49 protein-coding genes (2 of these 49 running past the window's edge) are annotated in these 57,671 nt (G+C 58.8%); 27 read left to right on the forward strand and 22 right to left on the reverse strand.

The window, feature by feature from the left end; genetic code table 11:
* The 3 genes from PMI18_RS10770 to PMI18_RS10760 form a co-directional block, all read left to right on the forward strand.
* On the forward strand, positions 1 to 1,985 hold the 3' portion of the coding sequence (locus PMI18_RS10770; RefSeq protein WP_007902885.1) for a GGDEF domain-containing protein. 49 nt of this gene lie to the left of the window's left edge; 1,985 of the gene's 2,034 nt are visible here — the last part of the coding sequence; its start codon lies off the left edge, out of view; the stop codon is at positions 1,983 to 1,985.
* A gap of 105 nt (positions 1,986 to 2,090) precedes the next feature.
* Positions 2,091 to 2,870, forward strand: a complete 780-nt coding sequence (locus PMI18_RS10765; protein ID WP_033036640.1) for an N-acetylmuramoyl-L-alanine amidase — start codon at positions 2,091 to 2,093, stop codon at positions 2,868 to 2,870.
* Positions 2,871 to 2,943: 73 nt separating this feature from the next.
* A complete protein-coding gene (locus PMI18_RS10760; protein WP_007902887.1) occupies positions 2,944 to 4,560 on the forward strand; it encodes an EAL domain-containing protein in 1,617 nt (538 codons plus the stop codon).
* A gap of 12 nt (positions 4,561 to 4,572) precedes the next feature.
* Here the strand turns inward: PMI18_RS10760 and PMI18_RS10755 are convergent, their stop codons facing one another.
* Together PMI18_RS10755 and algB are read right to left on the reverse strand one after the other, a co-directional pair.
* On the reverse strand, positions 4,573 to 6,363 hold the full coding sequence (locus PMI18_RS10755) for an ATP-binding protein (RefSeq protein WP_007902888.1): 1,791 nt from the start codon (positions 6,361 to 6,363) through the stop codon (positions 4,573 to 4,575).
* Between the two features lie 10 nt (positions 6,364 to 6,373).
* Positions 6,374 to 7,720, reverse strand: coding sequence for a sigma-54-dependent response regulator transcription factor AlgB (gene algB / locus PMI18_RS10750; RefSeq protein WP_007902889.1), 1,347 nt, complete (start codon positions 7,718 to 7,720; stop codon positions 6,374 to 6,376).
* Between the two features lie 441 nt (positions 7,721 to 8,161).
* On the opposite strand from algB, the gene PMI18_RS10745 reads away from it, so the two are divergent.
* The 4 genes from PMI18_RS10745 to PMI18_RS10725 all read left to right on the forward strand — a co-directional run bounded on the left by PMI18_RS10745 (position 8,162) and on the right by PMI18_RS10725 (position 12,303).
* Positions 8,162 to 8,446 (forward strand): hypothetical protein, encoded by a 285-nt coding sequence (locus tag PMI18_RS10745; RefSeq protein WP_007902890.1) that lies wholly within the window; start codon positions 8,162 to 8,164, stop codon positions 8,444 to 8,446.
* A gap of 82 nt (positions 8,447 to 8,528) precedes the next feature.
* Positions 8,529 to 8,693 carry a DUF1328 domain-containing protein gene (locus PMI18_RS30485; RefSeq protein ID WP_003177151.1) on the forward strand — a complete coding sequence of 55 codons (165 nt, stop codon included), beginning with the start codon at positions 8,529 to 8,531 and terminating at the stop codon, positions 8,691 to 8,693.
* A gap of 824 nt (positions 8,694 to 9,517) precedes the next feature.
* Entirely contained in the window at positions 9,518 to 10,849 is a 1,332-nt protein-coding gene (gene gltP / locus PMI18_RS10730; protein ID WP_007902896.1) for a glutamate/aspartate:proton symporter GltP, read from the forward strand.
* A 224-nt stretch (positions 10,850 to 11,073) separates the two neighbouring features.
* Positions 11,074 to 12,303: a nucleoside recognition domain-containing protein gene (locus PMI18_RS10725; protein ID WP_007902898.1), complete on the forward strand. Its 1,230-nt coding sequence runs from the start codon at positions 11,074 to 11,076 to the stop codon at positions 12,301 to 12,303.
* 159 nt (positions 12,304 to 12,462) lie between these two features.
* Here PMI18_RS10725 and PMI18_RS10720 read toward each other — a convergent pair whose 3' ends face one another.
* The 5 genes from PMI18_RS10720 to PMI18_RS10700 form a co-directional block, all read right to left on the reverse strand.
* Positions 12,463 to 13,491: a DUF5924 family protein gene (locus PMI18_RS10720; protein WP_007902908.1), complete on the reverse strand. Its 1,029-nt coding sequence runs from the start codon at positions 13,489 to 13,491 to the stop codon at positions 12,463 to 12,465.
* 241 nt (positions 13,492 to 13,732) lie between these two features.
* A complete protein-coding gene (locus PMI18_RS10715) occupies positions 13,733 to 15,109 on the reverse strand; it encodes a M16 family metallopeptidase (protein WP_007902910.1) in 1,377 nt (458 codons plus the stop codon).
* 56 nt (positions 15,110 to 15,165) lie between these two features.
* Positions 15,166 to 16,824: a Na/Pi cotransporter family protein gene (locus PMI18_RS10710; protein ID WP_007902911.1), complete on the reverse strand. Its 1,659-nt coding sequence runs from the start codon at positions 16,822 to 16,824 to the stop codon at positions 15,166 to 15,168.
* Between the two features lie 347 nt (positions 16,825 to 17,171).
* Positions 17,172 to 17,939, reverse strand: coding sequence for a TerC family protein (locus PMI18_RS10705; protein ID WP_007902912.1), 768 nt, complete (start codon positions 17,937 to 17,939; stop codon positions 17,172 to 17,174).
* A gap of 86 nt (positions 17,940 to 18,025) precedes the next feature.
* On the reverse strand, positions 18,026 to 19,333 hold the full coding sequence (locus PMI18_RS10700; protein WP_007902913.1) for a CitMHS family transporter: 1,308 nt from the start codon (positions 19,331 to 19,333) through the stop codon (positions 18,026 to 18,028).
* Between the two features lie 320 nt (positions 19,334 to 19,653).
* Here PMI18_RS10700 and PMI18_RS10695 point away from each other — a divergent pair, with 320 nt between their 5' ends.
* Positions 19,654 to 20,055 (forward strand): GFA family protein, encoded by a 402-nt coding sequence (locus PMI18_RS10695; protein WP_007902914.1) that lies wholly within the window; start codon positions 19,654 to 19,656, stop codon positions 20,053 to 20,055.
* On the opposite strand, the gene PMI18_RS10690 is transcribed toward PMI18_RS10695, so the two are convergent.
* On the reverse strand, positions 20,056 to 20,382 hold the full coding sequence (locus PMI18_RS10690) for a DOPA 4,5-dioxygenase family protein (RefSeq protein WP_007902915.1): 327 nt from the start codon (positions 20,380 to 20,382) through the stop codon (positions 20,056 to 20,058).
* A gap of 86 nt (positions 20,383 to 20,468) precedes the next feature.
* Here PMI18_RS10690 and PMI18_RS10685 point away from each other — a divergent pair, with 86 nt between their 5' ends.
* Positions 20,469 to 21,134, forward strand: a complete 666-nt coding sequence (locus PMI18_RS10685; RefSeq protein WP_007902917.1) for an NAD(P)-dependent oxidoreductase — start codon at positions 20,469 to 20,471, stop codon at positions 21,132 to 21,134.
* A 67-nt stretch (positions 21,135 to 21,201) separates the two neighbouring features.
* On the opposite strand, the gene PMI18_RS10680 is transcribed toward PMI18_RS10685, so the two are convergent.
* The gene (locus PMI18_RS10680; RefSeq protein ID WP_007902919.1) at positions 21,202 to 22,152 is read right to left on the reverse strand and encodes a choline sulfate utilization transcriptional regulator; all 951 of its coding nucleotides are present in this window, start codon (positions 22,150 to 22,152) and stop codon (positions 21,202 to 21,204) included.
* Positions 22,153 to 22,266: 114 nt separating this feature from the next.
* On the opposite strand from PMI18_RS10680, the gene betC reads away from it, so the two are divergent.
* The 3 genes from betC to PMI18_RS10665 all read left to right on the forward strand — a co-directional run bounded on the left by betC (position 22,267) and on the right by PMI18_RS10665 (position 26,464).
* The gene (gene betC / locus PMI18_RS10675; RefSeq protein WP_007902921.1) at positions 22,267 to 23,781 is read left to right on the forward strand and encodes a choline-sulfatase; all 1,515 of its coding nucleotides are present in this window, start codon (positions 22,267 to 22,269) and stop codon (positions 23,779 to 23,781) included.
* A gap of 16 nt (positions 23,782 to 23,797) precedes the next feature.
* On the forward strand, positions 23,798 to 24,718 hold the full coding sequence (gene choX / locus PMI18_RS10670; protein ID WP_007902923.1) for a choline ABC transporter substrate-binding protein: 921 nt from the start codon (positions 23,798 to 23,800) through the stop codon (positions 24,716 to 24,718).
* Between the two features lie 177 nt (positions 24,719 to 24,895).
* On the forward strand, positions 24,896 to 26,464 hold the full coding sequence (locus tag PMI18_RS10665; protein WP_007902925.1) for a SulP family inorganic anion transporter: 1,569 nt from the start codon (positions 24,896 to 24,898) through the stop codon (positions 26,462 to 26,464).
* A 129-nt stretch (positions 26,465 to 26,593) separates the two neighbouring features.
* Here the strand turns inward: PMI18_RS10665 and aroE are convergent, their stop codons facing one another.
* Both aroE and hemF read right to left on the reverse strand, forming a co-directional pair.
* Positions 26,594 to 27,415 carry a shikimate dehydrogenase gene (aroE, locus tag PMI18_RS10660; protein ID WP_007902927.1) on the reverse strand — a complete coding sequence of 274 codons (822 nt, stop codon included), beginning with the start codon at positions 27,413 to 27,415 and terminating at the stop codon, positions 26,594 to 26,596.
* 81 nt (positions 27,416 to 27,496) lie between these two features.
* Positions 27,497 to 28,411 (reverse strand): oxygen-dependent coproporphyrinogen oxidase, encoded by a 915-nt coding sequence (gene hemF / locus PMI18_RS10655; RefSeq protein ID WP_007902928.1) that lies wholly within the window; start codon positions 28,409 to 28,411, stop codon positions 27,497 to 27,499.
* Between the two features lie 173 nt (positions 28,412 to 28,584).
* On the opposite strand from hemF, the gene PMI18_RS10650 reads away from it, so the two are divergent.
* Entirely contained in the window at positions 28,585 to 29,562 is a 978-nt protein-coding gene (locus tag PMI18_RS10650; protein ID WP_007902930.1) for an NADPH:quinone reductase, read from the forward strand.
* A gap of 138 nt (positions 29,563 to 29,700) precedes the next feature.
* On the opposite strand, the gene PMI18_RS10645 is transcribed toward PMI18_RS10650, so the two are convergent.
* The 3 genes from PMI18_RS10645 to PMI18_RS10635 form a co-directional block, all read right to left on the reverse strand.
* The gene (locus tag PMI18_RS10645; RefSeq protein WP_007902933.1) at positions 29,701 to 30,258 is read right to left on the reverse strand and encodes an L-threonylcarbamoyladenylate synthase; all 558 of its coding nucleotides are present in this window, start codon (positions 30,256 to 30,258) and stop codon (positions 29,701 to 29,703) included.
* Between the two features lie 54 nt (positions 30,259 to 30,312).
* A complete protein-coding gene (dprA, locus tag PMI18_RS10640) occupies positions 30,313 to 31,413 on the reverse strand; it encodes a DNA-processing protein DprA (RefSeq protein ID WP_007902938.1) in 1,101 nt (366 codons plus the stop codon).
* 80 nt (positions 31,414 to 31,493) lie between these two features.
* Positions 31,494 to 32,519, reverse strand: a complete 1,026-nt coding sequence (locus PMI18_RS10635; protein WP_007902940.1) for a LysM peptidoglycan-binding domain-containing protein — start codon at positions 32,517 to 32,519, stop codon at positions 31,494 to 31,496.
* A 169-nt stretch (positions 32,520 to 32,688) separates the two neighbouring features.
* Here PMI18_RS10635 and def point away from each other — a divergent pair, with 169 nt between their 5' ends.
* The 5 genes from def to PMI18_RS10610 all read left to right on the forward strand — a co-directional run bounded on the left by def (position 32,689) and on the right by PMI18_RS10610 (position 37,376).
* Entirely contained in the window at positions 32,689 to 33,195 is a 507-nt protein-coding gene (gene def, locus PMI18_RS10630) for a peptide deformylase (RefSeq protein ID WP_007902944.1), read from the forward strand.
* 71 nt (positions 33,196 to 33,266) lie between these two features.
* Positions 33,267 to 34,226, forward strand: a complete 960-nt coding sequence (gene fmt, locus PMI18_RS10625) for a methionyl-tRNA formyltransferase (RefSeq protein WP_007902946.1) — start codon at positions 33,267 to 33,269, stop codon at positions 34,224 to 34,226.
* Positions 34,223 to 35,533, forward strand: coding sequence for a 16S rRNA (cytosine(967)-C(5))-methyltransferase RsmB (gene rsmB, locus PMI18_RS10620; protein WP_007902948.1), 1,311 nt, complete (start codon positions 34,223 to 34,225; stop codon positions 35,531 to 35,533). Before fmt ends, rsmB begins: the two co-directional genes overlap by 4 nt.
* Positions 35,534 to 35,555: 22 nt before the next feature.
* On the forward strand, positions 35,556 to 36,929 hold the full coding sequence (gene trkA / locus PMI18_RS10615; protein ID WP_007902951.1) for a Trk system potassium transporter TrkA: 1,374 nt from the start codon (positions 35,556 to 35,558) through the stop codon (positions 36,927 to 36,929).
* Between the two features lie 132 nt (positions 36,930 to 37,061).
* Positions 37,062 to 37,376 (forward strand): tetratricopeptide repeat protein, encoded by a 315-nt coding sequence (locus PMI18_RS10610; protein ID WP_007902954.1) that lies wholly within the window; start codon positions 37,062 to 37,064, stop codon positions 37,374 to 37,376.
* A gap of 60 nt (positions 37,377 to 37,436) precedes the next feature.
* Here PMI18_RS10610 and PMI18_RS10605 read toward each other — a convergent pair whose 3' ends face one another.
* Positions 37,437 to 38,324, reverse strand: coding sequence for a lysophospholipid acyltransferase (locus PMI18_RS10605; RefSeq protein ID WP_007902957.1), 888 nt, complete (start codon positions 38,322 to 38,324; stop codon positions 37,437 to 37,439).
* Positions 38,325 to 38,364: 40 nt separating this feature from the next.
* The gene (gene tag / locus PMI18_RS10600) at positions 38,365 to 38,922 is read right to left on the reverse strand and encodes a DNA-3-methyladenine glycosylase I (protein ID WP_007902964.1); all 558 of its coding nucleotides are present in this window, start codon (positions 38,920 to 38,922) and stop codon (positions 38,365 to 38,367) included.
* A gap of 81 nt (positions 38,923 to 39,003) precedes the next feature.
* Between tag and glyQ the strand changes: the two genes are divergently transcribed.
* The 4 genes from glyQ (at position 39,004) to PMI18_RS10580 (ending at position 43,413) form a co-directional block, all read left to right on the forward strand.
* Positions 39,004 to 39,957 carry a glycine--tRNA ligase subunit alpha gene (gene glyQ / locus PMI18_RS10595; protein WP_003213601.1) on the forward strand — a complete coding sequence of 318 codons (954 nt, stop codon included), beginning with the start codon at positions 39,004 to 39,006 and terminating at the stop codon, positions 39,955 to 39,957.
* On the forward strand, positions 39,954 to 42,008 hold the full coding sequence (glyS, locus tag PMI18_RS10590) for a glycine--tRNA ligase subunit beta (protein WP_007902968.1): 2,055 nt from the start codon (positions 39,954 to 39,956) through the stop codon (positions 42,006 to 42,008). The genes glyQ and glyS overlap by 4 nt, the downstream gene beginning before the upstream one ends.
* Positions 42,009 to 42,012: 4 nt before the next feature.
* Complete coding sequence (gene gmhB, locus PMI18_RS10585; RefSeq protein ID WP_162831697.1) at positions 42,013 to 42,552, forward strand: D-glycero-beta-D-manno-heptose 1,7-bisphosphate 7-phosphatase; 540 nt, start codon at positions 42,013 to 42,015, stop codon at positions 42,550 to 42,552.
* Between the two features lie 81 nt (positions 42,553 to 42,633).
* Complete coding sequence (locus tag PMI18_RS10580; protein WP_032835069.1) at positions 42,634 to 43,413, forward strand: lysophospholipid acyltransferase family protein; 780 nt, start codon at positions 42,634 to 42,636, stop codon at positions 43,411 to 43,413.
* Between the two features lie 182 nt (positions 43,414 to 43,595).
* Here the strand turns inward: PMI18_RS10580 and PMI18_RS10575 are convergent, their stop codons facing one another.
* Positions 43,596 to 45,908: a CHASE2 domain-containing protein gene (locus PMI18_RS10575; protein ID WP_007902976.1), complete on the reverse strand. Its 2,313-nt coding sequence runs from the start codon at positions 45,906 to 45,908 to the stop codon at positions 43,596 to 43,598.
* 18 nt (positions 45,909 to 45,926) lie between these two features.
* Positions 45,927 to 46,922, reverse strand: a complete 996-nt coding sequence (locus PMI18_RS10570) for a FecR family protein (RefSeq protein ID WP_007902979.1) — start codon at positions 46,920 to 46,922, stop codon at positions 45,927 to 45,929.
* A 765-nt stretch (positions 46,923 to 47,687) separates the two neighbouring features.
* Here PMI18_RS10570 and PMI18_RS10565 point away from each other — a divergent pair.
* Entirely contained in the window at positions 47,688 to 48,407 is a 720-nt protein-coding gene (locus tag PMI18_RS10565) for a response regulator transcription factor (protein WP_007902986.1), read from the forward strand.
* Positions 48,408 to 48,479: 72 nt separating this feature from the next.
* Here PMI18_RS10565 and gyrB read toward each other — a convergent pair whose 3' ends face one another.
* The 4 genes from gyrB to dnaA are packed head-to-tail and all read right to left on the reverse strand — an operon-like array spanning position 48,480 to position 54,690.
* Entirely contained in the window at positions 48,480 to 50,897 is a 2,418-nt protein-coding gene (gene gyrB, locus PMI18_RS10560; RefSeq protein ID WP_007902994.1) for a DNA topoisomerase (ATP-hydrolyzing) subunit B, read from the reverse strand.
* Positions 50,898 to 50,902: 5 nt separating this feature from the next.
* A complete protein-coding gene (recF, locus tag PMI18_RS10555; RefSeq protein ID WP_007902996.1) occupies positions 50,903 to 52,006 on the reverse strand; it encodes a DNA replication/repair protein RecF in 1,104 nt (367 codons plus the stop codon).
* A 20-nt stretch (positions 52,007 to 52,026) separates the two neighbouring features.
* Positions 52,027 to 53,130: a DNA polymerase III subunit beta gene (gene dnaN / locus PMI18_RS10550; RefSeq protein WP_007903001.1), complete on the reverse strand. Its 1,104-nt coding sequence runs from the start codon at positions 53,128 to 53,130 to the stop codon at positions 52,027 to 52,029.
* A 39-nt stretch (positions 53,131 to 53,169) separates the two neighbouring features.
* Positions 53,170 to 54,690 carry a chromosomal replication initiator protein DnaA gene (gene dnaA, locus PMI18_RS10545; RefSeq protein WP_007903003.1) on the reverse strand — a complete coding sequence of 507 codons (1,521 nt, stop codon included), beginning with the start codon at positions 54,688 to 54,690 and terminating at the stop codon, positions 53,170 to 53,172.
* Positions 54,691 to 55,256: 566 nt separating this feature from the next.
* On the opposite strand from dnaA, the gene rpmH reads away from it, so the two are divergent.
* The 4 genes in view from rpmH to yidC are tightly spaced (at most 16 nt apart) and all read left to right on the forward strand, a layout consistent with a single transcriptional unit that may run on beyond the window.
* Positions 55,257 to 55,391, forward strand: coding sequence for a 50S ribosomal protein L34 (gene rpmH / locus PMI18_RS30495; protein WP_003213577.1), 135 nt, complete (start codon positions 55,257 to 55,259; stop codon positions 55,389 to 55,391).
* Between the two features lie 16 nt (positions 55,392 to 55,407).
* On the forward strand, positions 55,408 to 55,809 hold the full coding sequence (rnpA, locus tag PMI18_RS10540; protein ID WP_032830545.1) for a ribonuclease P protein component: 402 nt from the start codon (positions 55,408 to 55,410) through the stop codon (positions 55,807 to 55,809).
* On the forward strand, positions 55,802 to 56,047 hold the full coding sequence (yidD, locus tag PMI18_RS30500) for a membrane protein insertion efficiency factor YidD (RefSeq protein ID WP_052966011.1): 246 nt from the start codon (positions 55,802 to 55,804) through the stop codon (positions 56,045 to 56,047). The genes rnpA and yidD overlap by 8 nt, the downstream gene beginning before the upstream one ends.
* 2 nt (positions 56,048 to 56,049) lie before the next feature.
* Positions 56,050 to 57,671, forward strand: the 5' portion of a protein-coding gene (gene yidC, locus PMI18_RS10535) for a membrane protein insertase YidC (protein ID WP_007903008.1). Its footprint extends 67 nt past the window's final position; the window shows 1,622 of its 1,689 coding nt (coding positions 1-1,622); its start codon is at positions 56,050 to 56,052; the stop codon falls past the right edge of the window.

Genomic DNA, 57,671 nt, shown 5'->3' on the forward strand with positions numbered 1-57,671 from the left:
AACAACAAGAAAAGCTGGAACGTCGATGGGACGCCCGGCTCGACTTGCTGCGTCGCGGGCTGGTACGCAGTACCCTGGCCGCAGAAGGTACCGATCGCGCCGTTGACCAATGCATGAAGGAAATGCGCGAAGTCGTACGCACCGATGACATGGACGCCGGCCTGGCAGCCTTGCTGCCGCGCCTGGAAAAAGCCGTTCTCGACTCCGAGCAACGCCGGGAAACCCGGGTCAATCAAGTCAGTGCAGCCCTGACGGCGCTGGTCTCTCAGTTGCAAGCGTTGCCGCTGCCCCGGGAAGTAAGCCGACCGCTGAAAAAATTCGCCAAACAGCTGGACGGACGCGTAGGCCAGGCTCGCGAAATCCCGTTGCTGCTCAGCGAGCTGAGTGGCTTGCAAGGCAAAGCCTTAAACCTGCTGGAGAACCCTGCCGAACCTGATCGCCCGGGCTTCCTGCAGCGGTTGTTCGGTAGGGAAACGGAAGAGACCGCGTCACAGCTCGCCGCCCTCACATCGCAAATGCCTGCCCCGCAACCTGTCGAACCGGTTGCAGCACTGGCCGAGCACCCACAAGCGATGGCCAATCTCTCGCCAGCCGCCGATAGACCGCAACAAGTGGTGTTGCCAACCGTCGAAGCCGCGATGCCCGCCGCTGCGCACCCTGAGCCAGCGCAAACTCAGGCGCCAACAGCAATGGCACCTGCGGCTGAAGTCGTGGCGTTTGTCCCGCCCGTCCTTGAACCAGAAGCTACAAACAGCCAGGTCCGGGAATTACCAACCCGGCCGAATATCGAGCAACCACAAGAACCGGTTCAAGCGGTTACCCTATCGGCCACTCAGGCTCAGTCGGCAATCAATCCCGATGAACTGACTCCGATGGCCATCGATCCAGAGCAGCCCGAGCACGATATTCTGTATGCCCTGCCGGACTCGCCGGAGCCGTCCTACAGCTCTGTCGCCAAGCATATCGAAGATACGCTGCTGGGCCTTCTCGATGACCTGACGCTGCCCGAGCGCCATCGTCCGCAAGCCGAGGCGATGCGTGATCGTCTTCAAAATGGCTTGAACTGGTACGAATTGCTACCGATCCTCGATGACCTGGCAACCTTGATGCTGGCGATCACCGACAGCGGCCAGCACGAATTCGAAGCCTATCTGCAGCAACTCAACGAACGCCTCGAGTCATTTCAGAGCAACCTGCAAGCCGCGAGCGACGGCCACGCCGACAACCGCTCGGCCGCGCGGGAAATGGACACGCAGATTCGCGAGCAAGTCGACGGCTTGCAAAGCAGCATGCAGGAAGCGGCCGACCTTGATGATCTCAAGCATGTGCTGGAAAACCATCTCGAAGGCCTGCTTGGCACCATGGACCAACACCAGAAGCAGCGGGACGAGCGCGAGCAGGAAGTAGCAGCCCGCCTGCAAAGCCTGGCCGAAAGGGTTGCCCACATGGAGCAGGAAGCCCTGGGCTACCGCGAGCATCTCGAAGAGCAGCGCCAGAAGGCGTTGATCGATCCATTGACCAGCCTGCCGAATAGGGCAGCCTGGAGCGAACGCCTGGAACACGAAATAGGCCAATGGCAACAACATGGCAATACCCTGTTGCTGGTAATGCTCGACCTCGACCATTTCAAACGCATCAATGACAACTATGGCCACCTGGCGGGCGACAAGGTACTGAAAATCATCGCCAGCGTGCTACGCAAGCGTCTGCGCGGGACTGATTTCATTGCCAGGTTCGGGGGTGAGGAGTTTGTACTGTTGATGCCTGCCACGGTGCCGGCGGTGGGCGCGAAGCTACTGGAAACCTTGCGCGCATCGATCGAAGCCTGCCCGTTTCACTTCAAGGGCGAGCGAGTCACCGTCACTATTTCCATGGGACTGACCGCCTTCAGATCCGGCGAACATAGTGACCTTGTGCTTAAAAGAGCTGATCAGGCGCTATATCGGGCGAAAAATAATGGCCGGAATCGAATAGAACTGGGCTGATAGCTAATTGTTCCATTTTGTTTAAAACAGCACTTTTTGCCCTCTGCGCGCAAGGCAATGCCGTTACACTGTTGCATTATTGTCTTGCGTGTACTGCCTCCCGCCATGAAATGTCTTGTTCTTATTGCGTCGCTGCTTCTATTAGCCGGTTGTGCCAGCGGCCCCCGAATCGATACCAGTCACCCTTCAGCCAATCACGACAGTCGCATTCAGTTCGTGGTGATGCATTACACCTCCGCATCCCTGGAGACCTCGCTGCAATTGCTGACCCATGGCGAGGTCAGCAGCCATTACCTGATTAGCGACGACAAGCGCGCCACTATTTATAAGCTGATGGATGAAAATTTCCGGGCCTGGCACGCTGGCGAAAGCGAATGGCAAGGCCGGACCTGGCTGAACTCCAGTTCCATTGGTATCGAGATCGTTAACCAAGGCTTTGAGGACACCCCCACCGGGCGTCTCTGGTATCCCTATAGCGAAGCCCAGATTCAGTCGATGATCTTCCTGCTCAAGGACATCAGCAAGCGCCAGGGCATCAGCCCCCGCCATATCATTGGCCATAGCGACATCGCACCGATGCGCAAGCTCGATCCCGGCCCGCTGTTTCCCTGGAAGCGCCTGGCCGCCGAAGGCCTGGGAATATGGCCGAACGAGCAGGCCGTGGCGCGACAGCAAGCGCAGTTCGCGGTGCAATTACCCAGCATCAGTTGGTTTCAGGCGCAGCTTGCCCGCTTGGGCTATGCCACGCCGCAAACCGGCGAACTGGATGTAGAAACACGCAATGTACTGGCGGCTTTTCAGCTGCATTTTCGCCCCTCCCGTTTCGACGGGACACCGGACGCACAAACCGCGGCGATTCTTCAGGTGTTGAATCAGACAAAATAATGACGCCCGCCCGACGGTCAGCGCTTTTTCCAAATCAGCAGCTATAACTCATTGGTAATTCTTCGGATATTCCATGATGCCTGCTGCTCGGGAGAGACTGCATAGCTGGTTCTATCGCCCTTGGTTTTTGGCGATGCTGGCTACTGCCTTGAGCGCAACGCTTCTAACGGTCGGCAGTTTGTTCGTGGCGATGCATCAGGTTGAGCAAAACGAAAGCCAGGAAATGAATGCCCAGGGAGAACGCTTTCTGGTCCGGCTGGAGCAGCTGTTCGGGCAATTGCGCGAAAGCCTCGATGACCTGCAAGCCCAACCGCTGCGAGGTTGCGATGACGAAATGATCGCCACCCTGCAGCAGGTCAGCTTCAATTACCGCTTCGTTTATGAAGCCGCTTATATGGACACGGCTCGAACCTGCTCCAACCGCCCCCGCCAGGAAGGGGTATCGCTGATCCGACCGCCGGACATCAAGGGGCCCATCTACAGCTATTGGCTGAACACCACCACCGAACCCGATGAGAACCGCGCAGCACTGATGCTTGGGCGTGGCAATTTCCGGGTTGCGACGTCCCGCGGGCATTTGACCGACATGGTCGATCTGTCTCCGGGGAGCAGCCTGTTGGTGGTGCTCGACCATGGCACCCGGGCGATTCCAGTGCTCGGTGTCGCTCAGGCCTGGCCCCCCACAGAACCCTGGCCCCCGAAAAGCCCCGATGCGTTGCAAGTCACCCCTACCCGCCTGATTTACCGAATGCCCACTAACACCCGCGAATACCAGCTGGTACTGATCACCCCACGTACCGGAATGCATGTACCGGCGGTATGGTGGTGGCTACTTCCGGCGAGCCTGGCGCTGAGTGCCTGTGTAGGCATTCTAGTGTTTTTGCTGGTACGCCAGCGTCAGTCGCTGGATGCCGAACTGCAAGGCGCCATGCGGCGAGGCGAGCTACAAGTGTTGTATCAACCGATCTTCGACCTCGACAGCCGCAACTGCGTCGGCGCTGAAGCCCTGCTGCGCTGGCGCAGGCCGGACGGCACGCTGACCAGTCCCGACCTATTCATTCCGATGGCGGAGAATACCGGCCAGATTCGCCAGATGACCGATTTCGTATTACAACGCCTGCTGGAACAGCTCGGGCAACTGTTGCGGTCCAATCCGCAGCTGTACATCTCGGTCAACCTGGCGGCCTGCGATGTCATGGTGCCGCGTATCGGTCAGGTGATGGCGCGTCTGCTGAGCATGCACCGGGTGGCGGCCAAGCAAATTGCCTTTGAAGTGACCGAGCGCGGATTGGTGGACGTGGTGGTGGCCAGAGAAAACCTGCAAGCCCTGCGGGATGTCGGGCATCAAGTGCTGATCGACGATTTTGGCACCGGCTATTGCAGCCTCGCCTACCTGCAGACCCTACCGGTGGACTGCCTGAAAATCGACAAGGCATTTATCGACGCGCTGGGGCATGATGCCGCCAGCAGCGGCGTGGCACCGCACATCATTCGTATGGCTCAGGCCCTGCAACTCAAGGTGATTGCCGAAGGCATCGAACATGAAGCCCAAGCGGTGTTTCTGAGCAGCGAAGGGGTGAAATTCGGTCAGGGTTGGTTATTCGCCCACGCCCTGAGCGCCGTGCAGTTCATCGAACTGATTACCCATGGCCGCCGACTGACTACGCGACGCCGGGATGACGAAACCTGAGAGGGCACCGGCTTATATTGCCAGCGCCATGTAGAACTGCGTCCCCTGCCCCGGCCGCGAATAGACACCCATCCGTCCGCCGTGCAACTGCACGATTTCCTTGCACAGCGCCAGACCCAGCCCGGCACCGCCCTTTTTGCGACCGACCTGAACGAAAGGCTCGAAGATCCGTCCCTGCTGGCCGTAGGCAATGCCTTCGCCGTTGTCCTCGACGCTGATAATCATCCGTTCACCATGGCGTCGGGCCTGCAAACGTATCAGTCCGTCGTGGGAGGTATGGCGCAAGGCGTTGTCGATCAGGTTGTCGAGCACCCGTTCCAGCTGCGCCTGATCAGCTTGCAACCGCGGCAACGGCCCCTGCACTTCCACCAGCAGCTCAATGCCCTTCTCCTGTGCCGGGCCGGCAAAACGTATCTGGGCCTGATCCAGCAAGTCTTCGATGGAGCATGGCGCCAGCGTGAGTTTTTGCAGGCCGTTTTGATAGCGAGAGAAATTCAGCAGGTCGTTGATCAACTGCATGAGGCGCTGCATTTCTTCGTTGACGGTGTCCAGCAGGTCAGCTTCGCGGGAGTCTTCAGCAAAATGCGTCCGCTCGCGGAACAGGCCGAACGCCATGTGCATCCCGGTAACCGGTGTGCGCAACTCATGGGAGGCGCGCAGGACGAACTCACTGCGTACCCGTTCGAAGGCACGCTGTTCGGTGACGTCATGCAACACCATCACCGCGCCGAGAATATGACCCTGGGTATGGCTGACCGGTGTCAGGCTATAGGTCAGCAATCGCGACTCGCCATCGACCTCGATACTCAGATCTTCCGGCGCTCGTTCCAGGGTGCCACCGCGCAACACCAGTTGCAGTTGTTCATCCAGTTCGGGACGCTCAAGCGCCGTCCCCAACCCTTGGCCAAGACGATCGGTGTCCCAGCCTAACTGACGCTGAGCCACCGGGTTGAGGTGCTCAAGATGACCTTGACGATCAATGATCAGCAAACCGTCGTCGATGCTGTCGAGCACCGCTTGCAAGCGTTGCTGGCCGGCGAGCAGTTCATCGATATTGGTAGCCTGGTGCTCACGCAAGGCCTCGGCCATGATGCCGAAGCGGTGGGTCAGTTGGTTCATTTCCGCCGCAGAGGAAATCGGCAGGGTCACTTCGAAATTGCCTTGGCCGATATTGTCAGCTGCCTGCACCAGAGCCTCGATCGGAGCCCCGAAACGCCGGGCGATCGCATGGGCGGTAATGAACCCGATGAACAACACCGCCACACCGACCAACCCAAGCAGGCCGGCAATCAACAATGCTCGCTCCCGGGCCTTGCGTTCGATCTCGGTGATGTTATTCAGTGCGCGTTTTTGTTCAGAGATCAAACCGTTACGCAACGCGTTGAATTTTTCCGCAAGATTCCCGTCACCACCGACTACCTGGATAGGCGCACTGGAAAGATCAAAGGAGTGCAGTAGGTTCTGATAATCAGCCTTGGCCTTTTTGAAACCATACTGGGCACCCTCGCTGGGCGGTTCGCGAGCAATGCCTTCGTCAAACAATTCAAGGGAATGCTGTTTGGACGCCTCGAACGCGGCAGGATCCGGTTGCTCATCGAGCACGATGATCAGTTGATCACCCAGGGTCTGACGCAGCTTCAATCCCAGATCCAGCGTGACGAAGTTGTCACGGATCAGGGCTTCCTGAGTCCCCGCCATTTGCATCACGCTGACCAGCCCGAGCAAGAGCCCAAGCAGCGCCACAGTAATCAGTGCGGAAATACTCAGAAACAGCCGGGTGCGCAACGTCATCGCCAGTTTCATCGGTTACGACTCACAGGTTGTACTGCTTGCGTTTGCGGTACAGGGTCGAGGCATCGATACCCAAGGTTTTGGCCGCCTGATCCAGCGTGTCGGCCGTGGCGAGAACCGCGCCAATGTGAGCTTTTTCCAATTCATCCAGGCTCAGCGCAGCACCAATTCGTGGCGTGTGGTTGGTCGGGGTTTCGGCCATGCCCAAGTGGCTGAGTTCTACCCGCTCCTGCGGACAAATAATGCTCGCGCGCTCCACCACGTTGCGCAGCTCTCGAATGTTGCCCGGCCAGCGGTAGCTGAGCAGCGCTTCGCGGGACTCGTCGCTGAAACACCGGGCCGGACGCGAGTATTCCTTGACGAAGCGCGCCAGGAAGCGGTCTGCCAGGTTCAAAATGTCTTCCCTGCGCTCACGAAGCGGCGGCAGATGCAAGGTGATGACGTTCAGGCGATAGAGCAGGTCTTCACGAAAACGACCATCGCGAACCATGTCTTCCAGGTTGAGGTTAGTCGCTGCGAGAATTCGCACGTCGGCGCGACGGGTCACCGGGTCGCCCACGCGTTCGTATTCCTTGTCCTGAATGAAGCGCAGCAATTTTGGCTGTAACGTCAGCGGAAAATCGCCGATCTCGTCGAGAAACAACGTTCCGCCGTCGGCCTGATTGACACGCCCCAAGGTACTTTCGCTGGCACCGGTGAATGCTCCTCGGCTGTGGCCGAAAAGCTCGCTGTCCATTAATTCGGCAGTCAGGGACGGGCAATTGATGGTGACGCAGGACTTCTTCTGGCGTTTGCTCCAGCCGTGAATTGCCCGTGACAGTTCACCTTTACCGGTGCCGGACTCGCCGAGAATCAGGATGTTGGCGTCAGTACTGGCGACCTGGCGCGCTGTTTCGAGCACCACTTTCATCGCCGGACTGTGGGAATCCAGACCCTCCTTGGGTTTGCGCACTTCACCTTCGAGGGCTTCCAGGCGCGCCGAAAGTTGCCGAACTTCCAGCTGTTTGGCAGTGGCCAGGCGTAACTGATCGGGGCTGCAAGGTTTGACCAGATAGTCGGCGGCACCGGCCTGAATCGCATCCACGGCAGTGTCGACGGCCGAGTGAGCAGTGACGATCACCACCCGCATCCAGGGCGCCTGGATGCGCATCTGAGCCAGCACATCAAGGCCATTGTCTTCGCCCAGACGCAAATCGAGAAAGCACAGATCGAAAACCTGGCGCTGCAACAAGGCTTCGGCCTGAGCAGCGCTGGTCGCGGTGGCCACGCTGTAGCCTTCGTCTTCGAGGCAATAGCGAAAGGTTCGAAGGATGGCGGACTCGTCGTCCACCAGCAGAATACGGCCTTGATGCTCAGTGGCTGATTCCATGTTCCTGCGCTCCTTTAAATTGTTGATTTTGGTTAGGCCCCGAGAAATCGGGCAAGTTGCATGATTGATTGTGGCCGATTTCAGTCAAATCAGCGGAGCTATCTACTTAATAACAAGATAACCAACTGATTTATTTAATTTTTTATTAATAAATCGTTCTTCGGCGATTGCCTGCGTCCCTTTCTGACATCTGCGCCCTTCCCTCAATTCCAAAAATATTGAAAGTTTTCATGAGTTCATCGTGCATTACGCACGACTTGAGAGGCGCCATCGTGCAGGATGCGTCCAAAACGGTTCTTACAAACAATATAACTTGTTGATTTTTAACGAATTAATTCAGATAAAAAGGTGGCATGCAGGCTGCAAGAGTCTGGGTAACAGGGCATTTAATGAACCATCGCCCGCCAAAGATCACTACCCCAGCGTGGGAGGAACTTCAGGATGAATCGCCAAGGTGCCGCCCAATTGCGTATCTCGCCATTGCTTGTCCAGCAAGGCTTGTTTGCCCTGCTGGCGCTATTGATCACTTTGATTGGCGGCCAACAGTACTTGCGTTGGGAACAGAGCCAACAGCCAGAGACGCCGCACCTGTCGATTCCACACACGCCTCAAACCCACTTCAGCGCCGTCAGCAGCAGCCTGGCTGATAACGACTCGATGCGCATGATGGATGTCGACCAGGCACAGCCTGTGGATGAGACGCCTCAGGAACGTTGGGTGTTTTAAGCAAACGACCTTGGCGCACTCGACGCGCCGGGAAAAGCACCACAAGCAACACCTTTAAACAGAAAGCGTAAGGAGAATCACCATGTTGAGCTGGGCAATCACATTCTTGATCATTGCCATCATCGCTGCAGTACTGGGCTTCGGTGGTATCGCGGGCACCGCCACGGGTATCGCCAAGATTCTCTTTGTCGTATTCCTGGTGATGTTCATTGCTTCCTTCTTCTTTGGCCGTCGCGGCCGAGGCTGAACATGAGCAATTTCGTTAAAGACAGTGGCAGCCGCCCTGCTTCTGGGCGGCAGTGCCATGGCGATGCCGGCCAATAATGGCCAGATGCTTCAATGAATTGCTCAATTGATGGAACTAAAAGATCCAGACTGGTATTGAGTTTCGAAACACGAAAGAGGCCACAGCGCTTCTTTCCACTGCGCTACCCGAGGACGGTAGACGCATGACCAAGGGGTCGGGACGTTCTGACTGCTTCAGGGTCGGAGTGACCTACGGGTACAGGGAGTACCTGCGCAAGGGCCGGGTCAGGCACAGCTGCGACGCAAGTTCGCCGGGGCCAGAGCGGCTCGACGAACTTGCGGAGAGCTTCAACGTGCAAAACGTTGATCTAGAGCATTCTGCTCATCTGTTTCTACTGCATATTCCTCGCAAAACAATTTCGCGGTATTTCTTCGTGACCGTATATCGAGAAAGCTCCGACTTTCTTGAGAAGATAATTCGTAGCCAAATGTAGGCCTTTTCCTAAATATCCACCCATTCAAAAAAACATCGACCTGCGCTGAAATGGCCGGCTCACGGCACTTATGCCCGCCTGAATGTCGTATTCAAACCGCTTGGGACGCGGGTTTCAGGTCGAAAATCTCATGCCGATTCGGCATAGGGTAGGCGTTTACGGCATTAGACGGCGCTTCCCGGCATCGGAATAGTTGCGCCTTTTTCGCTGCCTGAGAGCTGTAAATGCTCGCTCGCGGGGACCTTATACGGAGGCCGATGCAAAACTGCTTCGCCATTGAGCGTTTCAGTTCATGCATCGACCTGAGTCAAACGCAAGTAAGGGTAAAGATATGAAGAAGGCAAAGCTTAGCCTCGCCTGGCAGATCCTCATCGGTCTGGTTCTAGGGATAGCAATAGGTGCACTGCTCAACCATTTCAGTGCCGAAAAGGCTTGGTGGATCAGCAACGTTCTGCAACCGGCAGGCGATATCTTTATCCGTCTGATCAAGATGATCGTGATCCCGATCGTAGTGTCCTCGCTGGTCGTCGGCATCGCTGGCGTAGGGGATGCGAAAAAACTCGGGCGTATCGGTCTCAAGACCATCATTTACTTCGAGGTCGTCACCACCATCGCCATTCTGGTCGGTCTGGTGCTGGCCAACGTGGTCCATCCGGGCAGCGGCATCGACATGAGCACCCTGGGTACGGTGGATATTTCCAAGTACCAGGCCACTGCCGCCGAGGTGCAGCATGAACACGCGTTCATCCAGACCATCCTCAACCTGATCCCGTCGAACATCTTTGCGGCCATGGCCCGCGGCGAGATGCTGCCGATCATCTTCTTCTCCGTGTTGTTCGGTCTCGGTCTGTCGAGCCTGCAATCGGACCTGCGTGAACCGCTGGTGAAGATGTTCCAGGGCGTGTCGGAAAGCATGTTCAAAGTCACCCACATGATCATGAACTACGCCCCGATCGGCGTGTTCGCACTGATCGCGGTGACCGTGGCCAACTTCGGTTTCGCCTCTCTGCTGCCACTGGCCAAACTGGTTGTCCTGGTTTACTTCGCCGTCGCCTTCTTCGCCTTTGTGGTGCTGGGACTGATCGCTCGCCTGTTCGGTTTCTCGGTGATCAAGCTGATGCGCATCTTCAAGGATGAGCTGGTACTGGCCTACTCCACTGCCAGTTCCGAAACCGTGCTGCCGCGCGTGATCGAGAAGATGGAAGCCTACGGCGCGCCGAAAGCCATTTGCAGTTTCGTGGTGCCGACCGGCTACTCGTTCAACCTCGACGGTTCGACCCTGTACCAGAGCATCGCGGCAATCTTCATTGCCCAGCTCTACGGCATCGACCTGTCGATCAGCCAACAGTTGCTGCTGGTGCTGACACTGATGGTCACCTCCAAAGGCATCGCCGGCGTACCGGGCGTGTCCTTCGTGGTGCTGCTAGCCACCTTGGGCAGCGTCGGTATTCCACTGGAAGGCCTGGCGTTCATCGCCGGTGTCGACCGCATCATGGACATGGCCCGTACCGCGCTGAACGTGATCGGCAACGCCCTCGCCGTGCTGGTCATCGCACGTTGGGAAGGCATGTACGACGACGCCAAGGGCCAGCGCTACTGGAACTCCCTGCCGCATTGGCGCAGCAAGGAAAAGCTGCCGGTTGGCGAAATTTCCAGCAACTGATGCAAAAACCTGTAGGAGCATGGCTTGCCAGCGAAGAACGATAACGCCGTGTAACTGAAACACCGCAGTGTCCCATTCGCGGGCAAGCCTCGCTCCTACAGTACGAGGTAGCATGCACATTACGTGTATGACGCAATCTCGCAAACAAACCCCGGAGAAATCCGGGGTTTGTCGTTTCTGTCTACGCCGCTATCATTCGCCGCATCTTCCGGGGGATTTGACTGATGCTTAATGGCCTGTGGCTTGGCTTCTTCATCGTGGCTGCCGTTTCGGCGCTGGCGCAATGGCTGATCGGCGGTAACGCCGGGATCTTCGCGGCGATGGTGGAAAGCATTTTCGCCATGGCGAAATTGTCGGTCGAGGTCATGGTCCTGTTGTTCGGCACCCTCACTCTCTGGCTGGGCTTTCTGCGAATTGCCGAGAAGGCCGGCATCGTCGAATGGCTGGCCAAGGCGCTGGGCCCGCTATTCCTGCGCCTGATGCCGGAAGTGCCGGCCGGTCACCCGGCCATCGGCCTGATCACGCTGAACTTCGCCGCCAACGGCCTGGGGCTGGACAACGCCGCCACGCCGATCGGCCTCAAAGCCATGAAGGCGCTGCAGGAGCTAAACCCCAGCGACACCATCGCCAGCAACGCGCAGATCCTCTTTCTGGTACTCAACGCCTCGTCCCTGACCCTGCTGCCGGTGACCATCTTCATGTACCGCGCCCAGCAAGGTGCGCCCGATCCAACCCTCGTATTCCTTCCGATCCTGCTGGCGACCAGTTGCTCGACCCTGGTCGGTCTGTTGTCGGTGGCGGTCATGCAGCGTCTGCGCCTCTGGGACCCGGTGGTGCTGGCATACATGATTCCCGGTGCCTTGGTCCTCGGTGGCTTCATGGCATTACTGGCGACGCTCTCGGCGACCGCTCTGGCGAGCCTGTCATCGATCCTCGGCAACGTGACGCTGTTCGGGCTGATCATGCTGTTTCTGGTGATCGGCGCATTACGCAAAGTGAAGGTCTACGAGGCGTTCATCGAAGGCGCCAAAGAAGGCTTCGACGTGGCCAAGAACCTGCTGCCGTATCTGGTGGCGATGCTCTGTGCCGTGGGCGTGCTGCGGGCATCCGGGGCGCTGGATTTCGGTCTGGACGGGATTCGTCATCTGGTGGAATGGGCCGGTTGGGACACCCGCTTCGTCGACGCGCTGCCGACGGCCATGGTCAAACCTTTCTCCGGCAGCGCCGCGCGGGCAATGCTGATCGAAACCATGAAAACCTCTGGAGTCGACAGCTTCCCGGCGCTGGTGGCGGCGACGATTCAGGGCAGTACTGAAACAACCTTTTATGTACTGGCGGTGTACTTCGGCGCGGTGGGCATTCAGCGCGCTCGGCATGCGGTGGGGTGTGCGTTGCTGGCGGAATTGGCGGGGGTGCTTGGCGCGATCGGAGTGTGCTACTGGTTCTTCGGCTAACCGAAAACCCTGTGGGAGCGGGCTTGCTCGCGAAGAGGCCGATACATTCAACATCCCTGTTGACTGACACACCGCCTTCGCGAGCAAGCCCGCTTCCACATCAGATGTGTGTCCGACCTTTATGGTCTTATAGCTCGGGTCGCGTGAGCGTGAGCCGTATTACTTTTCTTTGACGGGTGTGCTGTCCATGACCTTGAAGCGCAGCACGCCAATCAACTGACCGTCCTCCGTCAGCACCCGGACCTGCCATTTGCCTGCGGGGTTGCCGGGGAAGTTCTGCTTATGGGTCCAGGCGCGGTAGCCTTCCTTGCGCCCTCCATTGATATCCAGAGGGATACGGTCGACTTCTTTACCGTTGAATATCCAGACGTGATAAATCCGTTCGGCCAGACCTCGCGGAGCATTGATCGCAGTGTACGCATACAGCCCACCTCCGCGAATCTGCTCGGCGCTGACTTCTTCCAGGCTCTTGCCGGGGGTGCGGTCTTGCATTTGGGTGCTGATCGCCACATCGGTCATCCACAGGGTCGCCGGTGGAACCCAGGAGCGCAGCACCCAACCGGCGGCGCCGATGCCGACAGTGATGCTGAGGATCGCCAACGCATTGCGCACGGTGCGAATCGGGAAGATCGAGGCCAGGCTCGGAAACGACAGCAACATGGCAATGCCCAGCGCCAGCTTGAAGCTCTGGGCGGTGGTCAGGTGCAAAATGACGGGCAGGGCGGTCAGCAGGGCCGCGAACAGGGTCAGGGTGTGCAGCGCCAGGAACGCCCAGCGGCGCGGTGCCAGCCATTTGTAGTAGAGCGGATCGATGATCGAAATCAGCGCCGCCATGCTCAGTAATCCGGTGAAGAACAACTGGCCGCTGTTCCAGGTGGTGGTGATTAAAAAGAATGGCAGGACGAAGAACAGGCTTTCCTGATGGATCATCTGCGTCGCATAACGCAGTAGTGGCTGGGGTATTTCGCGCTTGAACACCCTGGCGAACAGCTTGGTGAGGCTGTTCTCCAGCATCAGCCAGACCCAGCTGACCAGCATGATGGTGGTGATCCACGTCGCCAGACCTTGTTGGCGATCCACCAGCATGAAGCTGCCGACCCCTGAAATGAAACCGCCAAGCGCAATGACCCCGGGATAGCGCTTCATCAATTCCAGGATGCGCTGTACGTACAGGGTCAGATTCGGCATTCGGCGATTCACAATAGTCGTGGGGAAAATCCTCGACAGGGTACCGCCCGAGGGGCCCCGTGGCGAGGCTTGCGGTCACTTTGATCGAACCCAAAACCCTGTGGCGAGGGAGCTTGCTCCCGCTCGGCTGCGCAGCAGTCGCAATATCGGTGAATGCGGTGTGTCTGATAAACCGGGGGTGCCGTTTTTCAGGGCCGCTTCGCGGCCCAACGGGAGCAAGCTCCCTCGCCACAGGGATTGGCTATCGTCTGCGATGGACGCGCCAAGCCAATAACCCGAGCACCATCAGTCCAAATCCCCCGACAATCGCCCACATCACCTGGTCATAACTCATCAGCGGCTTCTCGATCCGCAGATACCCCGGTTGCAGCAACAATTCGCGCATCGCCTTGTTCGCCTCGGCCAGTGTTACGTCTTGCAGTGCCTTGGCCGGGTTGACGAAATGGCCATCCTCGTAGTCGCCAAGAGCGCTCCAGTAATAGTCCGCCAGGGCGCTGTTGCCTTGCACGGCCCAGGCCTGGCGAGCGATGGCGGCTTGCTTGAGACGGGCGAAGGTGGCGGCATCGAGGCCGTTCTTGAGCAGATCGGCTTTAAGCTCATCCAGCACCTGTTCCGCTGCCAGCACATCGTCGCGATCAAGGTCGGCGTTCAGGCTCATGAAGCCCACCCCGCCAAATACCTCGCGCTCGGCCGAGGGACCGTAGGACAACCCATGGGCCAGGCGCAATTGGCGATAGAGCGCCCAGTCCAGATAGTCCTTGAGCAAGTCGAAGGTTTCGTCGTGCTGGTCTTCCAGCACCGGTTCCGGCACCAGCCAATGCAATTTGGCACCGCCACCGACGAAACCGTTACTCAAATTGCGCTCATGGGCCGCGCTGGCCTGAATGTCTGGCAGCGGCAGGTGAGCGCTAGGCTCAACCGCTTCGAGCGCGCCATAGGCCCGTTCCAGATAGGCCGGCAGCAAGCGGTCGAGGTCGCCGACCACGATCAGGGTCATGTTGTTGGGCGCGTACCAAGCCTTGCGCACCTTCTCCAATTGCTCGCGGGTCAGGTGATCGACTTGCGCGCGCTCGGGGCATTTGAGGCCCAGTTCCACCGCCAACTGATTACTCGCGGTGTGCCCCAGATCCTGGCGATCCAGCCAGCGTTGCAGGTGCGAGTAATGACCACCGTCTTCGCGCTCGACCACTTGCTTGGCGACGTTGATGGCATTGTCGTCGATACGGGTCTGGGTCAGCAGCGCCAACAGCAGGTCGAGGACCTTGCGCTGGTTTTTCGCCGGGGTTTCGATGACGAAAGTCGTGTCGGCATTGCTGGTGTAGGCATTCCATTCACCGCCCAGGGCCTGCATGCGTTCTTCCAGGCCGCCTTCGCCGGTGGCGTCGATGCCGCTGAACAGCAAGTGTTCGAGCAGATGCGGCAGCTCCTTGTCGGCGCAGCTGAAATCATCCAGGCCTACGCCAACCACCAACCGGATCGCCACATGCCCGCGCTCGGTGCCCGGTTTGAGGACCAATTGCAGGCCATTGCGCAACGTGTAGCCCTCGACCTGGAAGCGATCCAGGGCAATTGAAGGCAGTGAACCAAGCAACAGACAAGCGAACAGCAGACAACGCATAACGAATTTCCGTACGACCAGCGTAAGTTCAACAGACTTCAAGCAACTGTGGACGTTCAGGGTGAATGAGTGATGTCAGTCAAATCGTCGACCGCCAGAGCGCCGGTGTCCGAAGTGCCCAACACTGCATAGGCGCTGCTGCAGAACAGCGAGTTCAAGCGTCTCATGTCAGCAATCAGTTCCAGATGCAGCGAACTGGTCTCGATACTTTGCACGATCTTACGGTTTAAACGGCTGACATGAGCGTGGGCCAGGCGGCGTTCCTGTGCGCGAAAGCGACGTTTCTCACGCAGTAACTGGCGAGCACTTTCCGGGTCGGCACTGAGAAATACCGACAACCCCAGACGCAGGTTGGCAATCAGCTGACTGTGCAGCCCCGCCAACTCCTCCAGGCCCACCTCGGAAAAAGACCGGCGTTGCGAGGTTTTCTGCTGCTGAACCTTGCGCAGCATACGTTCGATCAGATCGCTGGAGAGTTTCAGGTTGATCGCCAGCTCTATGGTTTCCGCCCAGCGCCGGCTGTCCTGTTCGCTGAGGTCTTCGCGGGGCATTTGCGCCAGATAGAGTTTGATGGCGCTGTAGAGCGCTTCGACATCATCGGTCAGGCGACGAATTTCCTGGGTGACGGCGGTCTGTTTGCCGCGCAGCACGTCGAGCATGGCTTCGAGCATGCTGTCGACCAGATCGCCGATGCGCAGGGTTTCCCGGGCAGCATTGGCCAGCGCCAGACTCGGGGTGACCAATGCCGTCGGGTCAAGATGCCGTGGTTTGGCCGTGCCATTGATGTCCGGCCGCTCTGGCAGCAACCACGCACAGAGCTTGGCCATCGGCCCGACACTGGGCAACAGGATCAGGCAACGCACGGTGTTGTAGAGCAGGTGGAACCCGATGACCATTTCCTGAGGGCTGAAGTCGAGGCTGTCGATCCAGTGCGCCAGCGGATCGAGTACCGGAATGATCAGCAGCAGGCCAATCAGTTTGTACAGCAGACTGCCGAGCGCCACCTGACGGCCGGCCGCGTTCTGCATGCTGGTGCTGAGGAAAGCCAGAATGCCGCTGCCGATGTTGGCGCCGATCACCAGGCCGATGGCCACTGGCAGACTGATCACGCTGGCACCGGCGAGGGTCGCGGTCAGCAAAACGGCGGCCAGGCTGGAGTAGGAAATCATCGCGAACAGCGCGCCGACCAAGGCATCGAGCAGGATGTCGCCGGTCAGGGAGGCGAAGATGACCTTCACCCCTTGCGCCTGAGTGATCGGCGCGGCGGCCTCGACGATCAGTTGCAGCGCCAGAATGATCAGCCCCAGACCGATACCGACCCGGCCCATCTGCCCGACCCGGGTCTGCTTGCGCGACAGAAAGAAAATCACCCCGAGGAAAATCAGCAGCGGCGACAGCCACGACAAGTCGAGGGTCAGTACCCGCGCCATCAGCGCGGTACCCACGTCGGCGCCGAGCATGGTCGCCAGGGCCGGCGTCAGCGCCATCAGGCCCTGACCGACAAATGAGGTCACGAGCATGGCGGTGGCATTGCTGCTCTGGACCATGGCGGTCACCATGATCCCGGCGACAAACGCCAGCCAGCGCCTGGACATGTTATGAGCAATCACGTGGCGCAAGTTGGAGCCATAAACCCGCAGGATGCCGGTTCGGACGATGTGCGTGCCCCAGATCAAAAGGGCCACGGCCGATAACAAATTGAGCAGGGTGAGCATACAGGCCCCCTGTGGTGGTAGCGCCCCAGTGGGGCAAGTCGACGGTGCCGCGCGTTTTTCTACGTTCTGTACATAAGCTGTAGTTGGCTAACGGTCTGGACGCCAGCATCGCATAGCTAAAGAGGCGATTGAAACAAAACTGTCATGAAAACAGTTTGCTGTAGAGGAGAGAAAGGGGGCGTACAGATAGCACATTGAGCAAACAAATGTGGGAGCTAGCCTGCCCTGTAGGAGCGAGGCTTGCCCGCGAAGGCGGTGTGTCAGTTAACAACAATGTCGACTGACACACCGCCTTCGCGGGCAAGCCTCGCTCCTACAGGGCAGGCTAGCTCCCACACAGAGTCGGGTTACTGCCCCGGAACATCCTTACGCAGTTTCACCGGCTCCTGCTGTTTGCGCTTTCTCGCCATGGCGGTGCGCATCTTGATGTTGATCGCTTCCACCGCCAGCGAGAACGCCATGGCGAAGTAGACGTAGCCTTTTGGCAAGTGCACGTCGAGCGATTCGGCAATCAGTACGGTACCCACCAGCAACAGGAACGACAGCGCCAGCATCTTCAGCGACGGGTGCTTGTCGATGAACGCGCTAATGGTGCCCGAGGCCGCCATCATCACCAGTACGGCAACAACGATCGCCGCGACCATCACCGGTACGTGGGACACCATGCCCACCGCGGTGATTACCGAGTCCAGCGAGAACACGATGTCGATGATCGCGATCTGGATGATGGTGTACAGGAAGTTGCCGCCCTTGCCCGAAGGTTCGTCGCCGCCTTCATCTTCGCCTTCCAGCGCGTGGTACATCTCTTGCGAGCTCTTCCACAACAAGAACAGACCACCGAAGAACAGGATCAGGTCTCGCCCGGAAATACCCTGGCCAAACACTTCGAACAGGTCTGCGGTGAGGCGCATGACCCAGGTGATCGACAGCAGCAACAGGATCCGCGTGATCATGGCCAGCGCCAGGCCGAAAATCCGGGTGCGCGCCTGCATGTGCTTGGGCATGCGGCTGACCAGGATCGAAATCATGATGATGTTGTCGATGCCCAGGACGATCTCCAGGGCAGTCAGGGTGAAGAAGGCAACCCAGATTTCAGGGTTGGTCAGCCATTCCATGTGTATTCCTTTGAGCGAGTGTTTAAACCACAAAGGGCCCAGGCTTCAAACAACAAAGCCTGGACCCGTCATGGTGAGTCTTGGGCTTATAGAGTGCTGAACAGCGGAAAAATCCCCATCAGCAATGCAGCGACCAGTATGCACAGGCAAACCAGCACTGCCCACTTCAAGGTGAACCGCTGATGATCACCGAATTCGATACCGGCCAGGGCCACCAACAGGTAAGTCGATGGTACCAGCGGGCTCAGCAAGTGGACGGGCTGACCGACGATCGAGGCACGTGCCATTTCCACCGCGGTTATACCGTAATGACTGGCGGCTTCGGCAAGTACCGGTAACACGCCGTAATAAAAAGCATCGTTCGACATGAAGAATGTGAACGGCATGCTCACCAGCGCGGTGATCACGGCCAGGTACGGCCCGAGGAAATCCGGGATAACCGCCAGCAGGCTTTTCGACATGGCGTCGACCATGCCGGTGCCCGTCAGGATACCGGTGAAGATACCCGCGGCAAAGATCAACCCGACCACCGCCAGTACGCTACCGGCGTGGGCCGCAACGCGGTCCTTCTGCTGTTGCAGGCACGGGTAGTTGACGATCATCGCAATACTGAACGCCACCATGAACAGTACCGGCAGCGGCAACAAGCCGGCGATCAAGGTACCCATCAGCGCCAGGGTCAGCGCGCCGTTGAACCAGATCAACTTCGGACGACGAGCATCCGGGAACTGCGAAACGCTGATTTCGCTGTGATCGATTTCATCACCGACCAGGTGCAGTTCACCCAGACGCGCACGCTCGCGTTTACCGTAGAAGTAGGCAATCGCCAGGATAGCCACCACGCCGGCCAGCATCGCCGGAATCATTGGCACAAAGATGTCGGACGGGTCTACATGCAACGCACTGGCCGCACGGGCGGTCGGGCCACCCCATGGGGTCATGTTCATCACGCCACCGGCGAGGATGATCAGACCGGCCATGATCCGCGGGCTCATGCCGATGCGGCTGTAGAGCGGCAGCATGGCGGCCACGCAGATCATATAAGTGGTCGCGCCGTCACCATCAAGGGAAACGACGAGCGCCAGAACGGCGGTGCCGACCGAAACTTTCAACGGGTCGCCCTTGACCAGTTTGAGGATCTTGCGCACGGCCGGGTCGAACAGACCGGAGTCGATCATCAGGGCGAAGTAGAGAATGGCGAACATCAGCATCACGCCGGTCGGCGCGAGCTTGGTGATGCCTTCAAGCATCATCGGACCGATCTTCGGCGAGAAACCGCCGAACAGGGCGAAGATAATCGGGATGATGATCAGAGCGATCAGCGCGGACAGGCGCTTGGTCATGATCAGGAACATGAACGTGATGACCATGGCGAAGCCAAGGAAAGTCAGCATAGGAATACTCCAGGCGTAGCGCGGCTAGGGAATGGCGAACCGGATGGGGTCAGCGCAGAACGGGAAGCACGAGACGTACGGGCGGAGTGACAGCGAAGAGGCGGGTAGTAGCGGACATCAGAATCACCATTGTTGTTGTTTAATGGACCGGGCGGGCGATAAAACACTCGCATTGGCCAACCGGTCTGTTGCCGGCAGTGAGGGCGATCCTAATCGGGGAAGCTTTCAGCCAGCTTTCGCTGGTGAAAGCATTGACCGAATGTGCAACCGGTCGTCGGGCCGGGTTTAGAGTCCGTAAACACGGGGTCAGGAGAAAAAACATGGGCGAACTTCACACCGGCGGCTGCCACTGCGGACAAATGCGTTATCAATTCAGCGGGCCATTGCACGATATTGCTCACTGCCATTGCTCGATTTGCCGGCGAGTCAGCGGCGGGATCGTGACCACTTGGATCACCGTGCCCGCCTCAGCATTTGAATGGATGGCGGGTACGCCGTCCCGGTACGAGTCTTCGTCCACCTGTGTGCGGTATTTCTGCGGCAACTGTGGGGCGCAACTGGCGCTGGTGACGAAGCTCAGCCCCGAGAGCATCGACGTGACCATCGCCACCCTTGACCATCCCGAGCAGGCTCCGGCCGAGCGACATATCTGGACTGACAGTCGTTTGCCCTGGCTGCATCTGGACGAGCACTTGCCCGGCGAGGCCCAAGAGCAACTCTGATCAGAAAATAGACAGGTTCAGCGGCCGGATCGCGCCCATCCAGATCGCGTGTTCGGTGTGGTCGAGCAGATCGTCGCCCGTGTCCGGGTGCAGGAACACCACCAAACCCTTGCGGTTGAGCGCCAGCCACGGCAACACCTCGCCAATGTATTGCGGCTCGAAAGCCAATTGGCAGCTCCAGTCCGGGTGCGGGCCGACCGGGCGTTCGTGCACGCGCCCCATCTTCAGTGGAAACAATTGCGCTGCCTGCTCACACAAGGCCCGTGCCTGTGGCAGGGTGCTGGCATCGAAGTAGACATGGGCGTGGTAACCCTTGATCTGTTTCATCTCAAACCCCTCTAAAACTACTTGTCGAACCCACCCCGCTTCCCGCAGGTCACACGCTATATAGGCAGCAAGTACGGAGCACATCCATGAAAAATGCCGAAACCCCGGTGGTGAAGGTAGTGCTTTATGGTGCCATGAGTAGCTTGGGCAGCGCGCTGATGGCTGAAATGCTACGGCGCCAGCATGAAGTGATCGCGATTCTCGATGACCTGAACGCGCTCGCGCCGCGCCCGGGTTTACGCACCAAGGCTGGTGACCTGTTCGATGCCAAGCGGGTCAAGCAGAGCGTGGCCGGCTGTTCGGCGGTAATCTGCCTGCTCGATGCGCCAGGGTTGCCGATGAACAGTGAACACATCGAAAAATCCATCGTGCCCGGCCCAGTCGAGGAGGTGCTGGCGGTGGATGCACTGATCGACGGCATGCAGGCCGCAGGCATTTCCCGGCTGTTTGTGGTGGGCGATTTCGAGGTGCTGGACGACCCGGAAATCGAAGACCCGCTGCAACGCCACGCCGCCGAAGAAATCCGCGAGTCTCTGCAAAGCAGCTCGTTGCACTGGACCTTGGTGAATGCACCTCGGCGCGTGCCCGGGCTGACCATCGAGCATTTCAGTCACGTCAGCAGTAGCCTGGAGCCTGGCCTGGCCACAGCGCTGGAACGGCTGAACAGGGTAGCCGTAGGGATTGCCGATGAGCTGCACCTGAACCTGCATGTTGGTGAACATGTAAGTTTTGTTGGGACTTCGGAATCGTAGAAGATCGCAGCCTTTGGCAGCTCCTATGCACCTGTGGGCGCTGCCGAAGGCTGCGATCTTTTCGCACTCACACCGCAATCGAAGGTAAAGGAAGACCATTGAGCGATTGCGCACTGCTGGCCTGTTCCGCCATCAACCAATCCACAAACAGCTGAATCAACGCCCCACGCCGTTTGCGTTGGGGCAGGACCACGTAATACCCCAGCCTGGAAATCACCGTGTCGGCAATCGGGCGACACAACAGACCTTGCGCCAGCAAGTTATCCACAAGGTGCCGCCAACCGATCGCAACGCCCTGGCCGCCAATCGCCGCCTGAATCAGCAAGGTGTAATTGTCGAAGCGCAGTTGCCCCGGAGCCGGGGCCGATGTGATCCCCAGCTCGCGAAACACGCCGCTCCAGTCGAACCAGTTACTGCTGTGTTCGCCTCGCAGGTGCAACAACGGAAACTCCAGCAATGACTGGGCCGGCAAGGGTAGGGCGCGGTCCTTCAATAGCAGCGGGCTGCACACCGGAAACACCTCTTCGCTGAACAGCCAATGACTCTCGCCTTGCTTGAACCGGCCATCGCCGAACAGCACCGCCACATCGATATCGGTTCGCAGCATGTTGTGGCTGCGTTCGCTGGTGACCAGGCTGACGTCCACTTGAGGGTTAGCGGTATGGAAGCGGTGCAGACGCGGCATCAGCCAGTACGCGGCGAAGGCAAAGTCGGTGGCTACCTGCAACACTTCGTGCTGTTGTTGTGCGCTGATTGCGCTCAATCCCGCGTCGATGTTCTGCAAACCGAGCTGAACTTGCTCGAACAGAATGGTCCCGGCCTCAGTCAGTTCAATGCCGCGATAGATACGGTCGAACAACCGTGTAGCGAGCTGTTCTTCCAATCGTTTGATCTGCTGACTGATGGCCGGTTGCGTGGTGCCGAGCTCCACCGCGGCGGCGGTGAAACTGCGTTGCCGGGCTGCGGCTTCAAAGGCACGCAGCAGGTCCAGGGACAAATCACCGAGGGCGTCATACATAAGCTGTGCTTATCCTAGTCATTGCCTGGCATGGGCTTTACCACAAAGATTATGGACTCCATGCTCGATCACAGCACTCTCGCATAAATATCCACTATGGAATGCCGCGATCACATGAAGCGCAAAAATATTCTTTTCATCATGGCCGATCAAATGGCCGCGCCAATGTTGCCGTTCTACGGCCCTTCGCCTATCAAACTGCCGAATCTCAGCCGCCTCGCCGCCGAAGGCGTGGTGTTCGACGCCGCTTATTGCAATAGCCCTCTTTGCGCGCCGTCGCGTTTCACCCTGGTCAGTGGCCAGTTACCGAGCAAGATCGGCGCTTACGACAACGCGGCCGATTTCCCCGCCGATGTTCCGACCTATGCCCATTACCTGCGGCGCCTTGGTTATCGCACCGCGCTGTCGGGCAAGATGCATTTCTGCGGCCCGGACCAGTTGCACGGCTACGAAGAACGCCTGACCAGCGACATCTACCCGGCCGACTATGGTTGGGCGGTGAACTGGGACGAGCCGGACGTGCGTCCGACCTGGTACCACAACATGTCGTCGGTACTGCAAGCCGGCCCATGCGTGCGCACCAATCAGCTGGATTTCGACGAAGAGGTGGTATTCAAGGCCCAGCAATACCTGTTCGATCACATCCGCGAAGATGGCGATCAGCCGTTTTGCCTGACCGTGTCGATGACTCACCCACACGACCCGTACACAATTCCCAAGGCTTTCTGGGATATGTACGACGACGCCGACATCCCTTTGCCCGAAACACCTGCACAGGATCAACTTGATCCTCACTCCCAGCGTTTGCTCAAAGTCTATGACCTGTGGGACAAGCCGCTGCCTGTGGATAAGATTCGCGACGCGCGCCGCGCCTACTTCGGTGCGTGCAGCTATATTGACAGCAATGTCGGCAAACTTCTGCAAACACTCGAGGAAACCGGGCTTATCGATGACACCATTATCGTGTTCTCCGGTGACCACGGCGACATGCTCGGCGAGCGCGGCCTCTGGTACAAAATGCACTGGTACGAAATGGCTGCCCGTGTACCGCTGTTGATCAGTGCACCAGGGCAATTCGGGGCTGGGCGGGTCAGCGCGGCGGTGTCCACTGCCGACCTGCTGCCGACCTTTGTCGAACTGGCCGGTGGCTCACTGGAGCCGGGGCTGCCGCTGGACGGCCGCTCGCTGGTTTCGCATCTGCAAGGGCAGGGCGGTCACGACGAAGTGTTTGGTGAGTACATGGCCGAAGGCACCATCAGCCCATTGATGATGATTCGCCGCGGCGCTTACAAATTCATCTACAGCGAAGATGACCCTTGCCTACTCTTCGATGTACATAACGACCCGAAGGAACAGGAAGAACTTAGCCAATCGCCGCAATATCGGCAGCTTTTCGAAGAGTTTCTCGCCGAAGCGCGGGCCAAATGGGATATCCCGGCGATCCACCAACAGGTGCTCGCCAGTCAGCGGCGCCGACGTTTCGTCGCCGACGCCCTGACCATCGGCAAGCTGAAGAGCTGGGATCACCAGCCGCTGGTAGACGCCAGTCAGCAATACATGCGTAACCACATCGACCTCGACGATCTGGAACGTAAAGCACGTTATCCACAACCCTGCCAAAACCAATAACGTTAAGGGGAAGTCCATGCAAAGGTTATCCACAGTACTGACGGTCGGGCTTCTGGCTCTGGGCAGTGCCTCGGCCTACGCCGAGCAAAGCTGCGAGACGGTGAAAATGGCCGACCCTGGCTGGAGCGACATCGCTGCAACCAACGCCATCACCGGTTTTCTGCTGGACGGCATGGGCTACAAGGCCAAGGTCGACACGCTGGCGGTGCCAATCACCTTCGGCGGTCTGAAGGATGGCCAGGTGGACGTGTTTTTGGGTAACTGGATGCCGGCGCAGCAGGGCTTCTACGACAAGTTCGTGGCCAATGGCGACGTTACTCAACTGGCGAAAAACCTCGACGGCACCGAGTTCACGCTGGCGGTTCCGGATTACGTGTGGGACGCGGGTGTGCATAACTTTAATGACTTGAACAAGTTCGCCGACAAGTTTGACAAGAAGATCTATGGCATCGGCTCCGGCGCCCCGGCGAACATTTCGCTGCAAGAGATCATCAAGAAGAACGACTTCAATATGGGTCAGTGGAAACTGGTCGAATCCAGCGAGCAGGCGATGCTGGCCGAAGTGTCTCGGGCGGTGAAGAAACAGAAGTTCGTGACCTTCCTCGGCTGGACGCCTCACCCGATGAACGTGCAGTTGAAAATGCATTACCTGAAGGGTGGCGAGAAATACTTCGGTGACACCGGCAGCGTTTATACACTGACCCGCAAAGGTTATGCACAGGCCTGCCCGAACGTCGGCAAACTGCTCACCAACCTGAGTTTTACCCAAGAAATGGAGAACAGCATCATGGCCGAGGTGGTGAACAAAAAGGTCAGCAACGCCGAGGCGGCCAAGGCGTGGATCAAGGCTAATCCGGCGGTGCTGGATAAGTGGCTGGACGGTGTGAAGACCGTGGACGGAAAGGATGCGTTGCCGGCGGTGAAAGCGAAGCTGTAACTCCCTGCGCTGATCGTTCCCACGCTCCGCGTGGGAATGCATCCCGTGACGCTCCGCGTCACATTCAGAAGCGGACGCGGAGCGTCCATGGCGGCATTCCCACGCGGAGCGTGGGAACGATCAGCGATCGGTGTCTCGTCCTGCTACCCTTGCGCAAAACCCCACCCGAGAGGACCCATGGCCTTCCCCAGCCGCCATTCACTCTTTCCCTTCCTGACCTGGTTGCCCCGGCAAACCCGCGCCAGCGTCGGCCGTGACCTGATTGTCGGCCTGAGCGGCGCGATTCTCGCGTTGCCGCAATCCATTGCCTACGCGCTGATTGCCGGTCTCCCACCGGAATACGGCTTGTACGCCGCGATTATCCCGGTGCTGATCGCCTGCCTCTGGGGTTCGTCGTGGCATTTGATCTGCGGTCCTACGGCGGCCATTTCCATCGTCCTGTACGCCAGCGTCAGTCCTCTGGCCGTCCCCGCGTCGCAGGACTACGTCTCGCTGATCCTGCTTCTGACACTCCTGGCGGGCATTTTCCAGTGGCTGCTGGGTTTGCTGCGTTTCGGCGCCTTGGTGAATTTCGTCTCTCACTCGGTGGTGCTGGGCTTCACCCTCGGCGCAGCGGTGGTGATTGCCATTGGGCAACTGCCGAACTTGCTTGGGCTGGATGTGCTCAACCAGGCCACGGCGCTGAACAGCCTGCTGCTGTTGTTCAGTCATCTCAGTGAGGTGGACAAACCCTCGCTGGTACTGGGTCTGGCCACGGTCGGGGTGGGCATCGCGCTGAAACTGCTGGTGCCGCGCTGGCCGACGTTGTTGATCGCTCTGGCCCTGAGCGGATTGCTAGTGTGGCTGTGGCCAGCGATGTTCGGCCATGTGCAGTTGGTGAGCGCCTTTGTCGGGCGGCTGCCGCCCTTCAGCCCGTTGCCGCTGGATCTGGATCTGGTGTTGCGCCTGCTGCCCAGCGCGGTGGCGGTCGGCATGCTCGGGCTGGTGACGAGCCTGTCGATTGCCCGCTCCTTGTCGGTGCGTTCGCAACAGCTGCTCGACGCCAATCAAGAAGTCCGCGCCCAGGGTTTTTCGAACATGGTCGGTGCGTTTTTTTCCGGCTCGCTGTCAGCCGGTTCCTTCACCCGCTCGGCCCTGAGCTATGACGCCGGTGCCTGCTCACCGTTGGCGGGAGTCTTTTCCGCGATGTGGGTGGCCTTATTCGCTATCTTCGGTGCGGTATTGATCGCGCACATTCCGATCCCGGCCATGGCCGGCAGCATTTTGTTGATCGCTTGGGGATTGGTGGACCATCGCGGCATTCGCGCGTTGTTGCGGGTAAGCCGTGCCGAGTTTCTGGTCATGGCGCTGACCTGTGTTGCGACGCTGTTGCTGGAGTTGCAAACAGCGATCTACGCCGGAGTGCTGGCTTCGCTGTTCTTCTACCTCAAACGCACCTCGCAACCTCGGGTGCAGCATTGGCGTGAGGGCGACGAGGACATTCTGCGAGTCGGCGGTTCGATCTTTTTCGGCGCCAGCCATTACCTGCAAGTGCGATTGCAACGGATGCACGGCGCGCGGGTCGTGATCGAGGCGCAGCAGATCAACTTCATCGACTATTCGGGCGTGGAAATGCTGCACCAGGAAGCGCGACGGCTGCTGCGCCAGGATCGCAGCCTGACCCTGCGGCGGGCGCGGCCGCAGGTGGTGGAGGAGTTGAGGAAGCTCGAAGGGGCGGAGAAATGCCCGATCCGCTTCGAAGATTGAAACACCCAACCCTGGAATAAACACCGACCACTGTGGCGAGGGAGCTTGCTCCCGCTCGGGTGCGAAGCGCCCGCAGATTTTAGGGTCGCTTCGCAACCCAACGGGAGCAAGCTCCCTCGCCACAGAGAACTAAGCGGCGAGCTGGCGTCGGAGCTCGGCCAGCACCGGCGCCGTATCCGGGCGCACACCGCGCCACAGGTAAAAAGCTTCCGCCGCCTGCTCGGCCAACATCCCCAAGCCATCCATCGCCACCGCCGCGCCGTGCTCGCTGGCCCAGCGGCAGAAGGAGGTCGGGTCCTTGCCGTACATCATGTCGTAGCAAACCGTCTTGCCCGGCTCGATCAAGCTGCTGGCAATCGGCGGTACATCGCCTGACAGGCTCGCCGACGTAGCGTTGATGATCAGGTCCACCGGCTCCTGCAACCAATCGAAACCACTGGCCGATACCGGCCCCAGGTCCGCGAACAATTCGGCCAGCAATTCGGCCTTTTCCACCGTGCGGTTGGCGATGATCACTGACGCTGGTTGTTCCGCCAGCAACGGCTCCAGCGCCCCGCGCACCGCACCGCCGGCCCCGAGCAGCAGGATGCGTTTACCTGCAAGGCTGAAACCGGCATTGACCGTCAGGTCCCTTACCAGCCCGGCACCATCGGTGTTGTCGCCCAGCAAACTGCCATCGGCCAGTTTGCTCAGGGTATTCACTGCGCCGGCCCGCTGCGCCCGCTTGGTCAAGCTGTTCGCCAAACGATAAGCGTCTTCCTTGAACGGCACCGTCACATTCGCCCCACGCCCTTCACGGAAAAATGCCTGGGCACAGCCGGAAAAATCGTCGAGGGGCGCCAGCAAGGTGCTGTAGTCCAGTTTTTGCCCCGTCTGCTCGGCGAACAAACGGTGGATCAGTGGCGACTTGCTGTGGCCAATCGGATTACCGAATACGACGTAACGATCCATCTACATTCCTCAACCGTAGGAGCTGCCGAAGGCTGCGATCTTGACTGCAGCCCCGACGATGCAAAAACTCAAACCCTGGAATCAGGCCTTGGCCAACCAATCGCGGTCTTGCAGGAAGTACTCGGTCAGGCGCGCTTCTTCACTGCCCGGCTCGGCTTTCCAGTCGTAGGCCCAGCGCACTTGCGGTGGCAGCGACATCAGGATCGACTCGGTACGCCCGCCCGATTGCAGGCCGAATAGCGTGCCGCGGTCATAGACCAGGTTGAACTCGACGTAACGACCACGGCGAAACTCCTGGAATTCACGCTGTTTGGCCGTGAACGCATCGTTCTTGCGGCGCTGCACGATCGGCAGGTACGCATCGATGAACGCATCGCCGATGGCGCGCATGAAGGCGAAGCTGGTGTCGAAGTCCCACTCGTTCAAGTCATCAAAAAACAGGCCGCCGATGCCACGCGGCTCATGGCGATGCTTGATGTGGAAGTAACTGTCGCACCAGGCCTTGTAGCGCGGGTAGACGTCTGGCCCGAACGGCGCGCAGGCCTGTTCGGCGACGCGGTGCCAGTGCACGCAATCTTCTTCATTACCGTAATAAGGGGTCAGGTCGAAGCCGCCACCGAACCACCAGACCGGCTCTTCACCTTCTTTTTCAGCGATGAAAAAGCGCACGTTGGCGTGGGATGTCGGTACATGAGGGTTGTGCGGGTGAATCACCAAAGACACGCCCAAGGCTTCGAAGCCTCGGCCGGCCAGTTCTGGCCGATGAGCGCTGGCGGAGGGTGGGAGTCCGCTGCCAAAGACGTGGGAAAAGTTGACGCCGCCCTTTTCGATGACCGCGCCGTTTTCGATCACCCGGGTGCGACCGCCGCCACCGGCCGGCCGGGTCCAGGCGTCTTCGACGAAACGCGCGCCGCCGTCTTCAGCTTCCAGGGCAGCACATATGCGGTCTTGCAGGTCGAGCAGGTAGGCTTTTACGGCCTCGGTGCGGGTAGTCATGGCATCACCTTGAATCGGGCAAAGCTACGCGGCGCTGATACAGGCCGGCGGCAAATTGCTGCGTAGGATAACACTGCACCTTGTGCCGCCACAGTTGACGAAGATCAAGCTTGGGAGTTCGATAGGGCGCTTGGCGCTACAACTCTAGAAGCCAAGACCTAAGGAGAGTGCAGATGGCAAAGCGTATCCAGTTCCGCGCCCATGGCGGCCCCGAAGTACTCGAGCATGTCGATTACCAGCCCGCCGAACCCGGCCCGCTGCAGGTGCGCGTGACCAACAAGGCCATCGGCCTGAACTTCATTGACACCTATTACCGCGGTGGCCTTTATGCGCCACCTGCCTTGCCGTCGGGCCTGGGCGCTGAAGGCGCGGGTGTGGTCGAAGCAGTCGGCAGCGAAGTCACCCGCTTCAAGATCGGCGATCGCGTGGCGTACGGCAGTGGCCCATTGGGCGCTTATAGCGACGTTCATGTATTGCCGGAAGCCAATCTGGTACATCTGCCAGATGCCATCAGCTTCGAACAAGCCGCCGGCGTGATGCTCAAAGGCCTGACCGTGCAGTACCTGCTGCGTCAGACATATGAACTCAAGGGTGGCGAAACCATCCTGTTTCACGCAGCGGCGGGGGGCGTCGGTTCCCTGGCCTGCCAATGGGCCAAGGCCTTGGGCGTGAAGCTGATTGGCACGGTCAGTTCAGCAGAGAAAGCCACCCTGGCGAAAGCCAATGGTGCCTGGGCGACCATCGATTACAGCCATGAAAACGTCGCACAACGCGTGCTGGAATTGACTGACGGTAAAAAAGTGCCGGTGGTGTACGACGGCGTAGGCAAAGACACCTGGCTGACGTCGCTCGACAGCGTCGCGCCTCGAGGGCTGGTGGTGAGTTTCGGTAATGCTTCGGGCGCAGTAGACGGAGTGAACCTGGGAATTCTCGCGGCAAAGGGTTCGCTGTACGTGACCCGACCGACCCTGGCGACCTACGCCAACAACGCTGAAAACCTGCAAAGCATGGCCGATGAGTTGTTCGAGATGATCATCAGCGGCAAGCTTACGGTAGACATCAGCCAGCGCTATCCATTGGCTGAAGCGGCGAAAGCACAGACCGAATTATCGGCGCGGCGTACGACTGGCTCGACGATTCTATTGCCTTGACACCAGACTGTGGCGAGGGGGCTTGCCCCCGTTGGACTGCGTAGCAGTCCCCAACGTGATAATGCGGTCTGTCAGTTAGAACACAGCGCTCATTGGCGGGTGCTTCGCACCCGAACGGGGGCAAGCCCCCTCGCCACATTAATCTGGGCGCACCACGTGGCCGGTCGCCAGATCACGAATCACGCTCGGATTCTTGCGCCCACCCAGATTACCACCCAGCACCCAATCAACCTGCCCGCGGAAATACTGCTCCACGCGAATCCGCGTCCGCGCCGCCGGCCGCCCCTGAGGGTTGGCCGAGGTTGAAACCAACGGCCCGACCAACGCACACAAATCCCGCACCAATGGGTGATCGCTAACCCGCAACGCCACCGTTTCATGCACACCGGTAATCCACTGGGGCAACATATTTTGATGCGGCACCAGCCAGGTGTTCGGGCCTGGCCAGGTGCTGGCCATGCGATCCATCCACAATTCAGGGAAGTCTTCGAAGAGGAAGTCGAACTGGCGGATATTGTCGGCCACCAGAATCAAGCCTTTATCCACAGACCGCCCCTTGATCAGCAGCAGACGATCCACTGCCTCTTCGTCCCACGGGTTGCAACCCAGGCCCCAGACAGCTTCGGTTGGATAGGCAATGACCGCCCCGGCGCGAACTTCTCGTGCGGCTTGTTGCACACGCCAACTGTTGACCATGAAAGATTCTCCGGAATAAGGCTCTGCGCAGTTTACCGATCTTGCTTATAAAACCTAGTTTACCCGCGCAAACCATCGGCCGCTTTCGCAGACTGCCCTGCCGTCCATTTCCAGTTCCGTCAGCGCTGCCAGCACTTTTGACAACGCCCAGCCACTGGTGACCGCCAAAGCTTCACTGGTGTGGGGCGCGGCATGGAGCAATATGAGCAGCGGGTGAGTTTCCGTCGGTGTGTCTGTGGATAACGGCAGCCGTTGCCAGCCGCGCAAGGCTTCGAGGATGTGCTCGATGGTTTCCACCAGCACCGCACCGTCGCGGATCAGCTGATGACAACCCTTTGCCCCAGGGTGATGGATCGACCCTGGAATCGCATACACCTCACGCCCCTGTTCCGCCGCCAGCCTCGCGGTGATCAACGAACCACTGGCAACACTCGCCTCGACCACCAGCACACCGAGGGACAAACCGCTGATGATTCGATTGCGCCGGGGGAAATTGCTGGGGGAAGGGCCAGCGTCCAGCGGGAACTCCGAAAGGACCGCGCTGCCCGAGGCGATCATGGCGTCCGCCAGTCGCCGATTTCGCTGTGGATAAAAATTTTCCAGCCCCGTGCCAAGTACGCCGACCGTTTGCCCGCCAACGTCCAGAGCCGCCTGATGCGCCGCAGCATCAATGCCCAGGGCCAGACCGCTGGTGATGACAAAACCGGCGCCGGCCAGCGTGCGGGAAAACGCGGCGGCGGTGTCCATGCCCGGTCGCGAAGCACGACGGCTGCCGACCATCGCCAGCTGTGGTTTTTCCAGTATTCCCGGATCGCCTGCGGCGAATAACAGCGGCGGCGCATCACTGATTTGCGCGAGCAACGCGGGGTAGTCAGGTTGGTCCCACATCAGTAAATGCTGGCCCGGGCGCTCTAACCAGGCTAATGCATGACTGGCGCCGTCACGAATTTCGCTGGAGCGCCGGGCTTCCGCGCAGGCGAGTGGCAGGCCCAATGCACGCCAGGCGCTGGCCGGTGCGCTGATGGCTTTGGAGGCAGAGCCGAAGGCCTCAAGCAACTTCTTGAAACGCGCAGGGCCGAGTTCCGGCAAACGGTGCAGGCGTAAACGGGCTTCCAGTTCCGCAGGGGAAATGGACGTACAGGCAGACAGCGACATGGATCATCCTTGATCGTTATAGAGTCCCGTCGAATCGGGAATAAGCTGTGGATAACTCTGTTGGTAACTTGTTAGCAGGCTTAAGGATTTCGCACCTTGTCCATCACCGCCAGGGAGCGCGATGCGTTAAGGACAAGCCCGTAGCTGAGCTTGTCGTAGGTGCGGAATACCATCAGCAAACCGGCCCGCTCGTCGGGAATTTTCAATGGCTGACCGGTAATCCGGTCACGCACGGTTTCACCGGTTTTCATCACCACCAGCACATTGCCTTCGGCCAAGCCATCGCGCTGTCCCTTGTTCAGCGTGACGACATCCAGCGCGCCGATCTGGGTGACCCCACGCGGCACATCAATAATCAAGCCGTTGATGTCGGTTGCCGGCGCACTGGGCATGAAGGTCGAGTTGATCGAGCGCTCTTCACCGCCAAACAGCCGGTCGCCGAGTCGCACCTCCTGAGTGGTGCGTTGCAGGGCCAGGGTGGCGACGTCGCCTTCAGTGGCAATGATCTCGCCGCCACCGATGTCGTCGGCGTTGATCCCCAGAAACTCCTTGCTCTGCGGATCGGTGTAGACCTTGCCCTGACGGAAGATGCCGTACACCGGTTGGGCCGGGTCGAAATGGCCACGCGCGAATATTCGATCACCGGTGCCACTGAGCACCCGTTCGGCATCGCCGGCGACGATGTAGGGCGCCTTGTCGAAATCCTCGACCTTGTCGACGATGCGATTGCTCAGCAGAAAGCTGTTGATCGATTTCAGCGGAATGCTCGGAATGGCATCGGCCACCGGCGAGCTGCGGATTCGTGGCGAAAGCTTGATGGTGCCCCGGGAAGCGCCGCGATTGAGGGTCAGGCGTGGCTGACCGTTGACGTAGACCAGCGACAGCGTATCGCCCGGATAGATGAGATTGGGGTTTTCGATCTGTGGATTGGCCTGCCAAAGCTGCGGCCACTCCCACGGTTCACGCAGGTATTTGGCGGAAATGTCCCAGAGTGTGTCCCCTGCCACCACGGTGTATTGCTGTGGAAAACCTTCCCTGAGTTGCACTTGCCCGTGCGCAAAACCGGCCGAGGCCAGAAGGAGCAAGGCGAGTAGTGATTTCCTCATGCGGTGAATCCCTTTATTATGTACGTTCGCGTGAAACGCCAGAGCCCTCGTGGCTCGCTACCGGCTCCTTATTGAAAAGCCGGAAGCTACGTTCACAACGGTAGCCTGCATCCTCGGACTCGCCAGGCCATCGACCCGACTTTACCTCACACGTGCAGCAATTGAGCTTATGGCCATTTTAGACATCCTCGAATTCCCCGACTCGCGCCTGCGTACTATCGCCAAACCAGTGGCTGTAGTGGACGACGAAGTGCGTCAGTTGGTCGATGACATGTTTGAAACAATGTATGAAGCGCCAGGCATCGGCCTCGCCGCGACCCAGGTCAACGTGCACAAACGTATCGTCGTAATGGACCTCTCCGAAGACCGCAGCGAACCGCGAGTGTTCATCAACCCCGAGTTCGAAGTCCTGACTGACGAGGTGGACCAGTACCAGGAAGGCTGCCTCTCGGTGCCGGGCTTCTACGAAAACGTCGATCGCCCGCAAAAGGTCAAGATCAAGGCCCAGGACCGCGACGGCCAACCGTACGAACTGATCGCCGAAGGCCTGCTTGCGGTATGCATCCAGCATGAATGCGACCACCTCAACGGCAAATTGTTCGTTGATTACCTGTCCACGCTCAAACGCGACCGGATCAAGAAGAAACTGGAAAAGCTCCATCGCCAGAACGCTTGATGCCCTTCTTTCAAAGGCTTGCTGCGGCAAGCCTTTTTCTTTTGCGACTGCTTTGTAATTGAGAGCTTCCCATGACTGAGCCACTGCGCATTGTCTTTGCCGGTACCCCGGAATTCGCCGCCGAACACCTCAAGGCTCTGCTCGACAGTCCTTACGAGATCGTTGCGGTCTACACCCAACCGGACCGTCCGGCAGGCCGTGGGCAGAAGCTGATGCCGAGCCCGGTCAAGCAGTTGGCTCTGGAACACAACATCCAGGTGTTGCAACCTCCAACCCTGCGCAACGAAGACGCTCAGGCTGAACTGGCTGCACTGAAACCGGATTTGCTGGTGGTGGTCGCCTACGGCTTGATCCTGCCGCAAGTGGTGCTGGATATTCCGCGCCTGGGTTGCATCAACAGCCACGCCTCCTTGCTGCCACGCTGGCGCGGTGCGGCGCCGATCCAGCGCGCCGTTGAGGCGGGCGATAGCGAGAGCGGCGTGACCGTGATGCGTATGGAACTGGGCCTCGACACCGGGCCGATGCTGCTCAAGGTCACCACGCCGATCAGTGCCGAAGACACCGGCGGCAGCCTCCACGATCGTCTCGCAGAGATGGGCCCACCGGCCGTGGTTCAGGCGATTGCCGGCCTGGCTGCAGGCACTCTGGAAGGCGAAGTGCAGGACGACAGCCTCGCCACCTACGCACACAAATTGAACAAGGACGAAGCACACATTGACTGGAGCCGCCCGGCGGTTGAGCTGGAGCGTCTGGTTCGCGCGTTCAACCCTTGGCCGATCACCCACAGCACGCTGAACGGCGAAGCGCTGAAAGTGCTGGCTGCGAGCCTGGCCGAAGGGCAGGGCGCACCGGGTGAAATCCTCAGTGCCAGCAAGGACGGATTGGTCGTCGCCTGCGGTGAACAGGCGCTGTGCCTGACCCGTCTGCAATTGCCCGGCGGCAAGGCGCTGAACTTCAGCGACTTGTTCAACAGCCGTCGTGAGAAATTCGCCGTCGGCACCGTCCTTGGTCAGACGGCGGACGCTCAATGAATCCACGTCTGGCTGCCGCCAAGGCACTTGCTGCTGTTCTTAACGGAAAAGCCTCACTCAACAGTTCTCTGCCGACGCAAATGGACAAAGTCGAAGACCGCGATCGCGGCTTCACCCAGGACCTGGCATTTGGCACGGCTCGCTGGCAGCCACGTTTGTCGGCGCTGGCGGCCAAGTTGCTGCAAAAGCCGTTCAAGGCAGCTGATGCCGATGTCGAGGCGCTGTTGTTGGTCGGTCTTTACCAACTGCTCTATACCCGGGTTCCGGCCCACGCGGCCATCGGCGAAACCGTCGGTTGCGCCGACAAACTGAAAAAGCCGTGGGCCAAAGCTTTGCTCAACGCCGTGCTGCGCCGTGCCCAACGGGAAAGCGAAGCGCTACTGGCCGAGCTGGAACACGACCCGGTGGTGCGCACCGCTCACCCGCGCTGGCTGCAAAAATCCCTCAAAGCCTTCTGGCCTGAGCAGTGGGAAGCCATTTGCGCGGCGAACAACGCTCACCCGCCGATGATTTTGCGAGTCAACCGTCGCCATCACACCCGCGATGCTTATCTCGGGTTGCTGACCGACGCGGGCATCGCTGCCACGCCGTGCATTTACAGTCAGGACGGCATTATCCTCGACGCCGCTGCCGACGTGCGCAGCCTCCCGGGTTTCGCCGAAGGCTGGATCAGCGTGCAGGACGAAGCCGCGCAACTGGCTGCCGACCTGCTGGACCTGGCGCCAGGCCAACGGGTGCTGGACGCCTGCTGCGCACCGGGCGGCAAGACCTGCCACATCCTTGAAACCGAGCCGGCACTCGCCGGCGTGGTGGCGGTGGATCTGGAAGCCAAGCGTCTGGTGCGGGTACGGGAAAACCTTGCACGCCTGGGCCTGAGCGCCGAACTGATCGCCGCCGACGGCCGCGACACCGCGACCTGGTGGGACGGCAAACCGTTCCAGCGCATTTTGCTGGACGCGCCGTGCTCGGCCACCGGGGTGATCCGTCGTCACCCGGACATCAAACTGACCCGCCAACCCGATGACATCGCCGCGCTGGCGGTGCTTCAGGGCGAGCTACTCGATGCCATGTGGATAACGTTGGAAGTGGGCGGCATTCTGCTTTACGCCACTTGCTCCACGCTGCCGACCGAGAACACCGAAGTCATCGAAGCGTTCCTCGCTCGCACGCCGGGTGCCCGTGAACTGGACCTCGCGACTCAAGCCGGTATCAAGCAACCTCACGGTCGCCAATTACTGGCCCAGGAAGGCGGCCACGACGGGTTCTACTACGCCAAGCTGATCAAGATTGCCGCCGCGCGCGGTTAACCGGTTTTAAGGGAGTGACTGGATGAAAATCATCATCCTCGGCGCAGGGCAGGTCGGCGGTTCGCTGGCGGAACACTTGGCCAGCGAGGCCAACGACATCACCGTGGTCGACACCGATGGCGAACGCCTGCGTGACCTCGGCGATCGGCTGGACATCCGCACCGTGCAGGGTCGCGGTTCGCTGCCGACCATCCTGCGTCAGGCCGGTGCCGACGACGCCGACATGTTGGTTGCAGTGACCAACAGTGACGAAACCAACATGGTGGCCTGTCAGGTCGCTCACACTCTGTTTCACACACCGACCAAGATCGCCCGGGTCCGCGAAGCCGCGTACCTGACCCGCGCCGAACTGTTCGATAACGAAGCGATTCCGGTCGACGTGCTGATCAGTCCGGAGCAAGTCGTTACCAACTACATCAAACGCCTGATCCAGCATCCGGGTGCGTTGCAGGTAATCGACTTCGCCGAAGGCAAGGCGCAACTGGTGGCAGTGAAAGCCTATTACGGCGGTCCGCTGGTGGGTCAGCAACTGCGACAGCTGCGCGAACACATGCCGAATGTCGAAACGCGCGTTGCGGCGATTTTCCGTCGTGACCGACCGATCCTGCCCCAGGGCGATACGGTGATCGAGGCCGACGACGAAGTATTTTTCATCGCCGCCAAAGCGAATATTCGCGCGGTAATGAGTGAAATGCGCCGCCTCGACGAGAGCTATAAACGCATCGTCATTGCTGGCGGCGGGCAGATTGGCGAGCGCTTGGCCGAGGCCATCGAAAGCCGTTATCAGGTGAAGATCATCGAGATGAACCCGGCCCGCTGCCGCCATCTCTCGGACACCCTCGACAGCACCGTGGTGTTGCAGGGCAGTGCCTCCGACCGCGACCTGCTGATCGAGGAAAACATCGCCGACGCCGATATCTTCCTGGCGCTGACCAACGACGACGAAGCCAACATCATGTCGTCGCTACTGGCCAAGCGCCTGGGCGCGAAGAAGGTGATGACGATCATCAACAACCCGGCCTACGTCGACCTGATCCAGGGTGGCGACATCGACATCGCCATCAGCCCGCAATTGGCGACCATCGGCACGTTACTGGCCCACGTGCGGCGCGGCGATATCGTCAGCGTGCACTCATTGCGTCGAGGTGCGGCGGAAGCCATTGAGGCCATCGCCCACGGTGATTCGAAGTCGAGCAAGGTGATCGGCAAGGCCATTGAAAACATCGGCCTGCCACCAGGAACCACCATTGGCGCGATCATCCGCGACGAAGAAGTGATCATCGCCCACGACGACACAGTGATCGAAGCCGGCGACCATGTGATTCTGTTCCTTGTGGATAAAAAGCATATTCGGGATGTGGAAAAGCTGTTCCATGTGGGGTTGAGCTTTTTCTGATGATCGTTCCCACGCTCTGCGTGGGAATGCCTCAACGGACGCTCCGCGTTCGGCTTTGAATGGGACGCAGAGCGTCCCGGGCTGCATTCCCACGCGGAGCGTGGGAACGATCAAAAACCAAAGGTGCCATCAATGATCGAATCCCTGGAAAAAATGCTCGCCAAGGGTGTGGATAACTCCCTGCTGCGCTTCGGTCTGGGCAAGGGTTATCTGGATCTGGGTGAAAATGCCAAAGCCGCAGAGCATTTCCAGCGCTGCGTCGAGTTCGATCCGAAGTATTCGGCGGCCTGGAAGCTATTGGGCAAGGCCCATCTGGCGCTGGCGGATTACGCGGCGGCACGTCAGGCTTGGGAACAGGGCCTGGAAGCCGCCCGCAACCATGGCGACAAGCAGGCTGAGAAGGAGATGATGGTGTTTTTGAAAAAGCTTGAGCGTCAGGCGCACTGATAAGAGATAACGCAGGCCAAGATCAAAAGATCTCAACCTGCGGAGTTATCCACAGCAGCATCAGTACCAGCGTTCTTCGCCCGGCGGACGCTTCTTGAAGCGCTTCATGCTCCACATGTACTGGCTCGGATAAGCCCGCACATAGCGCTCGACCACCTGGCTCATCGCCGCGCAGGAGGTTTCGGTATCGGTGCTGTACATGGCCTCGGGGGCGGCTTCGAGGATCACTTTGTAACCCGAACCGTCCGGCAGACGTAGCGCATGCAGGAACACGCCGACCGCTTTGCCGCCGGCCAGCATGTTCGGCACGAATTTACTGGTCAGGGCCTGAGTGGCGAAGAACGGCACGAAGATCCCGGCGGATTCGGCCGGTTCCGGGTCAGCCGGAATGCCCACTGCCCCCCCTTTACGCACTTCCTTGATCACGCTGAGGATGCCTTCCTTGGTGGAAGCGGCCACTCGGTTACCCAATTGCACCCGCTGCTTGCGCAGCAAGTCATCCACCGCCTTGAGCTTGGGCGGACGGTAGAAAATGATCGGTTTGCACTGGTTGCAATAGAAGTGGTTCAACACTTCCCAGTTGCCCAGATGGCTGGTGATGCCAACCACGCCTTTGCCGGAGGCGAGGGCATCCTTGAGCACATCGAGACCTTCGACTTCGCGCACCAGGTCGATGGAACGCTGAGCCGGCCAGATCCACGCGCAAGCGCTCTCGGTCAGGGACTTGCCGATGTCTTTCAGGCTCTGTCCGACTAAACGCTCGCGTTCGGCCGGGTCCATTTGTGGGAAGCACTTGGCGAGGTTGATCCGCACCACATCGCGGGAACGGTTAGGGGTTTTCCACATGATCCAGCCAATTGCTGAACCCACCGCCTGCACGGCCCGCCAAGGAAGCAGGGCAAACAGACGCAGAGCGCCTACCAGCAAGGCGCCTTTCAACTTATCCACAGGTCACTCCTGATCTTGTGCTGTGCGCGAGGCGGCTATTCTAACCGCCGTTCGCCAAGGTGGCGTAGCGATCGCAATCGCGAGTGTGGTCCATGACCATGCCCGAGGCCTGCATCAACGCATAACAAATGGTCGGGCCGACGAACGTGAAACCGGCTTTTTTCAGGCCTTTGCTCATCTCGACGGCGACCGGTGTCACGGCGGGCACTTCACTGCGATCCTTGAAATGATTGATCACCGGCGTTCCGCCGACGAACGACCAGAGAAACGCCACCGGGTCCTCCAGCGCCAGCCAGGCTTGGGCATTGCGCCGGGCGGCATTAAGTTTGAGGCGATTGCGGATGATCCCCGGATCAAGCATCAATTCATCGATTTCCGCGTCGCTCATCTGTGCCACGCGTTGCACGTCGAAGCCAAACAGCACCTCGCGATAACGCTCTCGTTTGCGCAACACAGTGATCCAGGAAAGCCCGGCCTGGAACCCTTCGAGCAAAAGCAACTCGAACAAACCCTGCGCATCGCGTAGCGGCGTGCCCCACTCCTGATCGTGATAAGCCATGTACAGCGGATCTTCGGTACACCAAAAGCAGCGTGGCATAAGGCTCCAGGGGGCGTGCGCAGGACCGAATCGGGTATACTCCCGCTCTTTAAATCGCAGCCCAAGAAACAGGTGAATTTCGTGAGCCAGCCTACGCCAGCCGTGCGTACCTTCCAAGACTTGATCCTCGCCCTCCAGCAATACTGGGCCGAGCAAGGTTGTGTGGTACTTCAGCCCTACGATATGGAAGTAGGCGCCGGCACTTTCCACACTGCCACGTTCCTGCGCGCCATTGGCCCGGAAACCTGGAACGCCGCTTATGTGCAGCCCAGTCGTCGCCCGACTGACGGCCGCTACGGCGAAAACCCGAACCGTCTGCAGCACTACTACCAGTTCCAGGTAGTCCTGAAGCCGAACCCGGACAACTTCCAGGAACTGTACCTGGGCTCCCTCAAGCACGTGGGCCTCGACCCGCTGGTGCACGACATCCGTTTCGTCGAAGACAACTGGGAGTCGCCAACGCTGGGCGCCTGGGGTCTGGGCTGGGAAGTCTGGCTCAACGGCATGGAAGTGACCCAGTTCACTTACTTCCAGCAAGCGGGCGGCATCGAGTGCTACCCGGTGACCGGCGAGATCACTTACGGTCTTGAGCGTCTGGCCATGTACCTGCAAGGCGTGGACTCGGTCTACGACCTGGTCTGGGCTGATGGTCCGTTCGGCAAGGTGACCTACGGCGACGTGTTCCACCAGAACGAAGTGGAGCAGTCGACCTACAACTTCGAACACGCCAACGTCGAGAAGCTGTTCGAGTTGTTCGACTTCTATGAAAGCGAAGCCAAGCGCCTGATCGAACTCGATCAGCCATTGCCGTTGCCGAGCTACGAAATGGTGTTGAAGGCGTCCCACACCTTCAACCTGCTGGATGCGCGCCGGGCGATCTCGGTGACTGCGCGTCAGCAATACATCCTGCGTGTACGCACCTTGGCGCGTTCCGTTGCGCAAGCCTACCTGCTGGCTCGCGCCAAGCTGGGCTTCCCGATGGCGACCCCGGACCTGCGTGATGAAGTACTGGCCAAGCTGGAGGCTGCACAATGAGTGCTCAAGATTTTCTGGTTGAATTGGGCACCGAAGAACTGCCACCCAAAGCCCTGAACACCCTGGCCGAAGCGTTTATGGCCGGTATCGACAAAGGCCTGCAAGCTGCCGGCCTGAACTACGAAACCAAAACCGTCTACGCCGCGCCACGTCGTCTGGCCGTGCTGATTACCGCGCTGGCGACCCAGCAGCCGGATCGCAGCATCAACCTCGACGGCCCGCCGCGTCAGGCCGCGTTCGATGCCGAAGGCAACCCGACTCAAGCAGCCCTGGGCTTCGCCAAGAAGTGCGGCGTCGACCTGAGCGAAATCGATCAGAGCGGTCCGAAACTGCGCTACAGCCAAAGCATCGCCGGCAAGCCGACCGCGAGCCTGATGCCGACCATCGTCGAAGACTCCCTGAACGACCTGCCTATCCCCAAGCGCATGCGCTGGGGTGCTCGCAAAGAAGAATTCGTTCGCCCGACCCAATGGCTGGTGATGTTGCTTGGCGACCACGTCATCGACTGCACCATCCTCGCGCAAAAGGCCGGCCGCGATTCCCGTGGTCACCGCTTCCACCATCCTGAAAGCGTTCGCATCACCTCGCCGGCCAACTACCTGAATGACCTGCGTGCAGCCTATGTGCTGGCCGACGCCAACGAGCGTCGCGAGCTGATCAGCAAGCGCACCGAAGAACTGGCGACGCTGCAGGAAGGTACGGCCATCGTGCCGCAAAGCCTGCTCGACGAAGTGACCGCGCTGGTTGAATGGCCGGTGCCGCTGGTGTGCTCGTTCGAAGAACGTTTCCTCGACGTGCCGCAAGAAGCACTGATCACCACCATGCAGGACAACCAGAAGTATTTCTGCCTGCTGGATGCCGACGGCAAGTTGCTGCCTCGTTTCATTACCGTGGCCAACATAGAAAGCAAAGACCCGCAGCAGATCATCGCCGGTAACGAGAAAGTGGTTCGCCCACGCCTGACCGACGCCGAGTTCTTCTTCAAGCAAGACAAGAAGCAAAAACTCGAAGACTTCAACCTGCGTCTGCAGAACGTGGTGTTCCAGGAAAAACTCGGCAGCGTCTACGACAAGGCCGAGCGCGTTTCCAGACTCGCCGCGTTCATCGCTCAACGCATTGGTGGCAACCCGGCCTGGGCTTCCCGTGCCGGCCTGATGTCCAAGTGCGACCTGGCGACCGAGATGGTCGGTGAGTTCCCGGAGATGCAAGGTGTCGCCGGTTACTACTACGCCCTCAACGACGGCGAGCCGGAAGAAGTCGCCCTGGCGCTGAACGAGCAGTACATGCCGCGCGGTGCCGGTGCTGAACTGCCGACCACCCTGACCGGTGCGGCCGTGGCCATCGCCGACAAGCTCGACACGCTGGTGGGTATTTTCGGTATCGGCATGTTGCCAACCGGAAGCAAAGACCCGTACGCCCTGCGCCGTGCTGCGCTGGGTGTGTTGCGGATCCTGATCGACAAGAAGCTCGACCTCGACCTGAACGACGCCGTGGCGTTTGCCGTGAATGCGTTCGGTACCAAGGTGAAGGCTGCCGGCCTGAATGACTCGGTGCTGGAATTCATCTTCGATCGTCTGCGTGCCCGTTATGAAGACGAAGGCGTTGATGTCGGGACTTACCTGTCGGTCCGTGCCCTGAAGCCGGGTTCGGCGCTGGATTTCGATCAGCGTGTACAAGCGGTAGAAGCGTTCCGCAAATTGCCGGAAGCCGCAGCCCTGGCCGCAGTGAACAAGCGCGTATCGAACTTGCTGAGCAAGGTCGAAGGCACCGTTCCTTCGGTCGTTGAAGCCAAGTACTTCGACAACGCCAACGAGTTCTCCCTGTATTCGGCGATCCAGCAGGCTGACCAGGCTGTTCAGCCAATGGCGGCTGCGCGTCAGTACAGTGAATCGCTGGCACGTCTGGCCGCCTTGCGCGAGCCGGTGGATGCGTTCTTCGAAGCGGTGATGGTCAACGCCGAAGATGCCAAGGTGCGAGCCAACCGCTATGCGCTGCTGGCGCGTCTGCGTGGGTTGTTCCTCGGCGTCGCCGACATTTCGCTGCTGGGCTAAGGGGCTGCTGTTGAAACTGCTGATTCTCGATCGGGACGGAGTGATCAATTACGACTCCGACGCGTACATCAAGTCGGTGGAGGAGTGGATTCCGCTCCCCGGTTCGATCGAAGCGATCGCGCAGTTGAGCAAGGCCGGCTGGACGGTGGCGGTCGCTACCAACCAGTCGGGCATCGCTCGCGGCTATTACGACATCGCCACCCTGGATGCCATGCACGCTCGCTTGCGCGAGCTGGTGGCGGAGCAGGGTGGCGAAGTCGGGCTGATCGTCTATTGCCCACACGGGCCAGACGATGGCTGCGATTGCCGCAAGCCAAAACCCGGGATGTTGAAAACCATCGCCGCGCATTACAACGTTTCGCTGACGAATCTATGGTTCGTCGGCGATACTCTCGGTGACCTGGAAGCCGCCAGAGCCGTCGACTCTCAGCCAGTTTTGGTAAAGACCGGGAAAGGCGAAAAGACGCAGGGCAAGACCCTACCGGCGGGCACCTTGATTTTTGACGATCTGGCGGCGATTGCCGCGGAACTTATCCACAACTAAGGCTCTTCTGACATCCTGGCCAAGGACTGATCGGGAGTGCGCTTGAATAGGCGGGCAATGCCCGCAACGGTAAATGTCGCCATGTCGATACTGCAGGCCATCAGAACTTTCCTCTTTTACCTGCTGCTGGGCACCAGCTCTTTGCTCTGGTGCACCCTGAGCTTTTTTATCGCGCCGTTTCTGCCATTCAAGGCGCGCTATCGCTTTATCAACGTGTACTGGTGCCGCTGCGCCTTATGGCTGAGCAAAGTCTTTCTGGGTATCCGTTACGAAGTGAAGGGTGCCGAGAACGTGCCTGACCAGCCCTGCGTGATTCAGTCGAACCATCAGAGCACCTGGGAGACATTTTTTCTCTCGGCGTATTTCGAGCCTCTGAGCCAGGTGCTCAAGCGCGAACTGCTCTACGTTCCGTTCTTCGGCTGGGCCATGGCCATGCTGCGACCAATCGCCATCGACCGTGGCAACCCAAAGGCCGCGCTCAAACATGTGGCGAAGAAGGGTGATGAGCTGCTCAAGGACAATGTCTGGGTACTGATCTTCCCTGAAGGGACTCGCGTCCCTTACGGCACTATCGGCAAGTTCTCCCGCGGTGGCACCGCGTTGGCCGTGAATGCGTCATTACCGGTACTGCCGATTGCACACAATGCCGGCAAGTTCTGGCCAAAAACCGGTTGGGCGAAACAGCAAGGCGTGATCACCGTGATCATTGGCGCGCCGATGTACGCCGAGGGTAACGGGCCGCGAGCCATTGCCGACCTTAATGATCGAGTGCAAGCCTGGAACGAACAAATGCAGCGCGAGATGGGTTCGCTGCCAGCAGCCCCGGCGGCACCCAACGCTACCGATCAAGTGACTGTCTGAGATTCTGTGGATAACCTGTGTACCGTTTTGTTGAAAACCGTCGTTTTTAGTTTTTAAGCTTATGATTTATATACATATTTCTTAAGAAAATAAAACGTCGGAAAAGGTGCATAAGTATATTTCGGACGTAAAAAAACCGGCTGATATAGCCGGTTTTTTTATGCGCGTTGAAAGCGTCTGGATCACTCGCTCAATAGCGGTAACTGGACGCTGAACGTCGTGCCTTGCCCCACCACGCTATGACAGGAAATCCTCCCGCCATGACGGTCAACCACTGCCTTGACCATGGACAAACCCAGCCCCAGTCCGTCGCTGCCGTGAGCCGAGGTAAAACGTCGATACTGACTGAACAACTCGGGAAGTTCATCGACAGCAATCCCTCGGCCCTGATCGGCGATCTCACACAGTAGCCAACCCTCGGCACAACTCACCCGCACTGAGATCCGCGAACCCGCCGGACTGTACTTGATGGCGTTCTCCAGCAGGTTGAACAGTGCCCGTGTCAGTAGCGATTGATCGGCCAGGACCAGCGCTTCAGCGTCTTCGTCGAGGTCATGCAGTAATTGAATGTTCTTCAGATGAGCGATGCTCGAGGCCTGGTCGAAGGTATCGAGCAACAACATCGCGAACATGCTCGGCTGAAACTGATAGGCCTCGGACTCGGCTTTTGCCAACTGCACAAAAGCCTCGGTCAGGTTCAGCGCCTTGCGCACTTGTAACTCGATCTGACTGAACACTTGAGTGTCGCCGGACACCTGATGCCGCTGAACATCGAGCAAGGCCAGTATCGCCGAATGGGGAGCCCTGAGGTCATGGGACAAAAAACGCAGCAACACGGCTCGCTGTTCTTCGGCATCGCGCTCGACGCTCAAGTCAGTGAGGCTTAGTAGCCAGCCAATCACGGAGTCACCCTCGGCCGGCAACAGCGGCGCCAGGTCCAGACGCAGGCTGCGTGCCTGGGTGTCACGAAACTCCAGCGGCTCCAGGGTCGACAACACAGATGGCATTCCGTTAGACGGCACCGGGTAACCCAAGTCGCTCAGTTGCTCGAGCATGTCCTCGCCCACCAGGCCATGACAAAACACTTCTCGAGCCTTGCGGTTGGCCAGCAAAATGCGCCCTTGCGGATCGCTGATCAGTGTCGCCACCGGCAGGTACTCAAGTCCATCGGCGATGAAACGTCGGGTGTCGCGGGTCCGGCTCATGGCCTGCTCCAGCGCGACGATTTGCCCTTGCAGCACATCGCCGGCCGGGGCCTGGGTGCGACGACGTTCGGGAAAGACTTTTGGCTCGCCATCCAGGCGCGCCAGTTCCCAGCCGAAATAGGCGAGCACCGCGTTCAGCCTTCGCCAATTCCAGATCAGGTAGCCCAGCATCATACCGATCAGGCTCGCCGCAGGTGACCACCACCAGCCAAGCCGCAACAGTACACCCGAGCCCAGCAGAGCGGCCGCCATTGCACCCAAAGTCAGCCATAAGGCGCGACGCGGACGCACCAGCAACAGGCCCAGCAACTCACCGACAATCATCACCGACAGCAACGCCGCCAAGCGCTCATCGAGCACCACGATGTTGCGCTGTTGCAGCAGCCCATTGAGGATGTTCGCCTGGATCTCGATGCCCGGTGTGGTGCCGATGCTGGCCGATTGCGGTGTCACGTAGCGGTCGCCCAGGCCTGGAGCGGTCGAGCCGATCAGGATCAAGCGATCGCGCAACAACTCAGGCGGGACTTCGCCGCGCAATACGCTGACGTAGGGCACAGTGGGAAAGCCCGCGTCGGAATGGATGAAAGGAATCCGTATTTCGTGGGCTCGCTGCCAACCTTGCGCCGATGGCAGGGCCGGGGTACCAGGCATCGGTACATTTCCCTTGTCGTTAAGGGACTCTTCGTACAGCAGCCAAGCCAGTTGCGGGCGTGCTTTTTGCGCCGGGCCTTCGCTTAAATACACGCTGCGCACGATCCCGTCAGCGTCCGCTTCGGCATTGATGTGCCCGACGCCTTTGGCGCAATGTCTCAGCGCAGCCACCGGTTCAATTTCCCCCAAGGGCTGCCCATAACGTGCGACGCCTTCGCGCAACAGCGGCACGAAAACATTCCCGGCTCGACAGACCGCCTGCGCCAAAAGCTGATCATTGCCGGGATGGCTATCGGGCTCGCTGAAGATAACGTCGAACAGAACGCCTTTAACGTTCGCGGCGCTGAGCCGATCCAACAGTTGCGCGTGCATGGCTCGAGACCACGGCCATTGGCCAAGCTGCTGCAAGCTGTAGTCATCGATCGTGACGATGAGTATTCGCGGGTCCACCGGCAGCGGACTCAGCCGGCGCAGGTTGTCATACAGCAGATTGCTCAGGGCCAGCCCCTGATTCATCGACAGCATCGCCGTCAGCGGCAACAGGATCAGACAGACCCACAGCCACTCGCGCACCATCCGCTGAAACAACCGCTGAGCCTGGGTCGGCTCGCGGTCATCCTTCCTTGGCCGTCTCTTCATCGGTCGTCGGCCAGAGCGCTATTGGACACGCGTGGTCCTGGGGTAATAGAAAATGTCATACACCCCGGTCTCTCCCTCTAACCCCTGAGCGTCATAGGCCGACAGGCGAACATGGTAGAAAAACGCTTTCAGCCCGCTGAATTTGACCTCTGGCGTGCTGGAAAACTGCTCTTGCTTGATGTCCAGAAAGGCTGCGTCGGTAGCCACTTGCGCCCGATAACGTGTCGCCCCTTCGATGGGTTTCATGATCAATTGCCACACAGGCACATTACCCGTCTGACCGGCTTGCCCCAACAAACGTGGGGCAGGTAGCAAGTCGATTGGCGTCAATGTGCCATGTTTCTGAATACGTAAACCCTGACGGGCCATGACCTGGACCTCGTCAGCGTCAGGGCTCTGAGTCCGTTTGGCAGCCGACCGGGCAGGGCGGGAGCTCGACGTTGCCTCATCACGGTTGACCGCCACGTGTCCGTTCAGAACCTCCAGCAGCGCCTCGCCACCGTCATCGTTGCGCACCCGAAAGTGCGTGCCCCGTACGCCCAGTACACCGACCGGCGTGACGATCTGAAAGCGATCATGGGCGCTGGGACGTTTGATCACATACGACTCAACCTGGCCCTGCTCAAGAATGACCTGAGGGATCGAATGTTCTTCATTCAGATGCAGGGTGATATGGGAACTGGAGGGCAACACCACCCGCGAGCCATCACCCAGGGACAGGCTGACAAACGCTGAGGGCGAGGTTTTGACCCCTTCCTGCTCGTCGATCGACATACCTTCCTGCAGTGGCGTCTGCTTGCCTTTGGCGTCCAACTTCCAGGCTTCGCCGGTCAGGTGCTCGACAGTCGCCGGCAGCGGTTGACCACGGCATTGTTGGTTTTCATCGATATAAGGCAAGCGTTTTGCCAAGGTGACTGCCGCCGATGCACTCTGGGTGAGCAATCCCATCAAGCCGGCAACCAGTAAAAGACAGACGCCAGAACGGCGTGAGAGCAATAAGGTCATGGGGTTCATGGATAGGCTTTTATGCTCTTATGGAAATCATGCCGGGAAACGCACGCGCTTGACGCACGATACCTGACCGGATGCTCTGGCAGATAGCCATGGACGCAAAGGAAATGGGATGACACATCCCTGTGTCGGAGCCGAGCAGGCACTCCATGTATTTCCCCCTGAACGTGTGGACCACCGAAAACCGGCAATCGACGGTCCAGCCAGGTTGGCTTGACGCTCCCTGCGTCGGGGCACATCCCAATGCCCCTGTGCCGCTCAGCGACAACGAATTTACCGACATGGGAGCCATGTGAGGCAATTATCAATATTTGTTCAGAATTGGCCGAGCGCGTTTAAAACACCCAACGTTGATGTGTTGGGTCAGGTTATGTGGCGTCTATCTGTGGGGAGTGCATCGGAGCAAAGCCGGGCGAGTCCCCCATAACCGTGTTTGTTTCTGTTGGGCCGAAGTAACGCGGTACAGCCTCTTGGTCGACAACTGGAATCGACTGGACCGTGGTGCATCCCAGTCCAAGGCCAGCCACCAACATCAACGCTGCCAACCTTGTGAACCCATTAGAGAGAATTTTCAGACCCATCTTTCCCGCTGTCCCTCTTGAGCATTCTGCCGATAGTTCATCGCCTGACGGCGAAGTGACATCAGCGTAACCATGCTTGGGAAGTGCGCAGCAATTCGCCACAATTGTTCAGATTCAATCAATCAGCCTAAACTCCCGCAGGCAATTTCTTAAACTTTGCACTTACGAGATGAAGGAAACACTCGGCATGCGTGTCGCAATACTGGATGACGAACCCGCCGAACTTCGCCGGGTGGAACAGACACTGCGACAGATCCCCGTAGCGGGAGAGCAGGGGTGGACGTTGCACAGCTTCGAGCGGGGAGAGGACTTGCTACGGCAACTTCGGCGGGAGACCTTCGACCTGCTGATCCTCGACTGGCAACTGCCCGATATCAGCGGCCTGGCGTTGTTGCGCTGGACCCGTGAACACATGGACGTGCCACCGGCCGCGATCATGCTCACCAGTCGCGATACCGAAAGCGATATCGTCCAGGCGTTGAACGCCGGGGCCGACGATTACGTGAGCAAACCGTTTCGTCCCAACGAACTGATGGCTCGAGTCAGCGCGGTGCTTCGTCGGCATGGGCTGCAACGCGCGGCAGCCACCGAAATACTGACCTTCAATGACCTTGAATTCGACGACGCCGAACTCACTGTCACCCGCGCCTGCACTCCAATAAATCTGACCGAACGGGAATACCGTCTCGCTCGCTGCCTGTTCGCCAATCTGGGCCGACCTTTGTCCCGCGAATACTTGTATGAGCGCTTTTGGACCCATGAAGAAATAGCGTCTTCCCGCCCCCTGGATACTCATATTTATCGCCTGCGCAACAAGCTGGGCCTGACGGCCGATCGCGGTTGGCAACTGCTGACGATTTACGGGTATGGGTATCGGCTCGAGAGCGTAGCCACTGCTAGCGAATGACGACGTTTCGACGATCAATAAAAAAGGCCAACGCTAAGCGTTGGCCTTTTTTATTTTAGCGGTCCTGCCGGATCAGAAGTCCAGGTTGGAAACCGCCAAGGCGTTACTTTCGATGAAGTCACGACGGGGTTCGACCGCATCACCCATCAGGGTGTTGAAGATCTGGTCCGCGCCAATGGCGTCTTCGATGGTCACTTTGAGCATCCGGCGCTGGCTTGGGTCCATGGTGGTTTCCCACAGCTGATCCGGGTTCATTTCGCCCAGACCTTTGTATCGCTGGATGGTGTGACGCTTGGTGCTTTCAGCCATCAGCCATTCAAGGGCTTCCTTGAACTCGGTGACCGGCTTCTTGCGCTCGCCGCGCTGGATGTACGCGCCGTCGTCCAGCAAGGTGCTCAATTGAGCGCCCAACGACACAACAGTCTTGTAATCGTTGCTGCCGAAGAAATCGCGGTTGAAGGTGATGTAGTTCGACAGACCGTGGGAGATCAGCTCGACCTCTGGCAGCCAGACGTTACGTTCACGGTCTTCACGCAGGCTGGCTTTGTAAACCAGGCCCGATTTCTCGACGGTGCGCAGGCGAACTTCGAACTGAGCCATCCAATCCTGCATCGCTGCGTGATCGGACAGTTGCTCCATGCTCACCGCTGGCAGGTAGATGAAGTGCTCGGTCAGTTCCTGCGGGTACAGGCGCGACAGACGCTTGAGGGTCTTCATCACCAGGCGGAAGTCATTCACCAGACGCTCAAGCGCTTCGCCGGAGATACCCGGGGCTTCTTCGTTCAGGTGCAGGCTAGCGTCTTCCAGGGCCGACTGCGTCATGTACTCTTCCATGGCGTCGTCGTCTTTGATGTATTGCTCTTGCTTGCCTTTCTTGACCTTGTACAGCGGCGGCTGAGCGATGTAGATGTAACCGCGCTCGATCAACTCCGGCAACTGACGGAAGAAGAAGGTCAGCAACAGGGTACGGATGTGCGAACCGTCGACGTCAGCATCGGTCATGATGATGATGTTGTGATAGCGCAGCTTGTCGATGTTGTACTCGTCGCGGCCAATGCCGCAGCCCAGCGCGGTGATCAAGGTGCCCACTTCTTGCGAAGAGATCATCTTGTCGAAGCGAGCCTTCTCCACGTTCAGGATCTTGCCCTTGAGCGGCAGGATGGCCTGGGTGCGACGGTTGCGTCCCTGCTTGGCGGAGCCGCCAGCAGAGTCACCTTCCACGAGGTACAGTTCGGAAAGGGCAGGGTCTTTTTCCTGGCAGTCAGCCAGTTTGCCCGGCAGGCCGGCGATGTCCAGCGCGCCTTTGCGGCGGGTCATCTCACGGGCCTTACGTGCTGCTTCACGCGCACGCGCCGCGTCGATCATCTTGCCGACGACCAGCTTGGCTTCGTTCGGGTTCTCCAGCAGGAAGTCAGAGAAGTACTTGCCCATTTCCTGTTCAACCGCGGTCTTCACTTCGGAAGACACCAGCTTGTCTTTGGTCTGGGAGCTGAACTTCGGATCCGGCACTTTTACCGAAATGATCGCTGTCAGGCCTTCGCGGGCATCGTCACCGGTGGTGGCAACTTTGTGCTTCTTCGCCAGACCTTCAGCTTCGATGTAGGTGTTCAGGTTACGCGTCAGTGCGGAACGGAAACCCACCAAGTGAGTACCGCCATCGCGCTGTGGAATGTTGTTGGTGAAGCACAACAGGTTCTCGTTGAAGCTGTCGTTCCACTGCAGGGCGATTTCCACGCCGATGCCGTCTTCACGCTGGATGTTGAAGTGGAACACCTGGTTGACCGCAGTCTTGTTGGTGTTCAGGTATTCAACGAACGCACGCAGACCACCTTCATACTTGAACAACTCTTCCTTGCCGCTGCGCTCATCCTTGAGGACGATGCCGACACCGGAGTTGAGGAAGGACAGTTCGCGAATCCGCTTGGCCAGGATGTCCCAGCTGAAGTGGATGTTCTTGAAGGTTTCAGCCGAAGGCTTGAAGTGGATCTGGGTGCCAGTGGTTTCGCTTTCGCCAACGATTTTCATCGGCTCTTGCGGAACACCGTGGACATAAGTCTGTTCCCAGATTTTTCCGCTGCGGCGAACGGTCAGGATCAGTTCTTTGGACAGTGCGTTCACCACCGACACACCTACACCGTGCAGACCGCCGGATACCTTGTAGGAGTTGTCGTCGAACTTACCGCCGGCGTGCAGCACGGTCATGATGACCTCGGCCGCCGAGACGCCTTCTTCTTTGTGCACGTCTACCGGGATGCCACGACCGTTGTCGCGAACGGTGATGGACTCGTCCGGGTGGATGATAATGCTGATGTCGTCGCAATGGCCTGCCAAAGCTTCGTCGATCGAGTTATCGACCACCTCGAACACCATGTGGTGCAGACCACTGCCATCGTCAGTGTCACCAATGTACATACCGGGACGTTTGCGTACGGCATCCAGGCCTTTCAGCACTTTAATGCTCGTTGAGTCGTACGTATTTTCTTCGCTCAATGCCTTCACTCCCGATGGTCGTGGGTCTGGGTGATACGGCCCTGTTCCACGTGGAACAGAGCGACTGGCGTTTCCGTCTGCCAGCCTTCCCTCAATAATTCGTGATCTACACAGGTGATAAAGACCTGGCAGCGTAAGTCTTCCAGCAAGCGGCAAAGCGCGCGACGGTGGTGCTCGTCCAGTTCGGACGGCAGATCATCCACCAGATAAATACACTGGCCGCGACGGGCCTGGCTAACCAAGTGCCCTTGGGCGATCCGCAATGCACAGACCACCAACTTCTGCTGGCCACGAGACAAGATGTCCGCGGCGTTATGTGCGCCCAATCTAAGACGCAAATCAGCGCGTTGTGGTCCGGCTTGGGTATGACCCATTTGCTGATCCCGCTGAAGGGACCCGGCGAGCACTGCACTCAACTCACGGTCTTTGTCCCAGCCTCGGTAATAGCTGAGCGTTAAGCCCTCAAGCTCAACCAGTTCGCTCAAGGTCTGTTCAAAGACTGGTTTCAAGGCTTTGATGTAAGCGCGGCGGTATTCATCTATTTCAGCGCTGGCCTGGCACAGTTCCCTATCCCAAACCGCTTGCGAAACGGCGTCAAGTGTACCATGTCGCAGCCAAGAGTTTCTCTGGCGCAAGGCCTTCTGCAAGCGCTGCCACGTGGACATGAATCGGGGTTCCACGTGGAACACACCCCAGTCGAGAAACTGTCGGCGAATCTTCGGCGCACCTTCCAGCAGGCGGAAGCTGTCCGGGTTGATCAACTGCAACGGCAGGATCTCTGCCAGTTGCGCAGCACTTCGGGCGTTCTGCCCATCGATGCGAATCTGGAACTCACCCTGGCGGTCGCGAGATATCCCCAACGCACTGTGTCCCCCCTCAGCCATTTCGACTTGGCCAAACACCGTACACGCCAATTGCTCGTATTGAATGACGGGTAACAGACGGCTGCTACGAAACGAACGGGCAAGCCCCAGCAGATGAATGGCTTCCAGAACACTGGTTTTGCCGCTGCCGTTGGCGCCGTAAAGAATGTTTATTCGGGGGGAGGGGGAGAAGGTCACCGGGTGCAGATTACGCACCGCGGTGACCGAGACGCGACTTAAGGACATCTAGGTTCTGCTGAGCATGATTACAGACGCATCGGCATGACAACGTAAGCCGAGTCGTCGTTGTCGGACTCTTGTACCAGCGCACTGCTGTTGGAGTCGGACAGGATCAAGCGAACCTGCTCGGTGGTCATCACGCCCAGCACGTCGAGCAGATAGCTCACGTTGAAGCCGATTTCCAGAGAGCCGCCGTTATACTCAACGCCCACTTCTTCTTCCGCTTCTTCCTGCTCCGGGTTGTTCGCCTGGATCTTCAGCTGACCATTGGCCAGTTGCAGACGGATGCCACGGTACTTCTCGTTGGACAGAATCGCGGTACGGCTGAACGCTTCACGCAAGGCTTGGCGATCGCCGAGTACCAGCTTGTCGCCGCCTTTAGGCAGAACACGCTCGTAGTCAGGGAATTTACCGTCGACCAGTTTCGAGGTGAAGGTGAACTCGCCGGTGGTAGCGCGAATGTGGTGCTGGCCCAGCACGATGCTGACGTTGCCGTCCGGTTCAGTCAGCAGACGCGCCAGTTCAAGAATACCTTTGCGTGGCACGATCACCTGATGACGATCCGGCTGACCGATATCGGCCTGCATCGAACACATGGCCAGACGGTGACCGTCGGTGGCCACGGCGCGGATGATCCCGGCCGAGACTTCCAGCAGCATGCCGTTGAGGTAGTAACGTACGTCCTGCTGCGCCATCGCGAAGCTGGTGCGTTCAATCAGACGACGCAGTTTGCTTTGCTCAAGGCTGCAGGTCAGCGAGCCTGGGCCTTCTTCCACCGTCGGGAAGTCATTGGCCGGCAGGGTCGACAGGGTGAAGCGGCTACGGCCGGCCTTCACCACGAGCTTCTGCTCATCGACCTTGATGTCGATCAGCGCATCGTTCGGCAAGCTCTTGCAGATGTCCATCAGCTTGCGCGCAGGCACAGTGATGGAACCCGGGTCCGCAGGCTCTTCGAGTTGCACACGACCGACCAGCTCGACTTCCAGGTCGGTACCGGTCAGCGACAATTGCTGGCCTTCGACAACCAGCAGCACGTTGGAGAGCACCGGCAAGGTCTGTCGGCGCTCGACGACGCCTGCGACCAGTTGCAGGGGTTTCAACAGGGCTTCGCGTTGAATGGTGAAATGCATGGTCTAGTCCCTTGCCTTAATAAGCTGCGCTGGTGTTCATCAAGTAGTCAGTGTACGCAGCAGGTTCTTATAGTCCTCGCGGATGTCCGCGTCGGATTCCTTAAGCTCGTTGATCTTGCGGCAGGCGTGCAAAACAGTCGTGTGATCGCGGCCGCCAAACACATCGCCGATTTCCGGCAGGCTATGGTTGGTCAGTTCCTTGGACAACGCCATGGCGACCTGACGCGGACGTGCTACCGAGCGTGAACGACGCTTGGACAGCAAGTCGGAGATCTTGATCTTGTAATACTCGGCGACGGTGCGCTGAATGTTATCCACAGACACCAGTTTGTCTTGCAGCGCCAACAAGTCTTTCAGGGATTCGCGAATCAGCTCGATGGTGATGTCGCGGCCCATGAAGTGTGAGTGGGCGATCACGCGTTTGAGCGCGCCTTCCAGTTCACGGACGTTGGAGCGAATACGCTGGGCAATGAAGAACGCCGCGTCGTGTGGCAGATCGACTTTGGCCTGGTCGGCCTTTTTCATCAGGATCGCCACGCGGGTTTCCAGTTCCGGCGGCTCGACGGCAACCGTCAGGCCCCAACCGAAACGTGACTTCAGGCGCTCTTCAAGGCCTTCGATTTCTTTCGGATAGCGGTCACTGGTAAGAATGACCTGCTGGCCACCTTCAAGCAGGGCGTTGAAGGTGTGGAAAAACTCTTCCTGGGAGCGTTCCTTGCGGGCGAAGAACTGAATGTCATCGATCAGCAATGCATCCACCGAGCGGTAGAAGCGCTTGAACTCGTTGATCGCATTCAGCTGCAAGGCCTTGACCATGTCCGCCACGAAACGCTCGGAATGCAGGTACACAACCTTGGCATTCGGATTCTTCTTTAATAGATGGTTACCCACTGCGTGCATCAAGTGGGTTTTACCCAAGCCGACACCGCCATAAAGGAAGAGCGGGTTGTAGCCATGCTTGGGGTTGTCCGCCACCTGCCAGGCCGCAGCCCGGGCGAGTTGGTTGGACTTGCCTTCGACGAAGTTCTCGAAGGTGAAGGTGCGGTTCAGGTAGCTGGTGTGCTTGAGCGCGCCTTCGACCTGCACCGTACGCTGTTCGGAGCGAACCGGGGCCTGTTGCGAACTGGCGCCGGCCATTGGATCGAAGCTGTCGCGGGACGGCTCTTCACTGACCTCGGCTACTTTTTGTGTCGCACGTTTGGTCGAGGTTGCTGCCGGGGCTGGCGCTGGAGCGCTGACAGGCGCTTGAGCGGCCTGGGCCTGGGAAGCCGCAGCGGCCAACGGGGCATTGGGTGCCGCACGCGGTGCCGAACTGCGTTTGCTGCCTATTAATAAGGAAAGCGCCGGCGCCAGACCATTGCCATGCTCATCCAGCAGTTCGAGGACGCGGCCCAGGTACTTTTCATTGACCCAGTCGAGAACAAAACGATTCGGCGCGTAGACACGCAGCTCGTCGCCTTCGGCTTCGACCTGTAGTGGACGGATCCAAGTGTTGAATTGTTGGGCAGGCAGCTCATCGCGCAAAAGCTCAACGCACTGCTGCCAAAGTTCCACTGACACGGATATCCCCTAAGTTGAAAGCCGGTGAGGCAAAAACAAGCGGTCATTGTAGCGACCAGACGTCCACTTATCCACATGCAGGTTGCGCACAGGGCATGATTTATCAATGCGTTAACCCTCGAAAAGAAGACCAACGGTATGTGCATAAGCTCTGTGGATAACCGCCCATGAGGGCACTGGACAAGTGGGGGCGAAACACGGTGGATAACCTGCCTGTGGATAACTAGCCTTTCCACACACAGCTTATCCGACAGCGCAGCACAGGCTGACCACCGTTTTCCACCGTAGTTGTCATTCTCTGTACATCACGGTCTAGAAGGCCTGAAGGTAGTTATCCACAGATGAACGTGACCCTAGCTTTTATAAGCTTTACAGAAAAGCTTTAAATAATTCCCTTCTTATTTCTATATCTAGAGAACGAGCTTCGGCGAGCAAATCGTCTGGAGATCTATTTATAAGGAAACGCTGGTTGGAAATTGACCTAGAGGCTTGCTTTCTCTAGAATCCCCGGTCTCTTAAAACGGGGGCCATTCCGGCCCGTTGTGGACGAACCAGGTAACACGACAATGAAACGTACTTTCCAACCAAGCACTATCAAACGCGCTCGTACCCACGGTTTCCGTGCTCGCATGGCTACCAAGAACGGTCGTGCCGTTCTGTCGCGTCGTCGCGCCAAAGGTCGTGCGCGTCTGGCAGTTTGATAAGCCGGCACTGGAGGTGAGTCAGGACTTCAGTCGGGAAAAGCGTCTGCTTACTCCCCGGCATTTCAAGGCAGTCTTTGACTCCCCTACCGGCAAGGTTCCGGGGAAAAATCTCCTGCTCCTTGCGCGCAATAACGATCTTGATCACCCCCGTCTCGGGCTGGTTATCGGGAAAAAGAGCGTAAAGCTCTCCGTCGAGCGCAATCGCCTCAAACGTCTGATGCGCGAATCGTTTCGCTTGAACCAGGATTTACTGGTCGGTTGGGACATTGTTATCGTCGCGCGCAAAGGTTTGGGTGACGTAGAAAGCCCCGAATTGATTCAGCATTTCGACAAACTCTGGAAACGTCTGGCACGCAGCAAGCCGGTACCAGCAGTCAAAACCGAAACTGTAGGGGTAGACAGTACCGATGCGTAAACTGGCACTCGTTCCGATCCAGTTTTATCGCTATGCCATCAGTCCCCTGATGGCCAGTCACTGTCGTTTCTACCCCAGTTGTTCCTGCTACGCGTATGAAGCCATAGAAAATCATGGCCTTTTGCGCGGTGGCTGGCTGACCTTTCGTCGTTTAGGTCGCTGTCATCCGTGGAATCCCGGTGGTTATGACCCGGTTCCATCTATCCCTACCTCCCGTTCTTCTTCGATGGCCGAGTAATCATGGATATCAAACGCACGATCCTGATCGTCGCCCTGGCAATCGTGTCCTACGTTATGGTTCTTAAATGGAACCAGGACTATGGCCAGGCTGCCCTGCCGACTCAGAATGTTGCTTCCAGTACTACCGCACCGGGTCTACCGGATACGGCGACTGGCAATAATGCTTCTGTCAGTGACGACATTCCACGCGCCACAAGCGATACCAGTGCAACTGCACCTGCTGAAACACCAGTAGCTGCAAGCAAAGACCTCATCCAGATCAAAACGGATGTGCTCAACCTGGCAATCGATCCACAAGGTGGCGATGTTGCCCAGTTGACGTTGCCGCTGTATCCACGTCGCCAGGATCATCCGGATATCCCATTCCAGCTGTTTGATAACGGCAACGAGCGGACGTATCTGGCTCAGAGCGGGCTGATTGGCACCAACGGTCCGGACGCAAGTCCTGCCGGTCGTCCGGTTTACTCTTCCGAGAAGAAGATTTATCAACTGACTGACGGTCAGGACCAATTGGTCGTAGACCTGAAGTTCAGCAAGGACGGCGTTAACTACATCAAGCGTTTCACGCTGAAACGTGGCCTGTATGACGTAACCGTTTCCTACCTGATCGACAACCAGAGCGCTCAGCCCTGGTCCGGTGCCATGTTCGCGCAATTGAAGCGTGATGCCAGCTCCGATCCTTCTTCCAGCACCGCCACCGGCACCGCGACTTACCTGGGCGCCGCCCTGTGGACAAGTAACGAGCCGTACAAGAAAGTGTCGATGAGCGACATGGACAAGGCTCAGCTGAAAGAAACCGTCACTGGTGGTTGGGTTGCCTGGTTGCAGCACTACTTCGTGACTGCGTGGATTCCGGTCAAGGGCGAAAACAACATCGTCCAGACCCGTAAAGACAGCAAAGGCAACTACATCATCGGCTACACCGCCCCGGCAATGACTGTCGCACCAGGTGCAAAAGCCGAAACCAGCGCCGTTCTGTACGCAGGTCCGAAAAGCCAGGCTGTGCTGAAAGAGTTGTCCCCAGGTCTGGAATTGACCGTCGACTACGGCATTCTGTGGTTCATTGCCCAGCCAATCTTCTGGCTGCTGCAACATATCCACGCGCTGGTCGGTAACTGGGGCTGGTCGATCATCTTCCTGACCATGCTGATCAAGGGGATTTTCTTCCCGCTGTCGGCTGCCAGCTACAAATCCATGGCGCGCATGCGTGCAGTGGCACCGAAACTGGCCGCGCTGAAGGAGCAACATGGCGACGACCGGCAGAAAATGTCGCAAGCCATGATGGAGCTGTACAAGAAAGAGAAGATCAATCCGCTGGGTGGCTGCTTGCCAATCCTCGTGCAGATGCCGGTTTTCCTTTCGCTGTACTGGGTTCTGCTGGAAAGCGTGGAAATGCGCCAGGCGCCGTTCATGCTGTGGATTACTGACCTGTCGATCAAGGATCCGTTCTTCATTCTGCCGATCATCATGGGTGCAACCATGTTCATCCAGCAGCAGTTGAACCCGACTCCTCCGGATCCGATGCAGGCGAAGGTCATGAAAATGATGCCAATCATCTTCACCTTCTTCTTCCTGTGGTTCCCGGCGGGTCTGGTGCTGTACTGGGTTGTGAACAACGTGCT

The sequence above is a fragment of the Pseudomonas sp. GM102 genome, from assembly GCF_000282555.1.
Classification (GTDB): domain Bacteria; phylum Pseudomonadota; class Gammaproteobacteria; order Pseudomonadales; family Pseudomonadaceae; genus Aquipseudomonas.

Coding starts and splice junctions, on each gene's coding strand:
- PMI18_RS10765 (WP_033036640.1), top strand. CDS start 2,091: ATGAAATGTCTTGTTCTTATTGCGTCGCTGCTTCTATTAGCCGGTTGT.
- PMI18_RS10760 (WP_007902887.1), top strand. CDS start 2,944: ATGATGCCTGCTGCTCGGGAGAGACTGCATAGCTGGTTCTATCGCCCT.
- PMI18_RS10755 (WP_007902888.1), bottom strand. CDS start 6,363: ATGAAACTGGCGATGACGTTGCGCACCCGGCTGTTTCTGAGTATTTCC.
- algB (WP_007902889.1), bottom strand. CDS start 7,720: ATGGAATCAGCCACTGAGCATCAAGGCCGTATTCTGCTGGTGGACGAC.
- PMI18_RS10745 (WP_007902890.1), top strand. CDS start 8,162: ATGAATCGCCAAGGTGCCGCCCAATTGCGTATCTCGCCATTGCTTGTC.
- PMI18_RS30485 (WP_003177151.1), top strand. CDS start 8,529: ATGTTGAGCTGGGCAATCACATTCTTGATCATTGCCATCATCGCTGCA.
- gltP (WP_007902896.1), top strand. CDS start 9,518: ATGAAGAAGGCAAAGCTTAGCCTCGCCTGGCAGATCCTCATCGGTCTG.
- PMI18_RS10725 (WP_007902898.1), top strand. CDS start 11,074: ATGCTTAATGGCCTGTGGCTTGGCTTCTTCATCGTGGCTGCCGTTTCG.
- PMI18_RS10720 (WP_007902908.1), bottom strand. CDS start 13,491: ATGCCGAATCTGACCCTGTACGTACAGCGCATCCTGGAATTGATGAAG.
- PMI18_RS10715 (WP_007902910.1), bottom strand. CDS start 15,109: ATGCGTTGTCTGCTGTTCGCTTGTCTGTTGCTTGGTTCACTGCCTTCA.
- PMI18_RS10710 (WP_007902911.1), bottom strand. CDS start 16,824: ATGCTCACCCTGCTCAATTTGTTATCGGCCGTGGCCCTTTTGATCTGG.
- PMI18_RS10705 (WP_007902912.1), bottom strand. CDS start 17,939: ATGGAATGGCTGACCAACCCTGAAATCTGGGTTGCCTTCTTCACCCTG.
- PMI18_RS10700 (WP_007902913.1), bottom strand. CDS start 19,333: ATGCTGACTTTCCTTGGCTTCGCCATGGTCATCACGTTCATGTTCCTG.
- PMI18_RS10695 (WP_007902914.1), top strand. CDS start 19,654: ATGGGCGAACTTCACACCGGCGGCTGCCACTGCGGACAAATGCGTTAT.
- PMI18_RS10690 (WP_007902915.1), bottom strand. CDS start 20,382: ATGAAACAGATCAAGGGTTACCACGCCCATGTCTACTTCGATGCCAGC.
- PMI18_RS10685 (WP_007902917.1), top strand. CDS start 20,469: ATGAAAAATGCCGAAACCCCGGTGGTGAAGGTAGTGCTTTATGGTGCC.
- PMI18_RS10680 (WP_007902919.1), bottom strand. CDS start 22,152: ATGTATGACGCCCTCGGTGATTTGTCCCTGGACCTGCTGCGTGCCTTT.
- betC (WP_007902921.1), top strand. CDS start 22,267: ATGAAGCGCAAAAATATTCTTTTCATCATGGCCGATCAAATGGCCGCG.
- choX (WP_007902923.1), top strand. CDS start 23,798: ATGCAAAGGTTATCCACAGTACTGACGGTCGGGCTTCTGGCTCTGGGC.
- PMI18_RS10665 (WP_007902925.1), top strand. CDS start 24,896: ATGGCCTTCCCCAGCCGCCATTCACTCTTTCCCTTCCTGACCTGGTTG.
- aroE (WP_007902927.1), bottom strand. CDS start 27,415: ATGGATCGTTACGTCGTATTCGGTAATCCGATTGGCCACAGCAAGTCG.
- hemF (WP_007902928.1), bottom strand. CDS start 28,411: ATGACTACCCGCACCGAGGCCGTAAAAGCCTACCTGCTCGACCTGCAA.
- PMI18_RS10650 (WP_007902930.1), top strand. CDS start 28,585: ATGGCAAAGCGTATCCAGTTCCGCGCCCATGGCGGCCCCGAAGTACTC.
- PMI18_RS10645 (WP_007902933.1), bottom strand. CDS start 30,258: ATGGTCAACAGTTGGCGTGTGCAACAAGCCGCACGAGAAGTTCGCGCC.
- dprA (WP_007902938.1), bottom strand. CDS start 31,413: ATGTCGCTGTCTGCCTGTACGTCCATTTCCCCTGCGGAACTGGAAGCC.
- PMI18_RS10635 (WP_007902940.1), bottom strand. CDS start 32,519: ATGAGGAAATCACTACTCGCCTTGCTCCTTCTGGCCTCGGCCGGTTTT.
- def (WP_007902944.1), top strand. CDS start 32,689: ATGGCCATTTTAGACATCCTCGAATTCCCCGACTCGCGCCTGCGTACT.
- fmt (WP_007902946.1), top strand. CDS start 33,267: ATGACTGAGCCACTGCGCATTGTCTTTGCCGGTACCCCGGAATTCGCC.
- rsmB (WP_007902948.1), top strand. CDS start 34,223: ATGAATCCACGTCTGGCTGCCGCCAAGGCACTTGCTGCTGTTCTTAAC.
- trkA (WP_007902951.1), top strand. CDS start 35,556: ATGAAAATCATCATCCTCGGCGCAGGGCAGGTCGGCGGTTCGCTGGCG.
- PMI18_RS10610 (WP_007902954.1), top strand. CDS start 37,062: ATGATCGAATCCCTGGAAAAAATGCTCGCCAAGGGTGTGGATAACTCC.
- tag (WP_007902964.1), bottom strand. CDS start 38,922: ATGCCACGCTGCTTTTGGTGTACCGAAGATCCGCTGTACATGGCTTAT.
- glyS (WP_007902968.1), top strand. CDS start 39,954: ATGAGTGCTCAAGATTTTCTGGTTGAATTGGGCACCGAAGAACTGCCA.
- PMI18_RS10580 (WP_032835069.1), top strand. CDS start 42,634: ATGTCGATACTGCAGGCCATCAGAACTTTCCTCTTTTACCTGCTGCTG.
- PMI18_RS10575 (WP_007902976.1), bottom strand. CDS start 45,908: ATGAAGAGACGGCCAAGGAAGGATGACCGCGAGCCGACCCAGGCTCAG.
- PMI18_RS10570 (WP_007902979.1), bottom strand. CDS start 46,922: ATGAACCCCATGACCTTATTGCTCTCACGCCGTTCTGGCGTCTGTCTT.
- PMI18_RS10565 (WP_007902986.1), top strand. CDS start 47,688: ATGCGTGTCGCAATACTGGATGACGAACCCGCCGAACTTCGCCGGGTG.
- recF (WP_007902996.1), bottom strand. CDS start 52,006: ATGTCCTTAAGTCGCGTCTCGGTCACCGCGGTGCGTAATCTGCACCCG.
- dnaN (WP_007903001.1), bottom strand. CDS start 53,130: ATGCATTTCACCATTCAACGCGAAGCCCTGTTGAAACCCCTGCAACTG.
- rpmH (WP_003213577.1), top strand. CDS start 55,257: ATGAAACGTACTTTCCAACCAAGCACTATCAAACGCGCTCGTACCCAC.
- yidD (WP_052966011.1), top strand. CDS start 55,802: ATGCGTAAACTGGCACTCGTTCCGATCCAGTTTTATCGCTATGCCATC.